Source organism: Streptomyces asiaticus (genome assembly GCF_018138715.1).
In the GTDB taxonomy this organism is placed as follows: Bacteria; Actinomycetota; Actinomycetes; order Streptomycetales; family Streptomycetaceae; genus Streptomyces; species Streptomyces asiaticus.
Window position 1 is genome coordinate 5,435,271 of sequence record NZ_JAGSHX010000006.1, and the last position, 57,671, is coordinate 5,492,941.

Genomic DNA, 57,671 nt, shown 5'->3' on the forward strand with positions numbered 1-57,671 from the left:
GGCGGGCCGGGAGCTCGCCCCGCAGCAGCCACCCCGTGGCACCGTCCACGCTCTCGCCGATGTCCGCTTCGGCGGCGGCGAGCTGGGCGGTGACCGCGGCGAGCGTCTCGGCCGGAAGCTCCAGTTCGAAGGCGTGGTACGGCTCGTAGATCCGCCACCCCGCCCGCTCCAGGGCCTCCCCGAGGACCACCGGGGTGAGGTCGCGGAAGTCGGCCGCGGTGCTCAGCGGGCCGATGAACCCGGAGCGAATGAGGACGGCCCGGCAGTCCGTCACCGAGCGGCCACGGGGCCCGTGGAACAGCGTCTCGTACACGGTCTCCTCGATCGCGTTGTGGAACGCGCGGGGCAGCGCGCCCAGTTCCGTCTCATAGCCGAAGACCACCCCGGCGCCGCGCTCGGTGGGCTCCACGCGCAGCCCGACCGTCGCCCACGGCCCGGTGTGGCCGACCCGGGCGATCTCGCGGACGGCCTCGCCGATCCCCGAGGGACGCTCGACCAGCACCGGGCGGCTCGGTTCGAAGTCCGCCTCGATGCCGTAGTCCTGGACCAGCGTGGCCGCGATGATCTCCTTCTGCACCTCCCCGTACAGCAGTACCGAGGTGGCCCCGCCCGGCATCGGCCGCGCGTGGATCAGCGGATCCTGGTCGGCCAGGTCCAGCAGCGCGGTGTGCAGCCGGGACGCGGCGGCGGCGCCGGGCTCGCGGGCGTGGACGAGGGTCTGGAGGCTGGGCGCGGCGAAGTGCCGACGGTCCGACGGGGCGTCGTGGACGGGCCCGAGGCGGTCGCCGACCCGGACCCCGGGCAGCCCCTTGATCCTCGCGATGTTCCCGGCGGTCAGCGGCTCCCGCGCGGCCCCCGCGTCGCCGATGACCTCCAGCGCGGTGATCTGCCCGGTGTGCTCGGTCAGGGCACCGCCGGGCTCGCGGCGGTGCAGGGTCACCCGCTGCCGCAGCGTCACCTCGCCGGAGAACAGCCGCAGATAGGCCGTACGGCCACCACGGGCGCCGCTCCTGCCGCCTGTGCCACCTGTGCCGCCCCCGCCGCGCTCCACGGCGAAGACCGTGCCGCGCGGCTCCGCGCCGCCCGGCGCGGGTGGCACCAGCCGCGCCACCCCCTCGACCAGCGCCCCGACCCCCTCGCCGCTGAGCGCCGAGCCGAAGAAGACCGGATGCGCCAGCCCCGCCGCCGTACCGGCCGCGAGCGCCGCCCCCACCTCCTCGGCCGAGGGCGGCGGACCGTCCACGACCCGCGCGAGCATCGCGTCATCGGTCTCGGCCAGCACCTCGGCCGCCTCCGCGCGCACCCCCGGATCGTCCAGGGAGCGCGGCCGGGCGCGGGCGTTCCGCGTGCCCAACTCCCTTACCGTCGTCAGCGGGACGAGATGCGGCGCCAGGGTGCGCCGGATGTCGTCGAGCAGCCCCTCGTCGCGGGCGCCCGCACGGTCGATCTTGTTGATGAAGAGCAGCACCGGGAGCCGCAGCCGCCGCAGGGTCTTCATCAGCACCCGGGTCTGCGCCTGGACACCCTCGACGGCGGACAGCACGAGCACCGCGCCGTCGAGCACCCCGAGGGCGCGCTCGACCTCGGCGATGAAGTCGGAGTGGCCGGGGGTGTCGATCAGGTTGATCTGGGTGTCCCCGGTGGTGAGGGACGCGACCGCGGTCCGCACGGTGATACCGCGCTGCCGCTCGATCTCGCCGGTGTCGGTCTGGGTGTCCCCGGTGTCGACGCTGCCGAGCCGGTCGATCACCCCGGCGTCGTAGAGCAGCCGCTCGGTCAGGCTGGTCTTACCGGCGTCGACATGGGCGAGCACACCGATGTTGAGGGTCCGTGAGACCCGTGGAGAGCTGGGCATGGATGCTGAGGTCCTCGAAGACGGTCGTCCGGTGGGGGCGCTGAGTCGTTCCGAGGAATCGGCGCATCGGTTGCTCCTGCTCGTAGATGTCTCGTGGACGCCTCGTCGATGTGAGGTCGCGGACATCCTGGACACGGGGGCGGGCGGAGGCAACCGAATTTCGGGCGGACCGTCACCGCGCAACCCCCGGCCCGTCCGTAGAAAGCGCTGTCACGCCTCTCGACAACGCCCGCCGCTGCCCCGACGCTTCGTAAGCGACGGGGGCCGGTGCGGCGGAGGGGACTGACGATGCGGCGCAGAACGCTTCTGGCGGCGGCGGGCACCACCGTGCTCGGCACCGCCCTCACGACCGGTACCGCCTGGGCCGACGAGACCATCGGCGTCGACCCCGGCACCGACCACGGGGCCTGGGAGGGCTGGGGCACCTCGCTCGCCTGGTGGGCCAATCTCTTCGGGCAGCGGGACGACTTCGCCGATCTCTTCTTCACCACCAAGTCGGTGGGCTACGGCGGCCGGTCGCTGCCCGGTCTCGGGCTGAACATCGCCCGCTACAACCTCGGCGGTTGCGCCTGGACCAGCGTGGCGGGTGAGTCCATGGTGGCCTCGCCCAACATCCCCCGGTTCAAGCAGATCGAGGGCTACTGGCACGACTGGAACAGCGAGGACCCCGCCTCCGCGGCCTGGCACTGGAACGCCGACGCGGTCCAGCGGGCGGCGCTGGCCAAGGCCGTCCAGCGGGGCGCCGTCAGCGAGCTGTTCTCCAACTCACCCATGTGGTGGATGTGTCTCAACCACAACCCGTCCGGCGCGGCGGACGGCGGCAACAACCTCCAGTCCTGGAACTACCGCCAGTTCGCGCTCTACCTCGCCACCACCGCCCGCTACGCCCAGGATCACTGGGGTGTCCGCTTCGCCACCGTCGAGGCGTTCAACGAGCCCTCGTCGGCCTGGTGGAAGGCGGACGGCACCCAGGAGGGCTGCCACATCGACGCGGCGGTCCAGCGGACCGTCCTCGGCCACCTCCGCACCGAGCTCGACGCGCGTGGGCTGACCGGCACCCGGATCTCGGCGTCGGACGAGACCAGCTACGACCTGGCCCGCACCACCTGGAGTTCGTTCGACACCGCCACCCGCGCCCTGGTCGACCAGGTCAACGTCCACGGCTACCAGGGCTCGGGCGGCCGCCGCGATCTGCTGTCCGCGGACGTGCGGGCGGCGGGCAAGAAGCTGTGGAACTCCGAGACCGGCGACAAGGACGGCACCGGCCTCACCCTGGCCACCAACCTCTGCCTGGACTTCCGCTGGCTGCACCCCACCGCGTGGTGCTACTGGCAGGTCATGGACCCCAGCGCCGGGTGGGCGCTGATCCACTACGACCCGGACACCGCCCAGCCCGGCGCCGTGCAGACCAAGTACTACGTGCTCGCCCAGTTCACCCGCCATATCCGCCCCGGGATGCGGATCCTGGAGACCGGCTCGGACCACGCGGTCGCCGCGTACGACCCGGGGGCGCGGCGGCTCGTGCTCGTCGCCGTCAACCCCGGCGCCGCGCAGACGCTCACCTTCGATCTGTCCCGCTTCGGCCAGGTCACCGGGGGCACGGGCGGGCTGGTGCCGCGCTGGTCCACCCAGACCTCGGGCACCGGCGATCTGTACACCGCGCGCCAGGACACGGCGCTGGCCGGGAAGCGGCTGAGCGTTCGGTTCGCCGAGAAGTCGGTGCAGACGTTCCAGATCGACGGGGTGACCGAGTGAGCCGACGGTAGGACGTAGGGCGTGGGGCGGTGGCGTGCGGTTACGCGGCGAGGTGGCGGACGATCCGGCGCAGCTGCTCCTCCCACCGCTCCCGGAACTCCGGCGAGTCCGGCTCGATGCCGAAGATCTGGCGGACGGCGTGCGGCATGGTGGCCGGTGCGGAGACCATGGCGTAGCACATCAGCAGCACGGCGGCCGGGTCGAGGTCGTCCGCCAGCTCGCCCGCCGCCTGCCGGCGCCGCATGTCGGACAGGTCCTCGCGCGGCTCGTCCGCCACCTCGCCGGTCAGCGCCTGCCAGATGGCCAGCCGGATGCCGCGGGGGTCGTCGAACGCCTCCCGGAGGTAGCGGACGACCAGCTCCTCGAAGGGGACCGCGGGGTCGTTGAAGGTCGCCTCGTGCCGCAGCCACTCACGGCCCAGCTCTCGGTAGAGGCCCTCCTTGCCGCCGAAGTAGTAGGTGATCAGCTGCTTGTTGAGGCCCGCACGGTCCGCGATGTCCTGGACGCGCGCGCCCGCGAACCCCTTCTCGGAGAACTCGTCCATGGCCGCCTCCAGCAGCAGCCGCCGGGAGCGCTCCGGGCACTGCTTGCGCTCCTCGGGCGTGGGGGCGCGGCGGGGCCTCTTGGGCGTCCCCTGCATCGTCGTCATCTCCTCTTCCTCGGCCCGGACAGGCTAGCCGGGGGCTCCGGCCATGCTTTCATCCAATTGTTTGACAACGTCATCCGTTTGGATGAACCTGACTGCGGTTACGTACGGATCGCATGACAGGCAAGGAGATTGATCATGTTCGTGGTGACCGGAGCCACCGGAAACGTCGGCAGCCATGTGGTGAAGCAGCTGGCCGACGCGGGCGCCGAGGTGCTCGCGCTCACCCGCGACCCCGAGGCGGCCCGGCTGCCGGAGGGCGTGCGGGCGGCCCGCACCGATGAGCTGCCCCTGGACGGTGCCACGGCGCTGTTCCTCAACCCCGCGGTGGTCTGGCAGGTCGGGTCCGAGAAGATCCTCGAGCGGGCCAAGGAGAGCGGGGTGCGGCGGATCGTGATGCTCTCCTCGTCCTCCGTCCTGGACGATGTCGATCCGCAGCGGAACCCGATCGGCGCCCGCCACCGCGCGCTGGAGGACGAGGTCGAGGCCACGGGTCTTGAATGGACGTTCGTCCGCCCGGGCGGCTTCGCCGCGAACGCGTTGCAGTGGGCGGACCAGATCAAGGCCGGGGACGTGGTGTACGGGCCGTACGCCGGGGCGCAGATGGCGCTCATCCACGAGGCCGACATGGGCGCGGTCTCCGCCCGCGCCCTGCTCACCGACGACCTGGTCGGCAAGACCCCGGAGCTGACCGGACCCGAGTCGCTGAGCTTCGCCGACCAGGTGCGCGTCATCGGCGAGGTCCTCGGGCGGCCGCTGCGGTACGAGGAGATCCCGCACGAGGCGGCGCGGGAGCGGATGTCCGGCGGGTTCCTCACGCCGGAGATGGCGGATTCGCTGCTGCGGGTCTTCGCGGAGCTGGTGGACCGGCCGCAGACGATCTCGCCGGAGGTGGAGCGCATCACGGGGCGCCCCGGGTTGACGTTCGCCCAGTGGGTGGAGGACCACGTGGGCGCCTTCCGCTGAGGCGCGTTCCGCTGAGGCGCGTTCCGCTGAGGCGCGTTCCGCTGAGGCGCGTTCCGCGCCGGGACCCGACCACGCACCGGGGCGGGCCCGGGGCCGGGCGGCCGTGCCGGTTGCGCCTGCGGCGGGCTGTCCCCTACCCGCCCCTTCCCACAACCGGGGCTCCGCCCCGGACCCCGCTCCTCAAACGCCGGAGGGGCTGATTTCAGCCCGTCCGGCGATTGAGGACACGCCCGAAGGGCGTCCGGGGTCCCAGGGGGCGGAGCCCCATGGTTCGGGAAGGGGCGGGTAGGGGACACGGCCCGCCGCAGGCGCGCAGCCGGTGTGCGCTCGCCGGTGCCAGGGCCGCCTCAGGACGCGGTCCGCGTGCCGCGCTTGCCCGTCTGCTTCTTCGCGGCCGTCTTCTTGGCTGCACTCTTCTTGGCCGCGGCCTTCTTCGCGCCCGTCTGCCTCTTCCCGGCGGACTCCTCCTCCGCGGCCTTGGCGGTCTTCGCCGCCGTCTTCTTCCCGGCCGCGGTGGTCTTCTTGGTGGTGGTCGTCTTCGTCTTCGTCGCGGCCTTCTTCGCCGGTGCCTTCTTACGGCCGCGCAGCTCGTGGACCGTCGCCTCCCCCTCCTCCTCGGCTCCGCCCTCCCGGTCCTCCGCGGCCTCCCCGGCCTCCGCGGCCTCTCCCGTCCCCTCGCCCCGGGCCTCCTTGGCGCTGCGGACGCTCTCCTTCAGCGCCGCCATCAGGTCGACCACCTGCGCGCCCGCGGGTCGCTCACCGGGCTCGGCGGTGGGCGTGGCGCCGGACATCTTCGCCGCCACCAGCTCCTCCAGCGCCTCGTGGTACTCGTCGCGCAGATCGTTCAGATCCACCTCTCCGAGCGTCTCCATGAGGGTGTCCGCGAGGTCCAGTTCCGCCGGCTTCACGGTGACCTTCTCCTTGGGGGCCACCCCCGCGGGCTCGCGCACCTCGTCCGGCCAGAGCAGCCGGTGCAGCGCGATCGTGTCGCCGACGACGCGCAGCATTCCCAGCCGCTCCCGGCCGCGGTGGGCGTATTTGGCGATGGCGACCTTCTCGCTGCGCTTGAGCGCCTCGCGCAGCAGGGTGTACGGCTTGGCCCCGGCGGCGCCGCTGGTGCCCAGGTAGTAGGCGTCGCCCATCTGGAGCGGATCGATCTCGGAGGCGGAGATGAACGCCTCGATCTCCAGGGTGTGGGTGGTGGGCAGCGGAAGCGCCGCGAGGTCCTCCTCGGTGATCGGGACCAGCGCGCCGTCCGCGTCCTCGTACGCCCGCCCGATCTCGCCCGACTCAACCGGCTTGTCCTCGAGCTCGCAGACCTTGCGGTAGCGGATGCGGCCGTTGTCGCGGAGGTGGATCTGCCGGAACGAGATCGAGTGGTCCTCGGTGGCCGGATAGATCTTGATCGGAATGCTCACCAGGCCGAAGGAAATGTTCCCATTCCAGATAGATCGCATGCTTGATCCCTTTCGTGAGATTCTTATCGTATGTCCCCGATCGCGGAGGTGGAGGGGCGGCGGATCACGCTCAGGAACCTCGACAAGGTCATCCATCCGGCCACCGGCACCACCAAGGGCGAGCTGCTGCACTATCTGGCGTCGACCGCGGACGCGCTCCTCGGTCATCTGCGCGGGCGGCCGCTGGCGTTCCTGCGCTACCCGGACGGCCCCGACGGCCAGAAGTTCTTCACCAAGAACCCGCCTCCGGGCACGCCTTCCTGGGTGACGACGGCCGAGGTCACCCGCCATAAGGGGGAGACCGCGCGGCAGGTGGTGATCCAGGACCTGCCCTCGCTGATGTGGTCGGCCAACCTCGTGGTGGAGCTCCACACCCCGATGTGGCGGATCGACCAGGGCGTGGGCATCGCCGACCGGCTCGTCTTCGACCTCGACCCCGGACCGCCCGCCACGATCGTGGACTGCCGCATCGTCGCCGTATGGCTGCGCGAGCGGCTGGCCGATGACGGCCTTACGGCGTACGCGAAGACCAGTGGCTCCAAGGGGCTGCATCTGCTGGTGCCGGTGGAGCCGACCTCCTCCCGGCGGACCACCGCCTACGCCAGACGGCTGGCCCTGGAGGCCGCGAACGCCATGCCGGACCTCGTCATCCGTAAGATGACCCGCTCGCTGCGGCCGGGGAAGGTGTACGTGGACTTCAGCCAGAACGCCGCCGCGAAGACCACCGCCGCGCCCTACACCCCCCGCGCCGTCCCCGAACCGGCCGTCTCCGCGCCCGTCACCTGGGAGGAGGTCGAGGCGTGCGGCGACCCGGCGGCGCTGACCTTCCTGATCGACGACATCCCCGCGCGGCTCGACCGCCACGGGGATCTGCTCGCCCCGCTGCTGGACCCGGCGGAGGGGCGCCCGCTGCCGACGGGCGAGGCCGAGGCCGGGGAGGACGAAGACCTCGGCCGAGGCGGCGACGAAGACAACGGCCAAGGGGACGACGAAGGCGCGGCCGACCGATGACGTCGCCCTCCCATGAGCCGCCCCTTGAGCCACCCCTCGACGTGGCGCTGGCCCGTGTCGTCCCGATCCTGCCCCTCGCCCCGCCCGGACGGCGGCTGGCGTACGAGCCCAAGTTCGACGGCCATCGGCTGCTGATCTTCCGGCTGGGGGACACCGTAAGGATGCAGGCCCGCTCCGGCCGCATCGTCACCCGCGCCTTCCCCGACCTGGTGGCCGCCGCGCGGCCGCTGCCGCCCGGCACGGTCCTCGACGGCGAGGTGGTGGTGTGGGCGGGCGGCCGTACGGACTTCGCCGCCGTCCAGAAGCGCGCCTTCGCCGCGTCCGAGTCCCGGGCGGGGCGGCTCGCCCGGGAACTGCCCGCCTCCTACGCCGCCTTCGACCTGCTCGCGATCGGCGCGGAGGATCTGCGGCCGCTTCCGTACGAACAGCGCCGCGCCCGGCTGATGGCGCTCCTCGAACCGCTCGGCCCACCGCTCCAGGCCGTGCCGATGACGACCGATCCGGAGCTCGCCGCCACCTGGTACGAGTCGCTCCTGGAGATCGGTATCGAGGGCCTGGTCATCAAGGAGCTGGACCAGCCCTATCGGCCGGGCCGCCACTGGCGGAAGGTGCGCCATTCGGAGACCCGGGACGCCGTGGTCGTCGGCGTCGTCGGCCCCCGCCTCCGCCCGCGCGCCCTCGCGCTGGTGCTCCCCGGCGACGACGCGCCGTTGATCTCCGCCCCGCTCTCCACGGCCGTCCGCGCCCAGCTCGGCACGGCCCTGCGCGACCTGCCCGACCCCGAGCCCCCGCCCGCCGAACTCCCCACCGCCCTGGACCGGGTCGGCGCCGAGATCGCCTACCGCCCCATCGCCCCGGACCTGATCGTCGAGGTCCGCCAGGAAGGCACGGTCCGCCACGCGGCGACGAGGGTCATGCGCCTCCGCATCCCCGACTGACCCCCTTCGGCTGACCCGTGCCCTGTGTGCCCCGGCCGTGCGACGATGCGCGGATGCGGGTGACGGTCGTGGGCAGCGGTGACGCTTCTGGCTCGGGCGGGCGGTTCCAGACCTGCCCGGCGGTGGCCCCCGACCTGCCCGGCGGTGGCCCCCGACCCGGCCGGCCCGCCCCACGTCCTGGTGGATCTACGGACCCGGTGGGCCCGCCGGATCCGGAGGCCCCGTCACCACCGCCGTCACCCTGCTGCCCGGGGCCAGTTCACCCCGTTCCGCCAGCCCGTACACACCCCACAGCAGTTTCGCCACGTACCGCCGCTCCAGCCGGATCCCGTGCCGCGCCTCGAACTCCGCCGCGAACGCCTCCAGCTCCGCCGGGACCCGCCCGTAGCCGCCGCCGTGGTAGCCGTGCTCGATCCGCCAGTTGGCGAAGGCCCGCCCCCACCCCCGCTCGTGCAGCGCGGCCACCTCGCGGTCCAGGTAGCCCTCCGCCCCCTTCAGGACGGCGAACCCCACCGCCCGGGCGCCGGGCGGGAGTGCGGCGGCGATCCCGGCCAGCGTGCCGCCGGTGCCCACCGCGCAGCACACCACATCGCCCGGCCCCAGGTCGGGCAGGTCGGGCAGCTCCGCGACGAGCTCCGCCGCGCCGCGCGCCGCCAGGACGTTCGTACCGCCCTCCGGGAGCACATAGGCACGCCCCCACCGCTCCTCAAGCGCCCGTAGGGTGCCGGGGGCGCCCTCGCCCAGGCCGCGCAGCGTCTCGCGGTAGGCGGAGCGGGTGACGAAGGCCAGCTCCATGCCGTGTGCCTCGGCCCGCGCCAGCGACCAGTTGCGCGGCGCGTCGGCCAGCTCGTCGCCCCGGATGACCCCGACCGTCGACAGCCCGTACGCGGCCCCCGCCGCGGCCACCGCCCGGATGTGGTTGGAGTACGCCCCGCCGAACGTGAGCAGCCGGGTGTGGCCGCGCTCGACGGCCGCGCGCAGATTCGGGGTGAGCTTGCGCCACTTGTTGCCCGGCACCAGCGGGTGGATGAGATCGTCCCGCTTCAGCCGCAGCGCCACGCCCCGGTCGGCGAGCCATGGGTCGGCCACGTCCCGTACGGGGGACGGCAGCCGGGGCCGTATCGGGCCGGTGGTGTCTGGCGGGCGTCTCACCTCTCCATTCTCTCCGCAGCCCCTCGGTCGCTGAGTCGCGCCGGGGACGACGCGTCGGGAAATGTTGACGCGTCGGAAATCTCCGACGTAATCTCCGGGTCGTGCCCACAGACGTCTTCAGCGCGCTCGCCAACCCCGTGCGCCGCAAGCTGCTCGACTGCCTCCGGGACGGCCCCCGCGCCGTCAACGACCTCGCGGGCGAGTTCGAGCTGAGCAGACCGGCGATCTCGGAACATCTCCAGGTGCTCCGGCAGGCCCGGCTCGTACGGGAGGAGCCGCGGGGGCGGCAGCGGTACTACCACCTGGAGGCGGATCCGCTCGCCGAGGTGCGGCAGTGGCTGCATCCCTTCGAGCACTACTGGCGCGGCCGGCTCCACGCGCTGCGCGACGTCCTCGACGAGGAGAACCCATGACCGAGCCCGATGCCATCCACTGCGACCAGTTCCTGCCCCACCCCCCGGCCGTCGTATGGCAGGCCCTCACCGATCCGCGGCTGCACGCGCGGTGGTGGGCCGCGGGCGATGTGCGGGCGGAGGTCGGCCACCGCTTCACGCTCGACATGGGGTCCTGGGGGGAGCAGCCCTGCGAGGTGATCGCCGTCGAGCCGGAGCGGCTGCTGAGCTACCGGTTCGCCCAGGCCACCCTGGACACCACCATCACCTGGCGCCTCGAGCCGGAGGGCGCCGGCACCCGGCTCTTCCTCGAGCACGCCGGGTTCGACCTCGACTCCCCGCTGGGCAGGAAGGCCCTCGATGGGATGGGTCGCGGCTGGCCCTCGGTCCTCGAGCACCTCGCGACGGTCCTCGCCGAACCGGCGGGCTGATCGGCAAGGCTTACGAGAAGCGCGCTATCGCCGTCATCGTCGGCCGCAGATTCCGCACCGCGGGCAGCCACCGCATCAGCGGCGCAAGCGCCCCGTAGTAGAACCCCCGCCCGCGCGGCGGCGGCACCTCGCGCACCTCCGTGATCGCCGGATGGGCCGTCCGCACCTTCGGCAGCTCACCCGCGTCCATGCCCCACGGCATGGGCGGCGCCTGATAGCCCCCGGCGGTCCGCATCTCGCCGCGTACCGTCCGGGCGCTGAACCACCGCGGCACCGCGTCGAAGACCAGCGCCCCGCCCCGGAACCGCTCGGCGCACCCCGCGATCAGGTCCTTCACCTCGGTCGGCCGCAGATACATCAGCAGCCCCTGCGCGGTGATCAGCACCCCGCGCGCCGGATCGACCTCGTCCCGCCAGGACAGGTCGAGCGCCGAGCGGGCGAGGGTGCGCCGCCGCTCGTCGTCCGGCAGCAGCGCCCGCCGCACCTCGGCGGTCTCCGGCAGCTCCACGCACAGCCAGCGCGCCCGCCCGTTGTCCACCCGCCAGTACTGCGTCTCCAGACCCTCGGCGAGCGTGACGACCGTGCCGTCCGGATGCTCGTCCAGGAAGGCCCGTACGGCGGTGTCAAAGGTGCGGACCCGCAGCGCGTGGCCCTGCGCCAGCAGCGGGCTGGGCGTTCCGAAGGTCTCCTCGAAGGGGTAGTCGACACGCTCGACCAGCTCCACGGCCTTGGGGTCGTCCAGCACGGTCCGCGCCCGGCGGGCCTCGGCGGCCCGCATATAGAGGTTCCACAGCAGGGTCTCGGGCACCCCGCTCAGCTCGACGCGCCGGCCGCCCTTGCCGGCCCCGCTCCTGGTTCCGTTCCCGGCCCCGTTCCCGTTTTCGTTCGGTCCGGCGTCCGCCATGGCGTCGTCACTCCTCGCACGCGCGTCCCTCGGCGTTTCCCCCGCCTCCACCGTCTCTCCCGCCATTCAACCTCACCCGATCTCCCATCCGGAACGGCGAACGCCCCGGCCCCCGGACGAATCCGGGGCCGGGGCGTTCAGGCGGTACGGCGGTCCTTCAACCCGCCTCGGCCGGAACCGGGCCGATCGACCGGCCCGCCCACTCGGGGGCCTTCTCGAGCAGATCCGTCAGCCGCTCCTTCACCTCATCGGGGAACGGAGCCGAGCGGCTCTCCTTCTGGTCGATGTGGAGCGCGAGCAGCTCGGTCGTGGCCACGGGGGCGCCGTCCGGCTCGCCCACATGCATCTCGTGGGTGAACCGGACCTTCTTCTCGTCCACGCCGATGACGCGCGTACGGATGGTGAGTTCGGCGCCCTCCTCGACCTCGTTCAGATACCGGATGTGCGACTCCACGGTGTAGAGGGAGCAGCCGGTCTTGGCGCGGTAGGCGGAGTCGAGCCCGGTCTCCACCATCATCTCGTCGGTGCTGTGGCCGAAGACGAGGACGTAGAACGCCTCGCTCATATGGCCGTTGTAGTCGATCCACTCGGGACGTACGGTCTGCCGGTAGTCGGGGAGCGTGCTGCTCACTTCTCGTCTCCCATGGTGCTGGGGGTATGTGCGATGCCGTCCGTCCCCTCGGTGCGCTGCCGCGGCAGACGGCCAGTCGCCCGCAGGACGTCTATGACGCCCTGGTCCCGCTCCGCGACGAGCTGCGCGATGGTGCGGCTGCCCGCCGCCTCGTCACAGCCGTCGACCATGGCCGCACGCAGCGTGTCGTCCAGCTCAGGCGCCTCGAGACGGGTCCACGGAGACTTCAACGAGGGTCCGAAGTGGTCGAGCATATGTCCCATGCCTCCGTCGCCGCCCGCCAGGGCGAACGTGAGGCACGGACCCATGAACGCCCACCGCAGTCCGGGCCCCTCGGTGATGGAGTCGTCGATCTCCTTCACCGTGGCCTCACCGTTGGCCACCATGTGCAGCGCCTCCCGCCACAGCGCCTCCTGGAGCCGGTTGGCGATGAAGCCGGGCAGCTCGCGCTCCATGGTGATCACGGACTTGCCCGCCACCTTGTAGAAGCGCGAGGCCCACTCGACCGCCGCGGCGTCCGTCTGCTTCCCGCCGACGACCTCGACCAGCGGAATGAGATACGGCGGATTGAAGGGGTGGCCGACGACGAGGCGGCCGGGGTCGGCGGCCTCGGTCTGCATATCGGTCATCGGATAGCCGGAGGTGGAGGACGCGATGACGACCCCGGGCGGGGCCGCCGCGTCCAGCTGGGCCAGCAGCGACCGCTTGAGCTCCAGCTTCTCCGGGGCGCTCTCCTGGACGAACTGCGCGTCGGCCACGGCCTCCGCCAGTGTCGCGGCGACGGTCAGCCGGTCGGGGGAGGCGCCGTCGGCGAGGCCGATCTGCTCCAGGGCGGGCCAGGCGGCCGCCACGAGACGGCGCAGCTTCTCCTCGGCGTCGGGGGCCGGGTCCCAGGCGGTGACGTCGTAGCCGCGCGCCAGGAAGTGGGCGACCCAGCCGCCGCCGATGACTCCGGCGCCGACACAGGCGACGCGGCGTACCTCTTCGGGGGCGCAGGGGGATGAGGGCATGGCGGTCCTAAGGGTGTGAGGGGGGAAGAGAGAGGGGAGGCGGTGGGGGATTACGCGCGGGGCTTGAGGCCCAGCCGCTGCCGCGCCTCGTCCGGCGTGGCGACCTTCGCGCCCAGCAGCTCCGTGATCTGGACCGCGCGCTCGACGAGCTGGCCGTTGGTGGCCTTGACGCCCCGGCTGAGGTAGAGGTTGTCCTCGAGACCGACCCGTACGTTCCCGCCGAGCAGGATGGACTGCGCCACCCACGGCATCTGCATCCGGCCCAGCGCGAAGCTGGCCCACTGGGCGCCCTCGGGCAGCATGTTGACCATCGACGCGAGCACGCCCGGATCGGCCGGGGCGCCCCACGGGATGCCCATGCAGAGCTGGAAGACGGTCGGGTCGTCCAGCAGCCCCTCGGCCAGCAGCTGCTTGGCGAACCACAGCTGCCCGGTGTCGAAGATCTCCAGCTCCGGGCGTACGCCCAGCTCCTGGATGCGCTTGGCGCCGGTGCGCAGCATGTCGGGGGTGGAGACGTAGAGGTTGCTGCCGTCGCCGAAGTTGAGCGAGCCGCAGTCCAGGGTGCAGATGTCGGGGAGCAGGTCCTCGACGTGGGGGAGCCGGTCCAGGCCGCTGACCAGGTCGGTGCCGGGGAGGTGGGTGAGCGGGTTCTCCGGGTCGAGGACCAGGTCGCCGCCCATGCCCGCGGTGAGGTTGATGACGACGTCGGTGCCGGTCTCCTTGACCCGCTCCACGACCTCGCGGTAGAGCCGCGGATCGCGGGCGGGGGCGCCGGTCTCGGGGTCGCGTACGTGGATGTGGACCACGGCCGCCCCGGCCTCCGCGGCCTCGACGGCGGAGCGGGCTATCTGCTCGGGGGTGACGGGGACGTGGGGGCTGCGGCCCACGGTGTCACCGGCGCCGGTCAAGGCACACGTGATGATGACGCTGTCGTTCATGGGCATGGGCGTTACTCCCTCTCTTGCGGTGCGCCGCACTCTTGTGGTGCGGAGCTACGGTCCTGACTGGTCGGCGGTCGGTCCGGCCGCGTCGGCGCCGGATCGCCGCGCGGCGGCCGCGTCGGCGCCGGAGCGCCGTGCGGTCAGTTCGGTGTCCACGTACGCGTTGCAGGCGATGTCCATGGCCTCGGCGGTCGTACCGCCCGCACCGGGTCCGGTGGCCAGCACCTGGATGGCGAGTCCGTCGATCAGCGCGGTCAGGCGCAGCGCGCTGAACTGCGGGTCGACGGCGCGGAAGACCCCCTGCTCGATACCGCGCCGGATCACCTCGGCCACGGTCCGCCGCCACTGCTGATAGAAGTCGGCGTGCAGCCGCCCGATGGCCGTGGACCGCGCGGCCTCGGCCCACAGGTCCATCCACACCAGCCACTGCTGCCGCTGCCGCTCGGTGTACGGCGCCTGGAGCGCGATGAGCTGCCGCAGCTCCTCGCGCGCGTCGTCGGCCTCGGCGATCCGGGCGGCGCGGCGCGCGGTGTCCTCGTCCATGCACCAGCGCACGGCGGCCTCGAGCAGCTCGGCGCGGCCCGGGAAGTGGTAGTGGATGGTGGCGGTGCTGGTGTCGCAGGCGGCGGCGATGTCGGCGACGCGTACGGCGTGGAAGCCGCGCTCGGCGATGAGCCGGACCGTCTCCCGCACGATCTGTAGCGGCCGCCCGCTGTCGGGGGGCGCGGTGGGGGCGGGCGGGCGCGGCGCCCCGGCCGCCCCGCCGTCCGCTCTGCCGGCTCCGCCGCCCGTCGCGCCGTCCGTCGCGCCGTCCGTCGTGGTGCCGAGCAGCCATCCGGCGTCCACGTTCCCGGCGTCGGCGATCCGCGCCAGCTCGGCCACGGTGAAGCGCCGGCTCCCGCTGAGCGAACGCGAGAGCTTGGACGGGTCCATCACGACCCGCCGCGCGAATTCGCGCTGGGTACAACCGGCTTCGCCGATCACCTGACGTACGCGTTCCGCCACGTCGAACTGTTGCCGCATGGCCGACACGGTACGGATGCGTTGAGATAAACGCAATGAATGTGACAGTGGGGTGCCTGCTTCCTCCCTAAATATATGGGAATTTCACCCGGGAATTGCGGTGCAGGCTGACTGATGCATCAGTTGTGCACGATGATGTTCGAACACTTACGACTATGCTCACCGGGCGTGAGAACAGGAGCGATCGGGTGACATCGGGTGGGGACGACATACGGCTTATCGGCGGCCGCTACCAGCTGGGCAACCGGCTGGGACGAGGCGGCATGGGCACGGTCTGGCGCGCGTACGACCAGATGCTGGAGCGCGAGGTCGCTGCCAAGGAGCTGAACGTCGCGAGCGACGACCACGAGTACCAGCGACGGCTGCGCCGGGCGCAGAGAGAGGCGCGTACCGTCGCGCGGGTGCACCACCCGCATGTGGTGGGCGTCCATGACCTGGTCGAACACGACGACCGGCTGTGGATCGTGATGGAGCTGATCGACGGCCCCAACCTGGCCCGCCGGATCGCGGACGACGGCCCTCTCACCCCCCGCCACACCGCCGCCCTCGGGCTCCAGCTGCTCGGCGCGCTGGAGGCCGTGCACGCCGCCGGGGCGCTGCACCGCGACGTCAAGCCGGCCAACGTCCTGTTGCGCCGGGACGGCAGCGCGGTCCTCACCGACTTCGGCATCGCCGCCCTGGAAGACGACGAGTCGCTCACCACCACCGGTGAACTCCTCGGCTCCATCGGCTACATGGCGCCCGAGCGGCTGACCGCGGAGGAGGTCGGCCCGCCGTCGGACCTGTGGTCGCTGGGCGCGACCCTGTCCGCGGTCGCCTCCGGCGTACCGCCCTTCCAGCGCGCCACCGGGGCCGCCGCGCTGCACGCGGTCACCTTCGCGGATCCGGAGATCCCGGAACGGGTCGGCCCCCTGCGGCCCATCGTCGAGGCCCTGCTGAACAAGTCCCCGGGCCTGCGCCCGTCCGCGGCCACGATCGGGGCCGCGCTGCGGCGCGTGGCGGACGGGGCGGAAGACCCGGGCCCACTGCCCCCGGCGGGCCCTCCGGCCGACGTCCCGGAGACTCCCACGCACGTGGCGGCCACCCCCGCGGACGTGGCGGACAGCCCGACACTGGCCGGGCCCCCCACGGCGGCCGCACCCCACGCCCTCGGTGGACACCCGACACCAACCGCACCCCACACCCTCGCCGGATCACCGACCCTCGCCGGATCGCCCACCCTCGCCGGATCACCCGCCCTGGACCGGGAACCGACCGTCATGGACCAGGCGGCCGGATCGCCACCCCCTCGACCCCGCGGCCGGGGCCGGGCCCGGACCTGGTGGTGGACGGCGGGCGCGGCGCTCGCGGTGGCGGCCCTCGCCACCGGGCTCTTCTTCGCCTTCGGCCCCCCGTCCGACAACGACGGCGACGACGCCGCGCAGCCTCCCGCCACCGCCACGACCAAGGTGACCGTGGACGCGGCCCGCGGCTGGCAGTCCGCCACGAGCACCCCGATCCAGAAGGGCGACAAGGTGTCGGTCCGCTACACCAGCGGCACCTGGACCGTGGACGCCGCCAACCTCCCACTCGTCGGCCCGGCCGGCCACACCGCCGCCGACGACCAATCCCTCCGCTTCGCCTGGCAGAACTGCAAGGTGAAGTCCGACGTCCCCTTCGGCACCCTCCTGGGCCGCTACCCCGGAAACCCCGGCAACCCCCACGCCGTACACCGTGCCTGGCACTTCCAGGCCACCCGCTCGGGCACCCTGCAACTCCGCGTCAACGACGGCGAGGGCTGCCTCGACGACAACAAGGGAGCCCTCACCCTCACCGTGCGGATCACCCACTGACCGGGCGACGCGGCGCGCCCGAGCACGCGGTTCCGCGAAAAACGTGGGCACCGTGGGCAACGCGCGGGCTTCGCCGACGCATCCTTCCGGGCGGCCCCGGCAGCAGCGCCAGGGTCCACGGCACGAAAGGAGCGTCACTTGGATTCGGAGAAGAGGAAGCAGCCGCTCGCACGGCGACGCGTCCTGGCCCTGACGGCGGGATCCCTCGTCGCCGCGGGGTGCACACAGGGCGAACGGCGGTCCGCCGACAAGACCGGTCACGCCCCCGAGGCAAGGACCTCCGCCGACGGACCGGACGGCGCGCTGGGAGCGAATTTCAACGAGGACCCCGACAGCGTGACCTTCGGCGAACTGCGCGAGCTCTCCGCGAGCTGGCTCCGGGGTTTCGTTCCGATGCCCGAGGTCGAGGACGACGCCTCCCACCAGCGCGCCATCGCGAAGCTCCTGGACGCCCATCGCCTCGGCCACAGCACGGTGCTCTCGCTGAAGTTCCCGTACAACCACCGGCCGATACCCCGGCCGGGCAGCTCCGCCATGGACGCGGAACTCGCCCGGGTCGACAAGGTCCTGCACACCGTCCTCGACACCGTGGACATCCTGGCCATCGGCAACGAGCCGTTCATCGAGAGCCTTCCCCAGGACCGCCGCTCGGGCGCGCTGAACGCGTTCTACGAGACGGTCGCGGAGCACATCATCGCGTACCGGAAGAAGCACTTCGGCTCGCGCTGCCGGACCCACCTCCACATGGGCGCGCTCAACTTCCTCGACAAGCCGGACAAGCGGACCCCGGCCACCGACCGCTGGCTGTCCTTCACCCGCCGGACCCCGGAGATCGAGGGCGTGGACATCCACCCCCATGTGTCCGCGCCGGAGAAGGTGAAGCCCTACCTCGACTACATCCTGCCCCGCCTCCGTGACGGCCAGAAGTTCCTGGTCACCGAGTTCTCCCTGGTCCAGCTGTGGAAGCTGCACCTGAACGACACGATCCCCGCGCGCTTCGCCCGCCGCTACCGCCTTCCGCCGGACACCCCGGTGTGGAAGGTGATCAAGGAAGCCATCGAGCACCCCTTCTCCGAGGAGAAGTGGCGTGACTTCCTCGCCATGAGCCCCTGGTTCGAGAACAACAAACACTTCCTGCGGGACCAGGTGCGCCACTTCCGCGACACCGGACGCCTCGCCGTGGCCACGTACGGCGTCACCCAAGGCGCCGCCATGACCCGGAACTTCGGCCCGGACAAGACACCCTGGCTGCTGAACAGCCTCTACGCCAACCGCACCGTGGAGCGGTCCGAGGACGGCTCACCGGCCCACAACTACGGGTTCTTCGACGACTTCAGAGCCCTCCAGCGCCCAGAGAACTGATCTCCCTCCGGGGCTCCTCCGCCCCGGATGCGAGAGACTCCCGCGATGAGTGGTCGCCGCCTCCGCCTGCACCGTCCCGGCCGGCACCTGGGTGGCGCCCGCCTCCCCGAACCCGTCCTCCTGGCCGGTACGTCCGGGCGGGCCATACGCGTCACGCGGGAAGCGAGTTCAGCCAGTCGACCAGCAGTCGGTTGATCTCCGCCGGGCGCTCCTGCTGGATCCAGTGGCCGCAGTCCTCGAGGATGTGCGAGCCGACGAGCCCGGGCAGTGTGTTCGGGTACGCCTTGATCGCGTCGCCCATCCAGGCGGTCGAGGCGTCCAGGGCGCCGCCGACGAAGAGCGACGGCTGGGTGATGGGCGCGCCGTCGTACTCGGCCAGGTCCTCCCAGTCCCGGTCCATGGTGCGGTAGCGGTTCAGCCCGCCGGTCAGCCCGGTCCGCTCGAACTCACCCGCGTAGACATCGAGGTCCCGCTCGCTCAGCCAGGCGGGCAGCCGCCCGGCGGGGAACCGCTCGCGCATCGTCCGGCCGCGCGTGATGAAGTGCGGGTCGGGCAGATCGGGTCCGGGCATGGTGTCGCCGGACAGCGCGGCGTAGATCCCCGCGAGCCAGCCGCGCACATCCGGCTCGATCTCCGCCTCGGCCCGGCCCGGCTCCTGGAAGTAGGAGACGTAGAACTCCTCGTCCCCGCCCATCCCGGCGAAGACCTCGGAGGGCCTGGGGCCGCCGCGCGGGGCGTACGGCACGCTCAGCAGCCCGACCGCCCGGAACACATCCGGGCGCAGCAGGGCGGAATGGGCGGCGATGGGCGAGCCCCAGTCGTGCCCGATCACCACGGCGGACTCCTCGCCGAGCGCCTCCACCACGGCGACGTTGTCCGCCACCAGCTCCCGCATCCGGTACGCGTCCACCGCCGCGGGCCGGGAGGAGCGGCCGTACCCACGGACGTCGACGGCGGCCACCCGGTACCCGGCCGCGGCCAGCGCGGGCAGCTGGTGGCGCCATGAGTACCAGGACTCCGGAAAGCCGTGGACGAGCAGCACCAGCGGGCCGGTGCCCTGCTCCACGAGGTGGATCCGCCCGGCGGGCGAGGGCACCAGACGGTGGGTGAGGTCGGGTGTGGGCGGCGTCTGCGGCATGGTTTCCTCCCGGGTCGCGCTGAACATCCTGTGTGGCGGCCGATGGGACCGAGCCTGCCGTGCCGTCCACGACGCGGACCACACCCGTTGCCGGTTCGGCAAATCATTCCGGCCGTTCGCCGGTGCTTTGGATGTGCGGGTTCGCCACGTTGCGTCCAGAATTGATCGCACGGAGTCTTCTCGTGGAGGTGAGAGCCGTGGCGACGTACATCACGCTGCTGAACTGGACCGAGCAGGGAGTCCGCGCGTTCAGGGACACCACACAGCGCACCGAGGACTTCGTCGCGGCGCTGGGCAAGCTCGGGGCACGGCTCGTGGACATCTACTGGACTGATGGGCCGTACGACCTCGTGTGCATCGTCGAGGCCCCGGACGACGAGACCGCGACCGCGGCGTCGCTCCAGCTCAGTGCGTTGGGCAATGTCCGCAGCACGACCCTGCGAGCCTTCGGGCGGGAGGATATGGGCCGCATCATCGCCAAGGTCGCCGGCTGAGGCGGTGCGCGCCAGAGGCCGGACGCCGTGTGGGGCCGGTGGCCCGGCCCGGAAGTACGCGGGCCGGGCCACCGAGCCAACCTGGAGCCGGTGCTACTTCGTAGCGGGGCCGGACAGCTCCTTGCCGAAGGCGGCGTCGTCCGCCGGGGAGCCGAGGTCGCGCGGCCCGATGAGGGCGGAGCCCTCGGCGGTGAGCCCGTCGGCGCCTGCGTACAGCAGGGCCACCGCGCCCGCGCCCTCGGTCCGGTTCGGGACCCCGACGGCCAGGTCGGGCTTGCCGTCGCCGTTGTAGTCGGCCGGTGAGATGGCGTCGCCGAACCAGTCGCCGCCCGTCATGTCGCCGGGGACGCCCTCGGTGTCGAGGGAGAAGGTCTGCGCACCCGTGTCGGTCAGCCAGTCCTTGGTGCCCTTGAGCACCGTGATGGCACCGGCGTCGTTGTAGCCCCCGGGGGCCTCGGCGTCGGTGTCGCTGACGACGAGGTCGTCGTGGCCGTCGCCGTTGATGTCGGTGAGCCGGGCGGCGATGCCGTTCTGGGCCTTGCCCGTCCAGTTCACCGGATGGTCGGTGTCGAGCCCCCCGGCCGTGCCCGGGTACGTCCGCAGCCGCGCGTCGTCCGGGCCGTCCGTGAAGCCGGTGTCCGTGACGACGTCGTCCTTGCCGTCGCCGTTGATGTCACCCACCACGGCCCGGTACGAGGCGAACGGCAGCGGTACGTCCTTGCCCAGCGCGGTGCTCTTCAGCCCTGTGGACGAGCCGGGCAGCACGCCGAGCGTGCCCTCGTCGGCGGGGTCGTCCTGGTAGGCGACGGTGACCAGGTCGGCGAAGCCGTCCCCGTTGATGTCGCCGGAGGACAGGTGCTCGGTGCCCGCGCCGCCGCCGGGCGGGGTGACGCTGGACATCTTCGGGGTGGCCGTATCGCGCAGGTTCGCCGCGCCGTTCACGACCTGGACCTCGGTGCCGTCGGAGATGGCGATGTCGTCGCGGCCGTCGTGGTTGTAGTCGCCCACGGCGATCCTGTCGCCGAACAGCGCGTAGGCGGTGGCCTTGGGCGCGTGGAAGGCGATGGCGTCGCTGGAGAGGCCGTCCTTGGAGCCGAAGACGACCGTGACCGAACCGGCCCGCTTGGCGCTGCCGATGGCCTCGTAGTTCGCGGCGATGATCAGATCACCGTACCCGTCCCCGTCCACGTCGCCGCGCACCACGGCCGAGCCGAAGTGGTCAGAGGCCTCGGGGGTGCCCGGAATTCCCGGGCTGGCCTGCGACAACGTGCCGTGCCGCCCGGTGTCGACCCCGGCCTTGGAGCCGTAGGTCACACCCACATAGCCCGCCTTGGACTTCCCCGAAACGGTCCCGTCGGGCGCGCCCACGCCGAGGTCGGCATAGCCGTCGCCGTCGATATCGCCCGGTGTGGTCTTCCCTGCCGCGGCAGCCGTGGGGGAGGGCTGCTTCTGGTCGGTCCCGTCGCCGTTCGACACCACGGCGCCGGCCCCGGCGGCCACGGCGGCGGTCACGACGGCACCCACCGCCAGGCCCACCACACCTCGGGTTCTATTGCGCACAAATCCTCCATGAGTAACGCATCGTTCGCCCTTGAGTCCCGACCGCCACCTGTCTCCCCCGGCGGCGGGAACGGAAGAGTCATGGAAGGAGAGCTGTCGGAAAGCTGAACGGTTGCTCAACCCAAGGAAAACGAGACAGGGTCGTGATCAACGTCAGGGGTAACCCAACTCCCCTTCTGGCCACGGAACTTGAGGTCAAAGGCGGAGAAGTCGGACGCTTTGCGGACGACCGCCGTCGCCCGCGCCGACGAGATGCCCTGGCCGTGTCCGCCGACGTCCGCCACCGCCCGTCACTGACCGTGAGGCCCCATGTCCCCTGGTCCGCGTGCGCCCCGCCCGGCCCCGTCGCAATCTGGACGCATGAGACGCATGACACCCCTGGAGGTCTCGCCATGTCGAGCGAAGAGCCGATGGCAGGCAGCGCCGAGAGCCAAGCGCGCTTGGCGGCGCTGAGCTCGGCGATCACCGTGCTGCAATCGGCGAAACCGCCGTTCGTGCCGGAGGGGGCGGAGGGGATGACGATCCGCGTCGACTACCCACCCGGCGACCCCGGCCTCCCCCCGCACCGGCACTCCGGCCCCGCCTTCGGCTACGTGCTGGAGGGCGAGATGCTCTTCGAGCTGGAAGGCGAGCCGGAGCGAGTGGTCAGGGCGGGGGAGACGTTCTGGGAGCCGGGCGGCGACGTCATCCATTACCAGGACGGAAACAACCGGACGGACGCCTGGAGCCGCTTCGTCGTCACCATGTTCTGCGCCCCGGGCCAGCCCATGCTCACCCTGGTCGACGACGAGGAACTGGCCCAGCGTCAACACCTACGGGCGCCCCGCCCCGGGGCGTGATCCGCCGCTGACGCCGGACCCGGGCGTCCGACACCGGGGTCAGTCGGCGCGGCCGGTCGCCGCCACGGTCACGCCCAGGCCGATCATCGCGAGGCCACCCGCCCCGCCGACCATCGACAGCCGCCGGTCCGAGCGGGCGAACCAGGAACGGGCCGCGGAGGCGCCCAGGCCCCAGAGGGTGTCCGTGATCATTCCGATGGTGACCGGGACCAGGCCCAGCACCATCATCTGGAGCGGAAGGTGGCCCGCCGAGTGGTTGACGAACTGCGGTAGCACCGCCGCGAAGAAGACGATGCCCTTCGGGTTCGTGACGCCGACGAAAATGCCGTCCAGGATCGTCCGCAGATCACCGCGCTGCGCACGGGCCGGGGCCGCCATGTCCGTCACACGCATGTCCCCGCGGTGCCGGAACGCCTGCACGCCCAGATGGACGAGATACGCCGCCCCCGCCAGCTTGACGCCCGTGAACACCGCCGCCGAGCTCTCCACCAGCGCGCCGAGACCCCATGCCACGGCGATCACGGCCAGGTAGCAGCCGACCACATTGCCGAGGACCGTCTCAAGGGCCGTACGGCGGCCGTATGCGAGGGCCCGGCCGACCACGAACAGCACGCTCGGCCCCGGAATCACAATCACCAGCAGCGACATCGCCGCGAACGCGAGAATGCTCTCCGTGGACACCATATGTCCGTCCCTCCTGGACCGGCTCAGTACAGGAGGCATTCAAACAGAAGCCGGAACGTCCGCTCCAGACCCATCCGCGTCCCGTGCGCGGACCGTGCGCAGGCCGTGGCGGTGAGCCTCGGCACCCGGAGCCCTGATGTCACCCGTGCCCTAATTCACCCCGGCGGCGAGTTCGCCGAACAGGCGGCTCGCCGTGGGCGAGGTGAATTGGCGTTCCAGTTCCGCTCGGGCGATCTGCTTGCGGAACTCTCCTTCGTAGGAGGCGTCACCGGCGTTGTGCATGAGTTCGGTGATCCATGCCGCGTATGCCTGGTAGTTCCACACATGGCGCAGACAGGTCTCCGAATAGCCGGCGAGCAGGGCCGGATCGTCCTTCTGAATCCGGTCGATGATGGCGCGGGCGAACACTTCGGCGTCGTGCAGAGCGAGGTTGATTCCCTTCGCGCTCATCGGGGGGACGATATGCGCCGCGTCTCCGAGCAGATACAGCCTGCCGTAACTCATGGGGCTGTACACCACGCTCCGCAGCGGCAGGATTTGCTTGTGGATGACCGGGCCGGTCGCCACGGGGACGCCGAAACGGGCTTCCAGTTCGCTCCAGACGCGCTCGTCCGGCCATTGCTCAAGGGTGTCGTCGGGCGCGCACTGGAGATAGAGACGACTGGCCGTGGTGCCACGGGGGATGATTCCCGCCAGGCCGCGGGAATGGATCGCCATGGCCGCGGGGTCCGGCGTCACGTCGGCCAGGACGCTCAGCCAGGCGTATCCATAGTCGTAGGAGTAACGAGTGAGGGCGTCGGCGGGGATGGATTCCCTGCTGACCCCGTGGTAGCCGTCGCAGCCGGCGAGGTAGTCGCAGTTGATGACCCGTGTCGCGCCGGTGGTGTCCCGGTAGCGGACTCGCGGACGGGCGCCGTCGATGTCCGCGCCGTCGATGTCTTCGAGGGAGATGTCGGCGGACTCGTAACGAAGGTCTCCGCCGTCCCGCAGGAAGGCGTCCGTGAGGTTCCGGACGAGGACCTGCTGAGGGCAGAACACCATATCGTCGAAGTCGCCGTCCTCGTCGTCAAAGAGATCGTGCGTGAACCCTTCTCCGTCCATCCGGAAGCTTATTGTCTCTTCCGGAGCGCCGAAACTCTCCACGACCTCTTCGAGCCCCCATGCGCGGAACATACGCACCCCGCGGCTGTCGATGGTCCCGGCCCGCTGTCGCCGCTCGACGTATTCACGGCTGCGCTTCTCGAGAACGACGCAGTCGATTCCGTTGCGCAACAGGAAATTGCCGAGCGTAAGTCCGGCGACCCCGGCGCCCACGATGACTACGGCGGTGCTCTCGCTTGTTTCGGACATGAAGTGCCAAGCCTCCTTGAAGCTTGCGGAAAGCAGTGGTCGAACACGCCGGAGCAGGCACCGGAGGACGAACGACTGTGTCGCCCCGGTGATGCGGCGTGCCGATGACCACTGTGGCCCCGACCGCGGTCGCCGCCCACTGATGAATGGACACCGCATACCGAAAAGCCGCCAACTACTGTGCGTCGTCGCGCAGATCCGCCTGATAGCGGCCCGGGGTCTGCCCGACGACCTCGGTGAACGCCTCGATGAAGCTCGAGGGGTTGGACCACCCGCACTCCGTCGCGGTGTCGGTGACCGACCGGCCGTTGGTGAGATGGACCAGGGCGTGGTGGATGCGCAGGATGGTGCGCCACCGGTGGAAGCTCATGCCCAGCTCGGTGTGGAACAGGCGGCTCAGCGTGCGGTCGCTCGCTCCCACGGCCCGTCCCAGTTCGGTCAGGGTCGTGGTCCGGCCGGGATCGGCGTGCAGGAGGTCGGTGACGGCACGCAGCCGGTCGTCGCGGGGTTCCGGCAGATGCAGGGGCTGCTCGGGGGCCGCGGTGAGCTCGTCGATCACCACCGCGCGCAGCCGTTCATGGGCGCCGGGCCGGACCTCCCGCCGATCGGTCAGCGCCAGGAGCGCCTCTCGCAGCAAGGGGCTCACCGCGAACACGCTGGGGTGTGCCACGAGCGCGTCGCACAGCTCGGCCGGGATGACGACCAGCCGGACGTCGGTCCTGCCGTAGATGCGATGGGAGTGGTCGAATCCGGGCGGCGTCCACGTCACCCGGTTGGCCGGGGCGACCCAGGTCCCACGCTCGGTCGTGGTGGCCAGGGCACCGGCGGCCGCGTACAGCAGCTGGCCCTGGGGGTGGGAGTGGGTGTCGACGCGGTAGCCGTGCGGAAGCCAGCCTCCTCCGCTACGAGGTGACGTCTTCCGTGGCGTCGTCGGGGGAGGTGGGAGAGGTTGGCGGGTTTCCGGCATCGACCGTCAGATTACCGCCGCTCCCGGGGCCGGCTGAACGGAAGATGTGCCGGGGCCATACCCGTCAGGGCCGTCACACCACCATCATGAGCAGCATCGCGGACATGGTTCCGCCCATACCGATATGAGCGGCCAGTGCGGCGTCCGGCGCCGTGCCGAGCCTGCGCCGGCGTCCGTGGCTTCCCCGCTCCACCGTCCGGGCCTTGTCCCATACCGAGACGGTCAGCGATACCACGAAGACCACCACCGTGTCCGGCATGGCGAGCAGCCAACGTCCCCATGTGCGGCCTCGGCCGCCGTCGCGGGTGGCGGGGAGGTGTTTCCCGTTGGTGCCGCGGAGCCGGGCCCAGACGGACGCGCCGATGGACAGCAGGAAGTACACCGCGAGCGCCGCGGCCACGTAACGCCAGAAGGAGCCCGAGGACGACGTGGCGGTGGCATCGGCCGCGCTGGCCATGCCCGGTGTGTCCATCCCGTGCATCCCTCCCATGCCCTGCATCCCGTCCATGCCTTCCATGCCGCCCATCCCGTCCATGCCCTGTGCCGAGCCCATCCCGGGCATGTTCTCCATGCCCGGCATCCCGGCCATGGAGGAGCCGCCCAGCGCGAGTACCGGCCCGGAGGACGTGCTCGTCATGGCGAGCGTCATGATCACCATGCCTGCGCTGCCGACGATGAGGTGCACCCATCGGCGGCCGTGGCTCCAGCCGCTCGTACGCGTGTGCTTGGCGGCCATCACCACACCGCCGAGTGCCAGGAGGGCGAATGCCATGGCCCACCACACGCCGTGACCGGTGTACCAGGCCGCTGTCGCGGGCAGGGTCATGGCGGCCATGCACGCGCCCATCAGCACATCGCCTCCCGCGGCGAAGCGGGCGTCCCCCTCGGTGGTCACCATGCGGATCAGGCTGACGGCGGTCACCAGTGCGGCGACCACTGCTACGGACCAGCTCAGAGTCTCCATCGTTGCCTTCCGTCGTCATCGGACACTGAGCCCCTAAGTACGTAGTAGATTAGGAGAGCGTTCAGTGTTACCCCCACCGGGTATATTGGCGGAGTCGCTCACCGAGAGCAGGGATGGAAGCCATGACCACAGCCGGGGCCGGACGGGACCGTGCCCGTGGTGGCGCCGGGCGCTGGGTGTGGGTCGCGGCCGTCGCACTGTTCGCCGCGTTCGCCGTGCTCCTCCACCACGAGACGAATGCGGCCGTCTCGCCCTCGATGCGTGCCACCGATATGAGTGGGATGGCGCGCATGGTCCATGCGCCCTCGGCGACGATGTCGGCGCACGGGGGGATGTCGGCGCACGGCGGTGGGCACGACGACACCGCACGGGCTTCCGCCCCGGCCGCGCACGGTGACGAGGGACCCTGTTCCGGCACGGGCGTGCAGCACTGCTCGGCCGCCGGCGTCGACGTCGTCAAACACATGCCGCCGAGCGAGACCTGGGCCGGCCGCGAGGGCGATGTGCACGCCATCCCGGCCGGTCGCCCTGTTCCCGGCACCGTGAGTCGGGCGCCGCCCGACCTTTCCGCGCTCTCTCGATTGCTTCTGTAGGCCGCCCCCACGGCAACTTCGCGTCCGCGTATGCGATCAGCCGTGCCCGCGTGCGACCGAACACAAGGCATATCGAGAAGAGGAACACCACCATCGTGAACAGCGTCAACCGCCGCTCTGTCCTGCTGGCCGGGCTCGGCGCCGCGGGCGCGGGCGCGCTCGCCGCCTGTAGCGGCTCCAGCGGCGACGCCGACCGGACCACCGCTCTGGTCAAGCCGTCCGACCCGGCCGTGACCGCAGCCGAGAAGAAGCGCACCAGTACCGGCAAGGTGCACAAGCCGACCCTGACCGCCGCGCCCGCCATGCTGGAGCTCGGCGGCGGCGTCATGGCCAAGAGCTGGTCCTTCGACGGGCGGGCCCCCGGCAAGGAGCTGCGGGTGTCGGCCGGTGACACCGTGGCCGCCGAACTCTCCAATCAGCTGCCGGACAAGACGGCCACCTCCATCCATTGGCACGGTCTCGCCCTGCGCAATGACATGGACGGCGTTCCCCCGGCCACGCAGACCGCGGTACGGGCCGGATCCACCTTCACCTACCGCTTCATCGCCGACACCCCCGGCACCTACTTCTTCCACCCGCACGTCGGGGTCCAGCTCGACCGCGGGCTGTACGCGCCGCTGATCGTCGAGGATCCGAAGGAGCCACTGGCCTACGACGACGAGTGGGTGGTCGTCCTCGACGACTGGGTCGACGGTGTCACCGGCACACCCGACGAGGTCTTCGCCGAGCTGCGGCAGGGCATGGGCGGGATGGAGATGGGTGACCACGACACGGGTGGTCACGACATGAGTGGCATGGGCGGCATGGACATGAGCGGAGACGGGGGCGGGGCGAGCGCCTCACCGTCTTCTTCCGAGTCCGGCGACGGCATGTCGATGAAGTTCATGCTGATGGGCGCCGACAGCGACCTGCTCGGCGGTGACGCGGGCGACGTGAAGTACCCGTACCACCTGATCAACGGCCGTGTCCCGGCCGACCCGGATGTCTACACCGGCAAGCCCGGCAGGCGGGTCCGGCTACGGATCATCAACGCCGGTGGCGACACCGCCTACCGCGTCGCGCTCGGCGGCCACAGGATGACCATCACCCACACCGACGGCTTCCCCGTCGAGCACCAGCGGACCGATGCCCTGCTGATCGGCATGGGTGAGCGCTACGACGTGCTGGTCACGCTCGCGGATGGCGTCTTCCCGCTCGTCGCGCTCGCCGAGGGGAAGAACACCACCGGTCTGGCACTGGTCCGTACCGGCTCCGGCCGGGCACCGAAAGCCACCGTCCGCCCGAGGGAACTGGACGGCACGGTCGTGACGGCCTCGAAGCTCCGCGCGGCGGACGACGTCAGGCTGTCGCCGAAGAAGGCGGACCGAGTGCACCGTGTCGACCTGACCGGCGGCATGACGAAGTACAACTGGGCCATCAACGGCAAGGCGTTCGACATGAGCGATCCGACGGCCGCCCCGCTCATGGTCGAGGAAGGGCAGCGGGTCCGGCTGGACTTCGTCAACCGCACGGACATGTGGCACCCGATGCATCTGCACGGCCACACCTACCAACTCGGCGGCTCCGGGCCCCGCAAGGACACCGCGATCGTGCTGCCGAAGAAGAAGCTGTCCGTGGTCTTCGACGCCGACAACCCCGGCCAGTGGATGCTGCACTGCCACAACGCCTACCACGGCGAGGCCGGGATGATGGCGCTGGTGGCCTATCGAGCCTGACCGCCCCAGGGCTTCCGTCACCTGGTGGGCTCTCCACCGGGTGACGGGAGCCTCTGTGTCTCATCGTGGCTCTCGGTCAGGGCGGGTGTGCTGGCACTCGACGAACGGTGGGCCGCTGGCTGCTCGCGGCCGTACCGCCCGCGCTCTCGGCATTGCTGCTCGCGCTGGGGACGATCATCGCCTATCCGTTCGAGATGGACACCATCGTCCGGCTCTCCGGGAACCGGCTCGTGGCCACCCACTACGGGCTGTACAACACCATCTGCGGCGTCGGCATCACCCTGGGCAACCTGCTCACCGGCGCCGCGCTGGACGCTGCCCGGGCGGCGGGGATGTCCGCGCTGCCGTGGCTCGCGCTGCTGGCACTGGGCCTGGCCTGTGCCGTGGCCCTGTACGGGTTGCACCGCACCGGCCGCCTCGCGGCCGTGTCGGCGCCCGACGCACAGCCCGCGTCCGCCTGACGGGCCAAACGCGGGAACGGAGCGGCGGACGGGGATCAGCCCGTTCGCCGCTCCTCACCCGCTTCCGCAACTCGGCAAGCGGCGGTTACGTACGGCTTCCATGCCGGGCCGGAGCCTCTTCGGCGTCGAGTGCGTGACCTGTGTGGCGGTCCTTCCCGAGCAGGGCGGCTATGAGGACGGCGCCGAGCGCGAGGAGGGCGGCGGCGACGGAGAGCGCGTAGGAGAAGCCTTCCGCCGCGGCACGCCGTGGGCCTTCCGCCGCGGCCAGGGCGTTGCGGCGGCGGGTGGCCAGAGCGACCAGGACCGCCACCCCCACCGCGCCGCCGACCTGTTGGACCGAGCTCAGGAAGGTCGAGCCGAGGCCGGCGTTCTCCTCGGTCGTGCCCGTGAGCGCGGCGACGGTCAGGGTGGGCAGACTCAGTCCGCAGCCGAGGCTCGTGACGAGCATGCCGGGCAGCACTCCGGAGGCGTAGCCGTCGCTCGGTGCCACTCCGGACAGCAGCACCAGTCCGGCCGCGCTGATCAGGAACGACGCGACGAGCGTCGGGCGCATCCCGAACCTGATCAGCGCTCGGGAGGAGAGCCACATGCCCGCGAGGATCCCGGCGCCGTAGGGCAGGTAGGCGACGCCGGCCGCGAGGGGCGGTAGCCCAGCACGGTCTGTAGATGCACCATCAGCAGGAAGGCCATCGCGTAGAAGGCGGCGGAGAACAGCAGGGTCGCCCCGTTGGTGACGGCGCGGACGCGGAAGGACAGGAACGACAGCGGTACCAGCGGCTCAGCGGAGCGTGCCTCGACCGTGACGAAGGCGAAGGCCAGGGCGGCGGCGAGCAGCAGCGGCCCGGCAGCGGCCGGGCGTCCCCAGCCCGACTCGGTCTGGAGCAGACCGTAGACGAGGGACACCAGGGCACCGGTGCCCAGTACCGCACCGGGTAGGTCGAGGCGCACCGCCGCTCCCGCGCCCTGGACGAACCGTCCCCCCACAAGCTGCCACGGCTCCCGCGCCAGCCCACAGAGCAGGCTCGCCGCGCCGAACAGCGCCACCCCGATCAGGAAGACCCGTCTGCGGCCCCACAGGTCGGCCATGCGGCCGAAGAGCAACAACAGCCCGCCGAAGGCGAGGAAATAGGCGTTGACGACCCAGGCCAGGCCGGCGGTCGTGAAACCGAGGTCGTCGCGGATGCTGGGGAGCGCCACGCTCACCACGTTGTCGTCGAGGACGAGCATGAACTGCACCAAGCACAGCACCACCAGGGCCGGTCCACGGCGGCCGGTGGCGGTGACCGCCGCCGGAGCCGACGACCCGTACGTAACGCGGCGGCGCCCACGGCGCAGATGAAGGATCGGCATACGACGACGCTATGCACGGGCCGTTCTGGCTGCGATGCGCTACAAGGCCAGGCCATAACGTCTTGGGGACATACGCTGGGCGGCATGACCGAGGCCATCGTGGGACCCGTCCCGCCCGGGGTCGGCGCCATCGTCGTCGGCATGACCTTCGACCGCTGGCGCACCCATGCGCGACTGCGCGCGGCCCTCTCCCTCCTCGCGGAAGGCCGGCCCGTCTCCCGGGTCGCGCACACCGTGGGCTATGCGACGCCGAGTGCGTTCCTCGCGGCGTTCCGGCGAACCGTCGGCACCACTCCAGGACGCTACCTGGGCGGCGGCACCTCGTTGATGTCGGACCCGGACCGAACTCAGCTGTAGTAGGCGATCTTCTGTAGTAGGCGATCTTCTGGTCGAGGACCTCCATGGCCCGGCTCAGCGCCGGCCTCACCCACCACGGCCCACGCCTCGCCCGCCTCACCCTGTCGGTACACGACGACGGCGAAGACCAGGCCCTGCTGGGCGCGGCGGTCTTCGCGTCGCGGGGCGCGTAGCCGGACTGGCGCGGGTCTCGACGCCGCGTATGGCGCGGCGGAACTCCGCGCGGAAGAGCGGGACCCGGTCAGCGGGTCCCGCCCTTCTTGGTCATCGTGGTGGGCGGCTCACTTGGGGTCCTTGATGTCGTCGTCGGACTGGAGCCCTTGCGTGGTGGGCGGGTCAATGGTGCTGCTGCTGCTGGTGGTGGTGGGGTTGGTGCAGCCGGGGACGCTGCCCTCGGGGGCGCAGTTGTCCGGCTCGTTGTTGATGACCCTGGTGTTGGTGAGCGTCACCTGACCCGCCTGGTTGTCGATGCCGCCGCCGGCGGTGATCGCGGTGTTACGCGTGACCAGGCTGTCGACCAGTGTGGCCGTGGCGTTGCCGAAGGTGGTGGAGAGGTTTGAGAGGCCCGCGCCTCTCACGGCGATGTTCTCCTTGAGAATGGTCGACTTCAGGTTCACGGTGGAACCGTTCACGTTGCGGATGCCGCCACCCTCGATGGCGGTGTTGCCCCTGACCGATACGGACTCCAGAGTCGCGGTCCCCACTTGGTTCTCAAAACCGCCGCCATTGCTGGTGACCGCCCGGTTCCTGAGCAGGGAGCCGCGCTTCATCGTCGTTGTGCCGTTACCGTTGTTGAGGACTCCGCCGCCGAAGCTGGACGCGGTGTTGCGCTCGACGATGGTGCGCTCGAGGTTGAGCTGTCCACCGTTGTTGGAGACGCCACCACCGGTAACCGCGGAGTTCTCCTTGAAGACGGTGTCGTTCAGGTTCAGTGTGCCCTGCTCGTTGAGGGCTCCGCCGCCAGAGTCGCTGCTGAGGCCGCCGGTGACGGTGAGCGACTTCAGGGTGAGGGTGCCGCCGGATACGACGTGGAAGATGCGGAAACTCTCGGTGGCGTCCGGGTCGCGTCGGATGGTGGAGCCGTTGCCGGAGATGGTGACGTCCCCGGTGATTTCGGGGAGTCCGTCGTCGGGGTTGTCCGGTGTGGTCAGGGTGTAGGTGCAGCGGGACGCGAGGGTGATGCGACCGCCGTTGGCGTTGGCCTGGTTGATGGCGTCCACCAGGCCGGGGATGTCGTTGCACCCCACTCGAATGTCTTCGGCGGCACCGGCCGCCCCGGTCGGCAGGACCGCGAGGGAGAGTCCGGCACCGACCGCGGCGGTCATGGCGCCGGACCGCGAAATGAACCTCATCGCTACGCCTTCCTCAGCGCTGGAGTGAAGCGGCGCATCACCGGCGCTCAGCGGCCATGCTGGTCAACCGGGATGGCGAGATGACGTTCCCTTTCTAACGACAGGTGATCGCGCCCTCACCCGGTGTGCCGCCAAACGGGTCCGGTCCTGCCTCAGCGTTCGCTGCCCGTCGCGGCCTTGAGCGCCTCCGCCGGGGCGGGCTCGCTTGTGCAGCAGGCGTCGACGGTGTCGAGTGCCGCGCTCTTGCCCATCTGGTCGGCGTCGCCCTTGACGACGTAGACCTCCCACGGCTCCTGGCCGGGGCCGTGGACCCAGACCTTGTCCTGGAGGGCATAGCAGCAGGAGGTGTCGTTCTCCTCGAACGTGGCGAGCCCCGCGTCCTTGAGGCGGTCGGTGGCGGCGGTCACCTGGTCGGTGGAGGTCACCTCGACGCCGAGATGGTCCAGCCGCGTCAGCGCTGCGGGCGTGCGATCAGCCTGACGTCCGGGCCGGAGCGCGCCACGTCCACCAGTTCGCACCGGAGGATGTCGCCGATCGTCTCGATGGTGCCGCCTTCAAGCCCGCTCTTCCCGCGGCCGAGGAGCGCGGGTGCGATGTAGGCGACGATGCGGTCCACCAGACCGGCCGACACGAACGACGCGGCGAGAGTGGGGCCGCCTTCGAGGAACATGCCGCGCACACCGCGCTGGTGCAGTTCGTGGAGAAGCGCCTCCACGTCCAGGCCGACCTTCGCACGGGGCAGCCGTACGACGGTGGCCACGCCGTCCAGGTGGGATGCGTCAGCGTCATCGGCGACGGCGATCATGGTGGGTGCGGCATCGTCGAGGACCCGGGCGTCAGCCGGGGTCCGGGCGTTGGTGTCGACGATCACGCGCCATGGCTGCTCATCGACCGGCACGGCGACCTTCAGGTTGGGGTCGTCCTTTACCGAGCGCACGGCGAGGTGGGGGTTGTCGGCCTGCTGGGTGCCGGAACCGACGACGGTCGCCTGGCAGGCCGCGCGCAGCGCGTGAACCTCCGCACGGGACTCCGCGCTGGTGATCCACTGGCTGGTGCTGTCCGCCGCGGCGATCCGGCCGTCCAGCGTGGCCGCGTACTTGTAGACGACGTACGGCCGCCCCTCGACCGTATGCCACTCGTCCGTGCCGACCAGCTCGCTGATGTGCATGGGCTCCTCCAGGCAGATCTTGGTTCCGGGTAGCCTAGTCACGCGGCAGCGACCGCCTCCGCCAGGTCTTGCACCATCGCGGTGCGTCGCCACGGCGCCAAGCTGGTGATAACGCGCCGGAGCTCCGCCGTAGTGCGACGGGACTCGGTCTCACGGCTGATCTCTAGCGCCTGCATAGCGGTGGCACAGGCTGCGTCCGGGGCACGGTCGGCGGCGTGCGCGGTAGCGAGCCGGGCCAGATGGAGACCCCGCTCGCGCTGGTATATGGCCGGCCAGTGGTCGAGCGCTTGCTGGTACGTGGTCACAGCGTCTGTCGGCTTGCCCAGCCGGAGGTAGCACGTTGCCCGCTGGGCGTGGACGTAGGCCGGATTGCAATAACCGCCAAGTCGATCGTTTACCGCCTCGTCTCCTTCGACGAGGGCCTGGGCAGCGTCGAGCGCGCGGAGGGTCGGCAGTTCGCCTCCGATGAGGGCATGGCCATGTGCTGCCTGTAGGTAGGCGGAAGCGCGGACGCGTTCAGGCACATCACCGCGCACCCGCAGGGCCGCCGACGCCAGGCCGACTGCCCGCTGCTGCCTCCCGAGTCCGACGGACTGCTGTGCCTTACGCATCAGAATGAAGGCTTGCCGCACGGGATCATCGGCTTCCTGCGCCCATTCCATCGCCCGGTCAGACCACCAGAGAGCCTGCTCGGGGCGGCCGAGATCCTCGTACAACCAGCCAGCGAACTCGGCCCATTCGGCGCCGGTTTGGAGGATCTCCCTGCGGAGGGGGCCATGTGCTCCGGGAAGCAACTGCTGCTCGATGACCGTGAGGTGGTCGTGGACGGCGCTGATCGCGGCGTGCGGTCCGTACAGCCCGTCTGATTGGACCAGCGTGGTGCGGAGCTGCTGGAGGTGACCGACGACGGCCGGATTGACCGGGCGACGGGTCGTGGCGCCGACTGGGGCGGGAAGGATGCCGAGACCGGCCGCCGCTGCGGTTGTGCCCAGGAAGTCGCGACGATTCACACCAGCATTGTGCGGTGCGCCCCCGGCCAGCCCGACTTCGGAGGGGTCCATACCGAGCCGGTCGGCGACGAGCGCGAGCACATCAACGTCGCGTGCTGACTGGCGGCCGCGTTCGAGACCGCTGATGGTGCTTTGGCTGTATCCACACAGATCGGCCAGCTGTTTCTGGGTCCATCCTCGTGCACGCCGAGCGGCCGAGATGGCCTCACCCGTGCTGGCGTGGTGTGCTAACTGCCCCATTCCCCGGTCCTGGTCTGCGGTGGCGTGACGCAATAAGGAGATACCCACAGTAGCGGTGCCGTCGCACGCGTATGCAGGTTCCGCATACGCACAGCGTCTGATGCATGCGGTGAAGACGGCGCCTCGGTGCCCGCGTTTGCCTGGATACATGAGGTGAGACGCACCGCCGGAGGCATCTTCATGAGGTCTGTTCAGCCCACGAACGCGCGATGGACACCCCCGTGCGGGGACAACGTAGAGATGGTCGAGGTCGGCCCCCACTGGGATGCCGTGCGCGCTCCCGTGGAGATCGGTGAGCGTGCGCTGGAGTTACTCGGCGGGGCGACCGGTGCCGTCATCGCCGACTACGCACAGATGTACTGGCTGATCCCCCCGAGAAGCGCCCAGTACTGGCGACGCCTCCCGGCGGTGCAGGCACTCGGGGCAGCCTCGATCTCGTACATCGGTGTGCCTCCCATCAGCCACACCGCCGGGCCGGTACTGCACTGGCGCGTCCCGCTCGGGCCCGACCGCTACCTCACGGACAGCCCTCTGTTACGTGGAGCCCTGGCCCAGGTGGTCGCCGCCGAGTTCGGCCCCGACCGGGAGGTCGGCCGGTGACCACCACCTACGGCCGCGGCCCCGCGCCGCTCGTTCTGGGGGCGTACCTACGAGCGCTCCGGCTGGCCAGGGACCTCACGCTCTGCGATGCCGCGGAGGTCATCGGCAGCTCGGCGGCCAAGCTGAGCCGGATGGAGACCGGCCAGGTGGCACAGCAGTGGCAGGACGTGAAAACACTCCTCCGGTTCTACGAGGTGACCCACTGGTTCACCATCGTCGGCGCACTGCGGTGGTCGGGCCAGCAGTCGAGCGCTCCCAAGCGCAGGGCGGGCACCATCCACGACAACGCCGAAGGCTGGGCCGACCGACTGCGCGCCTGCGAGCACCACGCATCCGCGATCTGCGTCTACGCCTCGGCCACCATCCCGCGCATCGTGCAGACCACCGAATACCCTGCGGCCCAACTTCCCCTGCTGCCATCGTCCACCCAGCCGCAGGACGTCACCGTCATCCTCGACGGGGCGACGCTCCTGCGCACCTTCGGAAACCCGCAGGCCATGGCGGCCCAGATGGCTCACCTGCAACGCCTGGGGGTCTCCCCATTCGGCCCCCGAATCTTGGTGGTGCCCTTCCAAGCCGGGGTCATCCCGCCGCCGGGCATCTTGCACCGCTTCCAACTCCACGGGCACGAGGTCTTCGCCGAGGAGACGAGGAGCGCGCTCTACACCACTGGAGCGGACAGCCAGGCGGCACGCAGATGCATGGCCGCTGGGCTTGCCGCTGCAAAGGACCCCGAGGCGAGTGCCGCACTGCTGGACGTAGCGCGCCGACGCTTTGAGCAGCTGGCCTGGCACCCGGAATCGGATCCGCTTCTGGAAGAGCTGACAGCATGACCGCGAGTCTGCTGGGCCCGGCCGCCGTGAACGAGTGGCGCGCAGCTCTGGGGCACGCCGCGGGCTGCCTGGCCTGCCGGACGTCCGGCGCCAGGTGCGAGACGGGGGAGCGGCTGCTGGGCGCTTACGAGCGGGCTGCGCGGCAGGCCCGGTCAGAGGAGGGCCAATGAGGCACCGACGCCAGGCCCCGCCGAACGGGCAGAGCTCTTTGCCCTCCGCGCCACCCCGCCCGGGCCCGCTGCTCAGCGCGAGCTCCGCGCTGCGGGCACTCGCCGCCCACCTCTGCATCGCGGGCACCCCAACCCCATAGACCGGGTGGGCCGCCGGCGGCCCGGGGATCCCCCGCCCCGGGTTGGACTTCGCGGTCGGCGGCCCACCCTCCAAGCCCCCTGCCGGTCGGTATGCCGAGGCGCGGCCACCGACAAGGCAGGGGCAGTGGGGCCCGTCCGGGCGGACCACCGGACGGGCCCCACCCCGGCAAGACCAGACCAAGTCATCCGACATAGGAGACAATGTGACCGTCACCGCAGAACGGCCGCTCAGCACCGCGACCGACCCCAGGGCGCTCCTCAGCGCCGCTCTCCTCGACCGGCTCGCCACACGCATCGTGAAGGACCACGACGTCGCGCTGCCACTCGCCGAGCGGATCGTCGTTCAGACCGCGGCTTTCCTCGCTGCCTGCGCCAACACCACCGGCCGACCGTTAACGCCCAGCACGGCCGTCGACATCGGCTGGCACGCCTTCATCCTCCACACCTGCGACTACGCCGACTTCTGCCAGCGCGTTGCGGGACACTTCATCCACCACGTCCCCACGAACCCGGCGGAGGGCGAGCACGGCACAGCCGCGGCGGCGCGGCAGCGCACTCTCGACGCCATCGCGGCCGCCGGGTACGCGGTGGACGCCGACCTCTGGCCCGAAGCAGCCGACTGCAGTCAGTGCCATGCGGGCTGCTCCGACAGCCCCAACAGCGGAAAGAGTTGACGTAAGCACGCCGTCGGCCGCCCGGCACCGCCGCCGGGCGGTCGGCCCACGGGAACGGAGGGCGCATGACGGAGACCGCCTGGGACACCTACGCGCAGCAGAAGCCCCAGCGGCGGCCCGTGAACGCCGCCGGGGAGACGACGTGGTTCAACTGGACGCAGTACCCCGACCACGGCCCCGGTGCCGAAATACTCGGTGTAAGTCGCGGCTCGGCCGTCCTGGAGCTCGGCTGCGGGAAAGGCGGCAACCTCGCGCACGTCGCAACACTCGGCGCGCGGGCCGTCGGCGTGGACCTGTCCCTGGCCCAGCTCAGGGCTGCCGAAGCCCGATGGTCTGACACCGCTGAGTTGGAGCTGCACCAGGCGGACGCCCTCGACTTCCTCGCCCACTGCACGGACACTTTCGACGCGGTGTTCTCCGTCTTCGGCGCGGTGTGGTTCATCGACCCTGCCCGACTGCTGCCGGCGATTCGTGAGCGCCTCCGCCCGGGCGGCATGCTCGCCTTCTCCCAGCGTCCGCCTGCCGAGGGCTGCTACGGCTGTCAGGCGTCGTACATCACCAGGTCCGAGGACGAGGACCCGCTGGTGGTGAAGCGCTGGGACTACGAACCACCGCGCTGGACGCGGATCCTGCGCCAGCACGGGTTCACCGGAGCGACCGCGCACGTGCTGCCCGCGCCGGTCGGCCCCCGGAAGATCGGCACTCTGCTGGTTCGCGCCACGATGGGCCCTGCGACTCTCTGACCTGCTGCGCAGTGGGTGCCCCGGCAGAGTTCCAACCTGCGGCACCGTCTGGCGACGTTGATGTCACACCGAAGTGCGCTCGTGCGGCAGAGAGGCCGAGTGTGGCGCCTCCCTGGGGGAGAAACCCCAGGTCAGCGGCTTAATGCATGGTGCCCCCGGCAGGGCACCACGCAGAAGGATGACCCCACTGACCTGCGGAATTTGGTCGGCAGGCTGGTGATCAAGGGCAGCTTCGAACCCGTGTCGTGGGGCGGAGCGGGTCGATGAATGGCGAGAGGTCGACACACGCCGGTAGCCGGGCGGGGGCTGCTTTCGAGCGAGCGGTCACGCTTCGGGCGGTGACGCTGATCATGGCGGCGGTGGTGGGGCTGACGTTCTTGTTCGGCTTCGGCAATGTATGGACCCTCGCGTTGCGGTTGGGTGTGCCGTCGTGGGTGGCACCCCTTGTGGCCCCGGCGGTAGATCTTTCTGTGCTGGGTTTGCTGCTGGGTACCCGCTATCTCGCGCTGCAGGGTGCGAGCCGGGAGCAGCTCCGGCCAGCGCGTCGGTTGCTGGTCTTCTCCAGCCTGATGACCTTGGCGCTGAACGTGACGGATCCGCTGCTGGCCGGTCAGAACGGCAAAGCTGCTTTCGACGCGGTGGGGCCTTTGCTGTTGATCGGTTGGGCAGAGGTGGGTCCGGGGCTTCTGCAGGCCATCAGTCGTGCCGAGGGTGAGGTGTCATCTGAGTTTGAGAGAGCAGAAGCCCCCACGAGCCCCGCAGAACGCGCTGCGGCGATGATGGAGCAGGACCGCATCAACGTCGACCTCGTTCCGTCTCTGGACGAGGATGATCAGCGAAGCCAGCTCGGTGCTGATGGGGACGACCTTCTGAAGCGCGCGCTGGCAGAAGACGCGTGGCATTGGGAGACGTATCAACGGCCGATCTCGGCTGAGACGCTACGGAAGCAGCTGCACATCGGGGCAGCCAGATCCCGGATGCTGGTGTCCATGGTGCGCTCGGCAAGGGCTGATTATCTGTCGATGGGGGCACGGTCTGTCGAGTCTGGTCGTGTCTTCTCGGTCTCGCCGTCAGTTGACGGTGCGGGCGAAGAGGGCTGGTGCGTCGAGCACGTTTGAGGTGGCGGTTCCGTATCGCGCGAGGTGTGGTCTATGTCACCTGGGCTGAGCGAGGTGATTGTCCTGAATGTGGACTCATGTCCCTTTGTGGCTGCCTGGACTGGTGTGCGAGGCGATGTCTACTCTCGCGTTCACGATTCCATCGAGAATTGTTCATAACTGAGCAAGGTCTGGGGAGGCCTTGTGGGGGGAGTCTGCTATGCCTTTGGGCATTCGGCGGTGTACACGCGTGTCCGGGGTGGCGTTGGTTACCTCGGTCATCTTGGGAGCGCTCCCGCACGCTGGTGTACAGGGCGCCGACGTGCGCACGGCGCCGGTTGCCAAGGAGGCGCGCGGTGTGACGAGCGCGGTGAGCGAGGAGCTGGCGCGGGCGGCTGCTGAGCGTGAGGGCAAGCCGGTGGAGATCGCCTCACTGCGGGGTGAGAGCAGCGAGGTGTTCGCCACTCCTGACGGGCAGTTGGAAGCCAGAGAGTACCTGCGTCCCGTTCGAGCGCGCGTAGATGGTGAATGGAAGGCCATCGACACCGCGCTGGTGAAGACCGGCGACGGGATGGTTGCGCCGAAGGCGACGACGGTGGACTTGGAGTTCTCCGGTGGTGGGAGTGTGCCGCTGGTGCGGATGACGAAGGCGGGGCGAGAGCTGGCCCTGTCCTGGCCCACGGACCTGCCGGCCCCGCGATTACAGGGCGACACGGCCACCTATCCGGACGTCCTGCCGGATGTGGACCTGCGGATGGGAGCCCAGGAAGACGGCTTCACGCAGCTGTTGGTGGTGAAGTCGGCCGAGGCCGCGGCCAGTGAGGAACTGGCGGAGTTACGGCTGAAGCTGGACGCGGGCGGCCTGGACGTCCAGGAAACCGGCACCGGCGGGGTCGCGGCGAACGACAAAGGCGCGGGCGGCGCGGTGTTCGAAGCGCCTCAGCCAGTGATGTGGGACTCCAGCCCCGGCCCCGGCGCACAGGAGACCGTCGGCGCACGGGCAAAGGCCGCTGACGTATCCGAAGCCGACGATGGGGAAGAGCCGGCCGCGGGTGAGTCGGGGAAGCTGGCCCCGGTGGGGGTGGAGGTACCGGCGGCGCAGGATGAGCTGGTGCTAAAGCCGGATGCCGATGTGCTGAAGGGCGAGGGTACGGTGTACCCGGTCTTCATCGACCCTCAGTGGTACTCGCCGAAAGCGTCGGCGTGGACGATGGCGTCGAAGTACTGGGCGTCGTCACCGCAGTGGAAGTTCAACGGTGACTCAGACGGCGGCATGGGGTACTGCGGCTGGAATTACTGCCAGCCGCAGGACACCAAGCGCCTCTTCTACCGGATCCCGACGTCGCGGTTCGCGGGCAAGTCGGTGCTGTCGGCGGAGTTCGTGGTGCGGAACACGTGGTCCGCCTCGTGTGACGCGCGAGGCGTGCAGCTGTGGCGCACCAAGGGGATCTCCTCCTCGACGACGTGGAACTCACAGAACGCGGACGGCTTTTGGATCGATCATCTCAAGACGGAGTCGTTCGCCTACGGCTACGACGGCTGTGCGGCAAAGGACGCGGAGTTCTCCGTGAGATCTGCCGTACAGGAGGCCGCGGACAAGAAGTGGTCGACGATGACGTTCGGCCTGCAGGCGTCCAGCGAGAGCGATCGGTACGGGTGGAAGCGGTTCTCGGATGACGCGTATCTGCGGGTGAAGTACAACCGTCCGCCCGCACAGGTCAGGATGTCGCAGCTGACCATGGAGTACGGAGGCACCTGCAAGAAGCCGGGGGACGCGGCGCGGGTGCGCACCCTGGGCAAGGTCTCCGCCAACAACATCACCGACCCGGACCGCGACAGTGTTGCGGTGCAGTTCCAGGCGAAGTGGGACGCGGGCGACGGCAAGGGGCTGATCGCGCGGTGGAAACCCGCGTTGACCTCGTCGAAGCGGTCGGGTTCGGACTTCGCGATCGCGTTGCCGTCCTCGATTCCGGCGAACAAGACCGTCCATTGGTATGTCCGCTCCTACGACGGTGCGCAGTACTCGCCGTGGTCGTTCGCGGGCGGTGCGACGGGGTGCTACTTCGTCTATGACACCTCGGTGCCGAAGGCACCCGCGGTCGCGTCGGGCGAGTATCCGGCGTCGGACCCGGAGGATCCTGAGGATCCGTGGCTGGACGGGGTGGGCCAGTACGGCACGTTCGAACTGGACTCGTCCTCCACGGATGTGACGCGGTACCGCTGGGGTTTCAACGGCGATCCGGTGTCGGCGAACCAGGTGTCCACCTCCGCCGGTGCGGCCAGGTCGGTCAAGGTGCTCCCGGCGAAGCCGGGCCTGAACTTCGTCACCGCCCAGGCCTTCGATGAGGCGGGGAACGGTTCGGAGATCCGCACCTATCAGTTCCGGGTGAAGGCCGGGCAGCCGGAGCGGGCGACGTGGCAACTGGACGAGAAGCCCGGTTCCGCTCAGGCGGAGGGTTCGACGCCGCCTCGTACGCTCGCTCTGCACGGTGGCGCCGCTACCGGGGCGGAGGGTGTTGTGGGCAAGGGGCTGTCGCTGAACGGTACGGACGGCTACGCGGCCACGGACCTGTCCGTGGTCGACGGCACCCGCGGGTTCTCGGTGTCGGCGTGGGTGAAGCTGTCGGAGGTGCCCGACCACGCGGCGATGGTGGCGTCCCAGATCGGCAACCAGACCGCCGGTTTCGAGCTGTACTACTCCGCCAGTTACGACCGGTGGGTGTTCAACACCTTCGCCGCCGACGAGCCCGGCGCCACGATCGTACGGGCGATGCCCGGCACACCGGGCGGGGTGAAGGCCGGGGTGTGGACCCATCTGGTCGGCGCGTACGACAGCGTGGACAAGAAACTGCAACTGTTCGTCAACGGCAAGCTGGCGGGCACGGCCTCCCACGACATCGACTGGAACGCCCGCCGGGGCCTGATGATCGGCGCGGGTGCGTCCGGCGGAGAGGCCAAGGACTTCTTCCCCGGCACGATCGACGAGACGCAGCTCTTCGACAAGCCCGTCGCCCAGGACGAGGTCGACAAGCTCCACGCCCACCAGACCGTCGGCGACCCAGGCCGCCCCGCGGTGGCGGTCTTCCACCTCGACGAGGAAACCGGCGCCACCGACATCCAGGGCCACGGCGGAGTGATCCCCGCTAAGTACGTGGGCGGCGCCACCACGGGAGCGGCCGGTGTGGCGGGCAAGGCCACTCGGTTCAACGGCACGGACGGATACGCCAAGATCGGCCAGGAGCGCGCTCCCCATGTCAACACCTCGCGCAGCTTCACGGTCTCGGCCTGGGCCAAGCTGGACAAGAAGCCGGACGGCGCCGCGGTCATCACAGCCCAGACCGGGGAATACGCCCCGGGCTTCGAGCTGTACTACTCCAAGACCTACGACCGGTGGGCGGTCAACCAGTACTCCGCCGACACCGCGGACGCGACACCGATCCGGGCCATGCAACCGGACGGGACGCAGGCGCGCGCGGGGGAGTGGGTGCATCTGGTCGGCGTGCACGACACGGTCGCCAACACCCTTACCCTGTACGTCAACGGGGCCAAGGCCGGATCGACTCAGCTGGCCGGTGCGTTCTATGCGGATCAGTCGATGTACATCGGAGCCGGCTCCTACAGCGGAGGGGTCGACAATCACTTCCCGGGCACGATCGACGATGTGCGGCTGTTCGACCGCCCGGTCTCGGCCACCGAGGCGCAGCAGTTGTTCAAGCAGCGCGCGCTGGTCAAGGGACGCTGGACATTCCAGCAGGCGGCCGGTTCGCCACTGACCACACCGGACACCTCCGCGTCCGGCAACGACATGACACTCAACGGCGGCGCACAGGTCGGAGCGGGCTGGGTCGACGGTGGCCTCCTGCTCGATGGCGTCAACGACTACGCCGCGACGTCCACGGTGCCGGTGGACACGAGCGCGAGTTTCACGGTGACGGCATGGGTACAAGCCGCGGCCGTACCGAAGGACGAAGTGGCGCTGCTCAGCGCGCCGGGCGCACTGCAGGATGTGTTCGCGGTGCGGTATGTGCCCAGTACCACGCCGGACTCCGACCCGGGCCGGTGGCGCATCTCCATGGCGAGTGCGGACAGCAAGGACGCCACGATCACGCATATCGAGAATGGCCAGTTCTCCAGCCCTGCTGACTGGACACATCTGGCGCTGGTCTATGACGGGTTCGCCAGGCAGCTCAGGCTCTACGTGAACGGAGAGCTGGAAGAGACCGCCTGTGCGGATAGCGATGGGGACGGTGTGTCGGACGATGCGGCCTGCACTGACCGGATCTCCCAAGCGGACAACGTGCTGTCCTTCAAAGGCACACAGCCGCTGCAACTGGGGCGTGCCAAGACCGGGACCACCTGGGGTGAGTACTGGCCAGGCGCAGTGTCCGATATGTGGTCTTTCCAGGGCGCGTTGACGGATACGCAGATCGCCCAGCTAGCCATTGGTATGCCTGGCATGCCCACGGACGTACCAGGCGGCGACTGACATTCGCAGAGGGTGAGGCCGAGTGGCCTCCGGCCACCAGGCCACCGGCAGTTCCCGAGTATCGGCTTTCTCTCTACCCCGTGGCGTATGCCTACGGCGGTGCATACAGCGAGGGATGAAGGACAGGGATGAACGGCAGATCGAGCAAGCGGTTACGGACACTGCGACCTCGTGTCGCGCTGGCCTCGGCCGTGGTCATGGTCGCGACCTTGCTGCAGGGAGTGGCGCAGCCTGCTGTTGCCGCAGACGACGGAAAAGGACGCCCTGTCCTTCCCCGTGCGGAGCAGCCGGTGCCCGGCACGATCGGCAAGGTCAAGCCGCGCACGGTCATGAAGGGGCCCCGTACCCCGCAGTCCGCCCCTCGCACCACTTGGCCGAGGGCGGCATCAGGGGTGGTGACACTTCCCGCCGCCGGTGGGAAGGCCGGGACAGGGCCGAAAAAGGTGCGTGGCCTGCCGCTGGCCCTGGATGCGGAAGGGGGGCGCGGCAAGGCAGCCCGCGGTGACGTTACTGCCCGGGTGCTGGGTCGCGAGGTAGCGCGGAAGGCCGGGGTTGACGGACCGCTGTTCACGCTGCAGCCCCACCCGGGGCAGAAAAGCGTGAAGAACACCATGGCGGGCCGGGTACGGGCCCGAATCGACTACGCGTCCTTCGCCGGGGTCTACGGTGGCGGCTACGCGTCCCGACTGACGTTGGTCGAGTTGCCCGCTTGCGTGCTGACGACGCCGGCCAGACGGCAGTGCCGTACGCCCAAGCCTGTCGAGGTCGTCAACGACACCGAGAAACGGACTCTCACCGCTCAGGACCTGTCTTTGCGTGCGGGTGAACCGACGGTGCTGACGGCCGTAGCAGAAGAGAAGGGAGACAAGGGGGACTACAAGGCCACCTCGCTCTCGCCTTCTGCGACGTGGAACACCAACCTGAACACCGGCGACTTCACCTGGTCGTACGGTATGCCCGTACCGGACGTGCCAGGCGGACTGACACCGAGCGTAGGAGTGTCGTACTCCTCGGGCGGAGTCGACGGCCGCACCGCGAACACCAACAACCAGTCCTCCTGGGTGGGCGACGGCTTCGACCTGTGGCCGGGCTACATCGAACGCCGCTACAAACCATGCGCGGAAGACGGAGTGAAGAACGCGGACGGCGGCAAGCCGGGCGATCTGTGCTGGGCCTACGACAACGCGTTCATCTCCTTCAACGGCAAGGGCGGGGAGCTGGTGCCCAACGGCACCAACTCCTGGAAGCTCAAGAGTGACGACGGCACGAAGATCGACCGCCTCTACGGTTCGACCGACAACGTACGCGGTAACGATGCGAGGAATGACGAGTACTGGCGGGTCACCACACCCGACGGCAACCGCTACTACTTCGGCTACAACCGCCTGCCGGGATGGGCCGATGGCAAGGAGACCACCGATTCCGCGTGGACGACGCCGGTGTTCGGCAATGGTGCCGACGAGCCTTGCCATGGGGCGACGTTCGCCGACTCCTGGTGCCAGCAGGCATGGCGATGGAACCTGGACTACGTCGTCGACCCCCACGGCAACGCCATCGCCTACTACTACGACAAGGAAACGAACTCCTACGGCCGCAACCTCAAGGCCAAGGACAACACCCGCTACGTCCGCGGGGGTGACCTGGACCGGATCGAGTACGGCCTGAAGTCGTCCTCGATGTACGGCACCAAGGCGCTGGCCAAGGTCGACTTCACCAGCGGCGAGCGCTGCCTGCCTGATGAGCAGACCGACTGCGCGTCCATCGACAAGGACGCTTTCTACTGGTACGACACCCCCTGGGACCTGAACTGCACGGTGGACGAGGACTGCGACGACGGTCGGCTCTCGCCGGTGTTCTTCACGCGCAAGCGGCTGACCCGGATCACCGCACAGGCCCTCGACAGCGGCACCTACAAGGATGTCGACTCCTGGGCGTTCGCCCATCGCTGGGGCAAGGCTGACACCGACTACCAACTGGAGCTGGAATCCATTCAGCGCACCGGCCACAGCGCTGACCCAGCCATCACGCTACCGAAGACCACGTTCGCCTACACCCAGTTGGCCAACCGCCTGGATAAGACCGGCGACGGTTACGCACCGTTCATCAAGGACCGGCTGTCCACGGTCGCCGATGAGTCCGGTGGGCAGATCGACGTCAAGTACTCCGCTGAGGAATGTGACTGGGACTCCCTGCCGACCCCGCAGACGAACACCACGCTCTGTTTCCCGCAGTACGTCGGCGGCAGTACCAGCGACGACCCTGAACGGCAGTGGTTCAACAAGTACGTGGTCACCTCCGTGACCACAACCGACCGCACTGGTGGCGCGCCTGATCAGGTGACCGCCTACGACTACAAGGGCGGCGCGGCCTGGCATTACGACGATGACGACGGACTGACCAAGGAGAAGTTCAAGACCTGGTCGCAGTGGCGCGGCTACGGGCAGGTGCGGGTCCAGACCGGTGGCCAGGGTGGGACGGGTGCGATGAAGTCGCAGCAGGACACCTACTTCCTGCGCGGCATGGACGGCGACCGCAAGGACACCGGAGGCGGCACCAGGAGTGTCACCGTGGCGCTCGATGATGACGAAGGCGACCCGATCACCGACCATGATTCGGCGGCCGGCTTCGCCTACAAGACAGTCAGCTTCTCCGGGCCGGGCGGAAAGGTCCTCACCAAGACCATAAACCGGCCCTGGCACCACGAGACCGCGAAAAAGGTCCGCGACTGGGGCACGGTCACAGCCAACCTCACCGGGACCGCCCACACCAAGACCTTCACCTCACTGGATGACGGGGCCGGGACCAAATGGCGGACCGCATCAACGGCCACCAGCTTCGACACGGTGGCCGGTCGGATCACCCAGGTCGACGACTTCGGTGACAACGACACCGCCGCCGACAACACCTGCACCCGCACCACCTACGCCACCAACACCGACAAGAACATCCTCACCCTCCCCTCCCGGGTAGAAGCGGTCGCCACAGCCTGTGACACGACCGCCAACCGACCGGACGACGTCATCTCCGACGCGCGAACCGCCTACGACGGCGGCACCTATGGCGACGCCCCCACGAAAGGCGACGCCACCGGAACCGCGGTACTGAAGAAGTACGACGGAACCACCGCCGTCTATGTGGAGTCCGGCTCGACCTACGACTCCTACGGACGGAAGCTCACCAGCACCGACCTGACGGCCGACGTCACCGTCACCGCGGCCGGAGCACTCAAACGGACCGCTCGCACCGACGGCCGTACCACCACAACCGCCTACACTCCCGCCTCCGGTTTGCCCACCAGCGCGAAGGTGACCTCGCCCCCCGCCAAGACCGGCGACGCGAGCACCGCGCAGACCACGACCACCACGCGCGACGTGCTGCGCGGCCTGCCGCTGACCCAGACCGACACCAACGACAAGGTCACCAACTACGCCTACGACGCCCTGGGCCGCTCCACCAAGGTCTGGCTGGCCGACCGGCTCACCGGCCAGACCCCCACCTACGAGTTCACGTACACCGTCACCGACCGGCAGCCGGTGGCGGTGGGCACCAAGACACTCGGGAACAACGGTACCCAGCAGACCTCCTACACCCTCTACGACGGCCTGCTACGTGAACGGCAGACACAAGCTCCCGGACCAGACGGCGGACGGCTGCTGACCGACGTCTTCTACGACGAACGGGGCCTGAAAGCCAAGGACTTCGCCACCTACTACGCTGACGGCAAGCCGAGCGGCACCCTGTTCAAGCCAGAAGACGCACTGAACGTCGAAACGCAGAACCGCTACACCTATGACGGCCTGGGCAGACAGACCGAGGCACGGCAAATCGCCGGAAACGGCGACGGCGGCACGGTCCTGGGCGTCACCAAGACGATCCACGGTGGCGATCGCACCACGGTCATCCCACCCGTGGGCGGTACCGCTACCACCACCCTCACCGACGCCCGCGGTAAAACCACCGAACTGCGCCAACTCCACCAGCGCACGGTCGGCGCCGCCTATGACACGACCACCTACGCCTACACACCACGCGGCGAACTGAAGACGGTCACCGACCCAGCCAAGAACACCTGGAGCTACAGCTACGACCTTCTCGGCCAGCTCACCCGTGCCAAGGACCCGGACAAGGGCACGACCAGCAGCGTCTACGACGACCGCGGTCAGCTGACCTCCACCACCGACGGACGCAACACCACCCTCGCCTACGTCTACGACGGCCTTGGCCGGCGGACCGAGCTGCGCAAGGACTCGCCCACCGGCGAGCTGAGAGCGAAATGGGTCTACGACACCGTCAGTAACTCGAAGGGCTACCTGGCGGAATCCACCCGCTACGACAACGGCCGGGCCTACACCTCCAAGGTCGTGGCCTACGACCGCCTCTACCGAGCACTGCGCACGTCCGTCACCATCCCCGCCGAAGAGGGCCCACTCCAGGGCACCTATCTGTCCGCCACTACGTACAAAGTCTCCGGACTCGTGGAAGGGAAGGGCTATCCCAAGGCCGGATCCCTTCCAGCGGCCACCATGGCCTACACCTACGAGGACGAGACCCTGCGCCCCATCGCCATCGACGGCAGCCAGGGCGTGAAATCCAGTGTCCTTTACAGTCTGACCGGCAAACCGCAGCAGTACGAACTCTCCAGCGGCGGCGGCAAGAAAACCTGGGCCACCAACACCTACGAATGGGGCACCCAGCGCCTGGCCACGGCGCGGGTGGACCGGCAGGACGTGGCGGGCGTCGACCAGTACAACACGTATCGCTACGACGAGGCGGGCAACGTGCTGTCGGTATCGGACGTCTCCCGCTCCGGCACCGACAACCAGTGCTTCACTTACGACTACTTGCAGCGCCTGACCGAGGCATGGACCCAGGGCGGCAAGGAATGCGCCGCCACCCCGAGCGGCAGTGTGCTGGGCGGCCCGGCTCCGTACTGGACCTCCTACACCTACGACCAGGTCGGCAACCGCAGGACGGAAACCCTGCACAACCCGTCGGGCGATGCCGCCAAGGACACCAAGCGCACCTACGACTATCCCGACCCGGGCAGCGCACAGCCACACACTCTGACGGCCGTCAAAGCCAGCGGGCCCAGTGGAACCGCGCAAGACACCTTCGGCTACGACAAGAGTGGCAACAACACCACCCGAAAGCTGGGCGGCGACACCCAGACCCTTGACTGGGACACCGAGGGGCACCTGTCGAAGGTGACCGAGCCGGTCGAGGGCGGTGCCGACAAGGTCACCGAATACCTCTACGACGCCGACGGCAACCGGCTCATCGGCCGCACCTCCACCGAGACCACCCTCTACCTGGGCGCCACCGAGATCACGCTGCCCAAGGGGTCATCCACACCGAGGGCCACCCGCTACATCGACCTCGGCGGCGGCCACCAGGCCGTACAACAGGACGACGGCAGCGTCTCCTTCACACTCGCCGACCATCACGGCACCGCACAACTCGCCATCGACGCCGCCTCCCAGAAACTCACCCAGCGACGCACCCTGCCCTTCGGTGATCTGCGTGGCGAGGAACCTGCCGCCTGGCCCGGCACCAAGGGCTTCGTCGGCGGGACCGACGACACCAAGGCCACCGGCCTCACCCACCTGGGCGCCCGCGAATACGACCCCACCACCGGCCGCTTCCTGTCCGTCGACCCGGTCATGGACCTGACCGACCCCCAGCAGATCAACGGCTACGCCTACGCCAACAACAACCCGGTCACCGGCTCCGACCCCACCGGGCGCTTCTGCGACGGTTGCAGCGCCGATGGCGCCAACAACAACTGGACTCCGAGCCACGGTCCGGGCTGCACCACAGAGGGCTGCTACGACACCAGTGGCCGTATCCTCTACCCGGTCTCCAGCGGCCCTTCCCGAGCCCGGCCCAGCGGCGGCAATTCCTACCGTCCCGGGCGGACGATCAACATCACCCAGAAAAAGGGTGAACTGCGGCTCGAGGGCATCAGGATTCCGTCCGCCGGCGAACTGGCGAAGCGCTTCCCGGGGTACGACAGCGAAGAGCAGCTCCAAAGATGGGCGCAGCAGAAGTGCTATTCGCCGTCCACCCGGCCCGAGGGATTCTGCTCGGCCGCCGAGGCGATCGGGCTGGTGAACTACGAACAGAACGGCTTCGAGAAACTGGTGACCGCGGTCGCGGTCAGCGTGGCCTCCCCGGATATCGGCGCGTGGAAGAGCTGCCTGAGCGGCAAGAGCCTCAAAGCCTGCGGCGCGGCCTCGCTCGACCTCCCATGGGCCCGGGCCTTCAAGGGGCTCAAGGTCCTCAAAGCCTGCAACAGCTTCACCCCAGACACCCAAGTGCTGATGGCCGACGGCACGACGAAACCTATCGAGGACGTCCAGATCGGCGACAAGGTCCTCGCCACCGACCCCAAGACCGGCAAGACCACCACCAAGACGGTCACCGCCGAGATCAAGGGCAACGGCCTGAAACACCTCGTCAGAATCACCCTCGATCTCGACGGCAAGAGGGGCGAGAAGACCGCCTCCATCACCGCGACCGACGGCCACCCCTTCTGGGTCCCCGAACTCCACGCATGGATCAACGCCACCGACCTCCGCACCGGCCAGTGGCTCCGCACCTCCGCCGGCACCCACCTCCAGATCACCGCCGTCAAGTACTGGACCCAGCAAGCCACGGTCCACAACCTCACCATCACCGACCTCCACACGTACTATGTGCTGGCGGGGGCCACTCCGGTCCTGGTTCACAATTCCACACCGTGCGATCCTCCTCTGAAGTCGCTGCACCCTGACAGTTCACTCGATAAGAGTTCGCTGGATTTCTGGGGCAAGCAAGACACAGAAGATATCGTCTTTTCGTTGAGGCCAGGTGCGAAGGAGGCGCTGAGGGTGAAGCCGGACGGGACGATCGCGAATGGAAACACTCGGATAAAGGTCCTGCGGGATCGCGGATACGATATCGACTCCTTGCCTCGCGAGCCCTATGGCAGCAGCCGACCAATGACGGACGAGGATTTCTGGGACATGGATCAATGAGTATTCGAGATCGAGTGCTCGCAGTCCTGGAGTCGGAGTCCAAGGAAGTGTTCCTGCTGGCCTTGGGGCATCGGCTAGGAATATCGGCGCGGTTCATTTTCTCGGAGGGAAGTTCGGATGCGCTGCAACAAGCCCGAGCTTGCAATGAGATGATGATCGCCATTTGGTTGCAGGTGTGGGCTATGAAGGATGCTGAAGGGGGTGGCTACCCAGATTCAGAATTCCTTCCGATCCTGCTAGGGAAGGCTGACGCAGGAAACGCGCGTCCGCATCTTCGTAATGCAATCGAGAGTGCCCTGCTCTCAGTCGGCGGAGATGGGGATAGGGGCGGAGAGTGATATAAGTCCGTAACCTGCCCAGGTCGTGAGATCCCAGAACGCTGAGGAGCCCCGTCGGAAGGACATTCCGGCGGGGCTCTTGGGGCGTTTGACGGCAACGCTGACGGCAACGTCAGCGGACGGCTGCTGCGGCGGGTGGGTCGTCACGTCTGTCACCCTCGACGCTGAGCACTTCATAGAGGGTGTCGATGGCTTGGCGTTGGAGGCGGAGCCGGACGGTGGGCGTAGACGCCGGCGGTGACGCCGATGTGCGCCTGGCCGAGGGCTCGGGCAGGCCGGCGTGGACACGGCCTGTTCGGTGCGCCAGGCGCGGCGGGCGACCGCAGCGCGCCGAGAGTGACGGAGTAGCGGCGAAGACGCGGGGGTGGGTGCGGGCGGTGTCGAGCACGGACGCCCGCGACGCCATCGCGCCCGGCACGAAAACCCTGTCGACGACCGAATACCGCTGGCTGGCCTGCCGGTTGACAGAGGCCTTGAGGGACGCGCTCAGGGTCGCGGAATCGCGGGGACAGCGCATCCCGGATCAGGAAGAGGCGACCGAGGATGCCTGACTCTCCGAATGCCGGCGCACCGGTACGCAATGACTCTCGGGGGCGCTACCGCTTCCGCGAGTACCACGTGACCACCGTCCCCGACCCCATGGCCCTGCCAGCGTTCGAGGCGGTCTGCGTCATCGGCGAAGCGCGCAACTGCGGCGCACCTCAGGCACGCTGCACACCCCCGACGAACTGACCCTTTGGATCGCCGGACACTGCGCCCAGAGCGGCCACGAGTTCTACGAGCAGATCGTCCGCGCTCTCGTCCGCGTCGAACAGGGGGCGTGGCAGTAGGGCAATAGAGTCCCCCTTCGCCGACACCACGCCAGCGGCAACGCGACCGTGCAGCCCGAGCCGCTGACGGCAGTAGCGACGGCAACACCCACGGATTTCCCCGCACAACCACGGACGCCAGCGGATCCCGAAACAAGCGCTGACCTGCAAATAAGGAGGTAGAGCGGGTCCACGTAGCACACGTACTATGTGCTCGCGGGCCAGACACCGGTTCTCGTTCACAACGCCAAGTGCGGTGAACAGGGCGGCTCCTTGAGCCGGCTCTTCGGTAAGCGGAATAACCCAGCCTTCCGGAGCCGAATGCTACGGCGGGAGATCTTCGCGGGATCGCCCATGACATGGTTGATGAGAACGGCGCGTGGGCCCATGACCCGATGAAGAGGGGAATGCTTCAGGGGCAGGGTGATGAAGACCTACTACGGTTCGTTTTCCATCCAGACGACCCAGGGCGTAGCTTCATGACGATTGGAGGGGATGGACAGATGATGGAAGGCAACCATCGGATGGCTGAATTGATTTCCCGCGCCTCCGATCCTCGTAGTTCCATTTGCTGGGATAGGCCAATCTACATCCGAGGCTGGGGGTGAGTGGTGCGCCTGCGCGTGCGGAAGGTTGCGGGGAAGCTAGCGAGTAGCCACGTGAGGCAGCTTACTTCCCGGTCAGCTGACCACCTTATGGGCATTGCCATCGATAGAGGGCTTGCCCACAAGGGGAACTGTAAATGGCTTGCGGAGCGAAGAGGCGAGTATGGGCGTTGCTATCTGGTTCCGGCACTCGATACGCACCTCAAATCCTCGGATATCCGCTGCATCTTGGTGCTGCTGGACCGCAGCAATCGGGCAGTCTGGATGACCTTGGATGTCAGTCCGTGGATGCTGCTTGGGCTGCCGAAGTTGCGAGGGCGTGAAGTCGTTCACGTGATGGGCCGCTTGGCTTCCAACAGCCCTGTGGTTCGATGGGATGGCTCGCTCGAGAGCTGAGGCTTGTGGGGCCGGGTAGAGGCTCATACCTCCCGGATCTCGGCCATCGTGCGCACCGCACGGTCGCGCAGCTCAGGTGGGTAGGAGGGGGGCGTTCCATGACTCTGACCATTACACGGGAATTGAGCCCCACTTCGCCCGGGGCGGTTCACTCTTTGGGCTGGCTTTCCTGTTGCTGTCGGGCCCGGGCGCGGACGCCTGGGCAGCCTGGTGGTTGTGGCGGATGATCGTGATGCGATGGTGGACCGGGGCGGCCCGGGTGACGGTGCGAGGGGCGCCGGTCGCCGACGGGATGTGCGTTTCGAGTCCCGTGTCGACACGGTTCAGGGCCCGGAAGCGGAAGCTCTGGCTCGGCAGCAGGTGACCGCTATGTGTGACGTGGTGAGCTGGGTCGCGCAGCAGCGAGAGCAGAGCCGCGCTTCCGAATCGACCGCGCCCGACGAGGACGGGCCGGTGGGCCAGGGACCGGACCTCAGGTCATCGCCATCCGAGGGGTAGGCCTTGGGCCCTGCCGGCCTGCGCACCTTGCGGTGGGTGACCGGCTGCTTGCTGGAGTTACCCCCTCTGGTTCGAACCTGCGACGCTGAGGGCCGGTGCTGACGCTCCTCGTCCAGCCTTGCTGACCTGCGAAGTCGTGGGACGAGGACAGGTTGTGCGGCGGAGCCGGGTCCGCGCGCGGTCACTGGTCCCGGCGCCGTAGGTAGCCCCACGGGTAGGCGTATGACGCCCTCTGACCTGCGGCAACGCAGGGTGTAACCAAGTGCCCCCGGCAGGATTCGAACCTGCGACACCCGCTTTAGGAGAGCGGTGCTCTATCCCCTGAGCTACGGAGGCCCGGCGTCAGGGCGGCATGGTGGTGCCGCCGCGGCGTGCCGTCACAGTGTAGCGGGTCGGGTACGTGGGCGTTCGGGTGCTCCGGGGTGGTGGGGCCTGGGTTTCGCCTCGGGCCGGGGCGTCCCGGCCCGAGGCCTCGGGGCCGTCGGGTGGGTCAGGCCCCTGGCCCCCATCCCGCGATCGGGTTCTTCAGTGTGCCGATCAGCTGGAGGGCGCCGGCCGGGTCCTGGAGGTCGACCATTTCGCGGTTGTTGCGGAGCTGGAGGCGGTTGAGGCAGGAGAGGGCGAAGTCCTCGGCGAACATGTCGTACTGGGCGAATTTGTCCGCGAGGTGGGGGGCCGAGTGCTGGTAGGAGAGGACGCAGTCGGCGACCGTCTGCCAGAAGGTGTCTTCCTCGAGGAGGCCCTCGCTGACGAGGATGCCGTTGAGGAAGCGGAGGAAGCAGTCGAAGACGTCCGTGAAGATCGAGAGGAGTTTCTTGTCCTCGGGGACGTCGACGCGGATGCGTTCCACGGTTGGGGGGAGGACCGCGGTGGGGTCCATGACGGCGATCTCCTCGGCGATGTCCTTGAAGATCACGCGCTGGACGGCGCCGTCCTCGATCACCAGGATGACGTTCTCGCCGTGCGGCATGAAGACCAGGTCGTAGGCGTAGAAGCTGTGCAGCACCGGGGTGAGGTAGGCGTCCAGGTAGCGGCGCAGCCAGGTGGCGGGGGTGAGGCCGGACTCCTCGATGAGGGCGCTGACGAAGGAGGCGCCGTCGGGGTCGGTGTGGAGGAGGGAGGCCATCGTGGCCAGGCGCTGGCCGGGTTCCAGGGACGGGACGGGGCTCTCGCGCCACAGGGCCGCCAGCATCTTGCGGTACGGCGAGCCCTTCGCCGTGGCCGTCTCGTACTGGCGGTGGTGGTAGCCGATGGCCGCTCGTTCCCGGATGATCGAGAAACGCGCGGCGCGGAAGGTCTCGTCCGAGGCGATCAGAGACGCCAGCCAGTCGTTGATGGCCGGCGTCGCCTCCATGTACGCCGCCGACAGGCCCCGCATGAAGCCCATGTTCAGCACCGACAGCGCGGTCTTCACATAGTGCTTGGACGGGTCGCTGGTGTTGAAGAACGTACGGATCGACTGCTGGGCCAGGTACTCGTCGTCGCCGGGGCCCAGGCACACAAGGTACTGCCGGGCGACCTCGGCGGCGAAGCTCACCGACAGCTTGTTCCACCACTGCCAGGGGTGTACCGGCAGCAGGTGGTAGTCGGCCGGGTCCAGGCCGAGGTCGGTGAGGGTCCGCGCGAAGCGGGCCCGGGTCTCCGCGCTCAGTTCGGAGTGGACCAGGGCGTCGTAGTCCAGGTCCGCGGAGGACGTGAAGGTGGAGCGGTCGCGGCGGGCGGCGAGCCAGATCAGGTGGACGGGGCTCGCGGTCTCGGGGGCGTACGAGAGGTATTCGTGGATGCCGAAGCCGAGGCGGCCGTTGTTGGCGACGAAGCAGGGGTGGCCCTCGGTCATCCCCGTCTCGATCTCCTGGAAGCCGGATTTGGCCAGCTGGGCGGCGGCCACCGGCTCGCCGGCCAGTTTGAAGGCCGTCCCGGAGAGGGTGGAGCTGATCTCCTCGAGGTAGACGGGGAGGATGTCCTCGCTCAGGCCGAGCCGCCCGCGCAGCTCGATGAAGAAGTCCAGTGCGTCCAGGGGGAGTTCGGCGCCGGTCCGGTCGTGGCGGGTGATGCTGTCCGCCTCGACCAGCCAGTGGTCCAGGGAGAGGACACGGGCGGCGAAGCGGTAGGTCACCGCCCCGTCGTCGCTGGTCACGGCGTAGCGGCCGGTGGGGTCGAGCTCGGGAGCGAGCAGCCGCTCGTGGGTGAACTCGGCGAGGGCCTTGCGGATGAGGAGGCGGCCCGCCCGGTCCCACAGGTCGGGGGTGAGGTGGGCGACGGCGTCGCGGGGGCTCATCGGGTCACTCCTTGGGCGTCGCGGGCCGTCCGGGCGGTCGGTTCAGTCCGCTCGTTCCGGTCGATCGGGTGGGTCGGTTCGGTCCGTCCGTTCCGTCCGTTCCGGTCGGTCCGGTCGGTCCGGTCGGTCCGGTCGGTCCGGTCGGTCCGGGCGGTCCGGGCGGTGCGGTCGGTCCGTGCCGTCCGTGCGGCATCGGCGGCGAGTGCGGTGCGCGCGGCCTCGAACCGCTCGCGGGTGCAGATGCTGAGGTAGGCGTCCTTCTCGGGTTTGGCGATCCGCTCGACGATCTCGAAGCCGACGGCCGCGTTGAGCGCGTGCACCGCGTCATTGCGCACATCGGGCTCGACCACCACGCGCCGGACGGCCGGATCGGAGAAGCAGAACTCCATGACGGCGGTGATCACGGCGAGCGTGAAGCCGTGCACCGGGGTGTCGGTCGGCGCGCACAGGAAGTGCATGCCGACGTCGCCGGGCCGGGAGGGGTAGAGACCGGCGAGTTCCACCCGCGACGGGTCATAGCGCTCGGCCAGGAACGCCGGACGCCCCTCGTGCAGGCCGATGAACGCCTCATGGTGCGGATGCTCGTGGATCTTGCGGTACTCGGCGGCGACCTCCGCCTCGTCCGCCTCCTGCATCATCCAGAACGACGCCTTGGGGTGGGTCACCCAGCCGTGCAGCAGCGCGGCGTCGGCCGCCGGGTCCAGGGCGCGCAGGGCGAAGGTGCCCAGGCGCGCGTCGGTGTGCTCGAAGAGCGGCGGGGATGTCATGACACGGCTCCTTCCGGTGCGCCGAACTCCTGGAAGGCGATGGACTTCTCGACCGGATAGTGCTCCCGCCCCAGCAGCTCACGGATGATCCACGAGTTGCGGTACGGGCCCATGCCCAGGTCCGGGGAGGTCAGGCTGTGGGCGTGGGTGGCGCCGTTCTGGAGGAAGATGCCGCGCCCGGTGGTGTCGATGCTGTAGTTGCGGGCGACGTCGAAGCGGCCGTGGCGGTCCCAGCGGATGCGGTCGCGCACCGGGTCCAGGAAGGCGGGCACCTGGTAGCGGTAACCGGTGGCCAGGACGAGCCCCTGGGTGGTGAGCGAGAAGTCCCGCTCCTGCTCGGTGTGGCGCAGCCCGAGGGTGTACGTGGCGGACTGCTCGTCGTACGCCGCGTCGGTGAGCGCGGTGTTGGTCAGCAGCCGCGTGGGCACCGGGCCGCCCACGCTCTTCTGGTACAGGAGGTCGAAGATGCCGTTGATGAGGTCGGCGTCGATCCCCTTGAACAGGCCCTTCTGCTCGCCCTCCAGCCGGTAGCGGGTGTCCTCGGGGAGCGCGTGGAAGTAGTCCACGTACTCGGGCGAGGTCATCTCCAGGGTGAGTTTGGTGTACTCCAGCGGGAAGAAGCGCGGGGAGCGGGTCACCCAGTTCAGCCGGTAGCCGTGGGTGTCGATGTCGGCGAGCAGGTCCTGGTAGATCTCGGCCGCGCTCTGGCCGCTGCCGACGACGGTGATGGACTCCTTGGCCTGGAGCGCCCGCTTGTTCTCCAGGTAGTCCGTGTTGTGCAGCAGATCGCCGCCCAGGCCCCGGCACACCTCGGGGAGGTACGGCGGGGTGCCGGTGCCCAGCACCAGATGGCGGGCGCGGTGGGTGGTGGTCTCGCCGCTCGCGGGGCGCAGGGCGCGCACCGTGTAGAGGCCGTCGGCCTCGTCGTACTCGACGCTCGTCACCTGGTGGCCGAAGCGGACGGACGGGAGCTTCGCGGCGGCCCAGCGGCAGTAGTCGTTGTACTCCGCGCGCAGCGGATAGAAGATCTCGCGGATGTAGAAGGAGTACAGCCGCCCCGATTCCTTGAGGTAGCTGAGGAAGGAGTACGGGGAGGTGGGGTCGGCCAGGGTCACCAGGTCGGCCATGAACGGGGTCTGGAGGGTGACGCCGTCCAGCAGCATGCCCGGATGCCAGTCGAAGTCGGGCTTGCTCTCCAGGAACAGTCCGTCGAGTTCGTCGATCGGCTCGGTGAGGCAGGCAAGGCCCAGGTTGTAGGGGCCGAGCCCGACCGCGATGAAGTCGTGGGTGTGCGGGGTGGGCACGAGGGTCTCCGGCGGGGTGAAGGGGCTCAACTGGCGCGCGAGTGGCGGGGGCCGCTGAGCTCGGGCTCGATGTGGAGGGCCAGGTACTGACCGGCGTGTTCGGCCAGCAGGTCGAGGACATACGCGATGTCGCTCAGCGAGGTCTCCGGGTTGAGCAGGGTGAACTTGAGGTGGTGACGGCCGTCGACGACGGTTCCGGCGACCACCGCCGCGCCGGAGGCGGCCAGCGCGTCCCGGGCGTGCAGATTGGCGCGGTCGACGAGGTCGGGGTCGCACGGCCCGTCGGACGGCGGTACGTAGCGGAAGACCAGCGTGGACAGCTGCGGCTCGGTGACCACCTCGTAGCGCGGATCGGTGTCCAGCAGGGC

At 69.5% G+C, this 57,671-nt stretch carries 43 protein-coding genes, 1 tRNA gene and 5 pseudogenes (2 of these 49 cut by a window edge); 24 read left to right on the forward strand and 25 right to left on the reverse strand.

Features of this window, described 5'->3' with window-relative positions; translation table 11 throughout:
• Positions 1-1,855 carry the 5' portion of a tetracycline resistance ribosomal protection protein Otr(A) gene (gene otr(A), locus KHP12_RS30615; RefSeq protein ID WP_086882709.1) on the reverse strand. Its footprint begins 122 nt before the window's first position, so the window shows 1,855 of its 1,977 coding nt (coding positions 1-1,855); its start codon is at positions 1,853-1,855; the stop codon falls past the left edge of the window.
• A 288-nt stretch (positions 1,856-2,143) separates the two neighbouring features.
• On the opposite strand from otr(A), the gene KHP12_RS30620 reads away from it, so the two are divergent.
• The gene (locus tag KHP12_RS30620) at positions 2,144-3,610 is read left to right on the forward strand and encodes a glycoside hydrolase (protein ID WP_086882708.1); all 1,467 of its coding nucleotides are present in this window, start codon (positions 2,144-2,146) and stop codon (positions 3,608-3,610) included.
• Between the two features lie 40 nt (positions 3,611-3,650).
• Here the strand turns inward: KHP12_RS30620 and KHP12_RS30625 are convergent, their stop codons facing one another.
• Positions 3,651-4,259, reverse strand: a complete 609-nt coding sequence (locus KHP12_RS30625; RefSeq protein WP_037948009.1) for a TetR/AcrR family transcriptional regulator — start codon at positions 4,257-4,259, stop codon at positions 3,651-3,653.
• Positions 4,260-4,394: 135 nt separating this feature from the next.
• Here KHP12_RS30625 and KHP12_RS30630 point away from each other — a divergent pair, with 135 nt between their 5' ends.
• Positions 4,395-5,222 carry an NAD(P)H-binding protein gene (locus KHP12_RS30630; RefSeq protein WP_086882707.1) on the forward strand — a complete coding sequence of 276 codons (828 nt, stop codon included), beginning with the start codon at positions 4,395-4,397 and terminating at the stop codon, positions 5,220-5,222.
• Positions 5,223-5,569: 347 nt separating this feature from the next.
• Here KHP12_RS30630 and ku read toward each other — a convergent pair whose 3' ends face one another.
• On the reverse strand, positions 5,570-6,679 hold the full coding sequence (gene ku, locus KHP12_RS30635; protein WP_086885851.1) for a non-homologous end joining protein Ku: 1,110 nt from the start codon (positions 6,677-6,679) through the stop codon (positions 5,570-5,572).
• A gap of 30 nt (positions 6,680-6,709) precedes the next feature.
• Between ku and ligD the strand changes: the two genes are divergently transcribed.
• Both ligD and KHP12_RS30645 read left to right on the forward strand, forming a co-directional pair.
• Positions 6,710-7,690 carry a non-homologous end-joining DNA ligase gene (gene ligD, locus KHP12_RS30640; protein ID WP_210609716.1) on the forward strand — a complete coding sequence of 327 codons (981 nt, stop codon included), beginning with the start codon at positions 6,710-6,712 and terminating at the stop codon, positions 7,688-7,690.
• The gene (locus tag KHP12_RS30645) at positions 7,687-8,628 is read left to right on the forward strand and encodes an ATP-dependent DNA ligase (protein ID WP_210609718.1); all 942 of its coding nucleotides are present in this window, start codon (positions 7,687-7,689) and stop codon (positions 8,626-8,628) included. Before ligD ends, KHP12_RS30645 begins: the two co-directional genes overlap by 4 nt.
• A gap of 186 nt (positions 8,629-8,814) precedes the next feature.
• Here the strand turns inward: KHP12_RS30645 and KHP12_RS30650 are convergent, their stop codons facing one another.
• Entirely contained in the window at positions 8,815-9,780 is a 966-nt protein-coding gene (locus tag KHP12_RS30650; RefSeq protein WP_308036108.1) for a 1-aminocyclopropane-1-carboxylate deaminase/D-cysteine desulfhydrase, read from the reverse strand.
• 101 nt (positions 9,781-9,881) lie between these two features.
• Between KHP12_RS30650 and KHP12_RS30655 the strand changes: the two genes are divergently transcribed.
• Positions 9,882-10,193, forward strand: a complete 312-nt coding sequence (locus KHP12_RS30655) for an ArsR/SmtB family transcription factor (RefSeq protein WP_086885809.1) — start codon at positions 9,882-9,884, stop codon at positions 10,191-10,193.
• Positions 10,190-10,603: an SRPBCC family protein gene (locus KHP12_RS30660; protein ID WP_086885810.1), complete on the forward strand. Its 414-nt coding sequence runs from the start codon at positions 10,190-10,192 to the stop codon at positions 10,601-10,603. The genes KHP12_RS30655 and KHP12_RS30660 overlap by 4 nt, the downstream gene beginning before the upstream one ends.
• Before the next feature lie 10 nt (positions 10,604-10,613).
• On the opposite strand, the gene KHP12_RS30665 is transcribed toward KHP12_RS30660, so the two are convergent.
• From KHP12_RS30665 to KHP12_RS30685, 5 genes are all read right to left on the reverse strand, one after another.
• Entirely contained in the window at positions 10,614-11,507 is an 894-nt protein-coding gene (locus tag KHP12_RS30665; RefSeq protein ID WP_244203392.1) for a class I SAM-dependent methyltransferase, read from the reverse strand.
• Positions 11,508-11,664: 157 nt separating this feature from the next.
• Complete coding sequence (locus KHP12_RS30670; RefSeq protein WP_086885811.1) at positions 11,665-12,138, reverse strand: thioesterase family protein; 474 nt, start codon at positions 12,136-12,138, stop codon at positions 11,665-11,667.
• Positions 12,135-13,148 carry a 3-hydroxyacyl-CoA dehydrogenase NAD-binding domain-containing protein gene (locus tag KHP12_RS30675; RefSeq protein WP_086885812.1) on the reverse strand — a complete coding sequence of 338 codons (1,014 nt, stop codon included), beginning with the start codon at positions 13,146-13,148 and terminating at the stop codon, positions 12,135-12,137. Before KHP12_RS30675 ends, KHP12_RS30670 begins: the two co-directional genes overlap by 4 nt.
• A 50-nt stretch (positions 13,149-13,198) precedes the next feature.
• Complete coding sequence (locus KHP12_RS30680) at positions 13,199-14,092, reverse strand: beta-keto acid cleavage family enzyme (RefSeq protein WP_210609720.1); 894 nt, start codon at positions 14,090-14,092, stop codon at positions 13,199-13,201.
• Between the two features lie 48 nt (positions 14,093-14,140).
• Positions 14,141-15,112, reverse strand: a complete 972-nt coding sequence (locus KHP12_RS30685) for a TetR/AcrR family transcriptional regulator (RefSeq protein ID WP_211833946.1) — start codon at positions 15,110-15,112, stop codon at positions 14,141-14,143.
• A 188-nt stretch (positions 15,113-15,300) separates the two neighbouring features.
• Here KHP12_RS30685 and KHP12_RS52510 point away from each other — a divergent pair, with 188 nt between their 5' ends.
• Together KHP12_RS52510 and KHP12_RS30695 are read left to right on the forward strand one after the other, a co-directional pair.
• Positions 15,301-16,944, forward strand: coding sequence for a serine/threonine-protein kinase (locus KHP12_RS52510; protein WP_167442734.1), 1,644 nt, complete (start codon positions 15,301-15,303; stop codon positions 16,942-16,944).
• Positions 16,945-17,082: 138 nt separating this feature from the next.
• Entirely contained in the window at positions 17,083-18,306 is a 1,224-nt protein-coding gene (locus KHP12_RS30695; RefSeq protein ID WP_086885269.1) for a hypothetical protein, read from the forward strand.
• A gap of 151 nt (positions 18,307-18,457) precedes the next feature.
• Here the strand turns inward: KHP12_RS30695 and KHP12_RS30700 are convergent, their stop codons facing one another.
• Positions 18,458-19,444, reverse strand: a complete 987-nt coding sequence (locus KHP12_RS30700; protein ID WP_086885268.1) for an alpha/beta fold hydrolase — start codon at positions 19,442-19,444, stop codon at positions 18,458-18,460.
• 197 nt (positions 19,445-19,641) lie between these two features.
• Between KHP12_RS30700 and KHP12_RS30705 the strand changes: the two genes are divergently transcribed.
• Complete coding sequence (locus tag KHP12_RS30705; protein ID WP_086885272.1) at positions 19,642-19,938, forward strand: GYD domain-containing protein; 297 nt, start codon at positions 19,642-19,644, stop codon at positions 19,936-19,938.
• Between the two features lie 93 nt (positions 19,939-20,031).
• On the opposite strand, the gene KHP12_RS30710 is transcribed toward KHP12_RS30705, so the two are convergent.
• Positions 20,032-21,498 (reverse strand): FG-GAP and VCBS repeat-containing protein, encoded by a 1,467-nt coding sequence (locus tag KHP12_RS30710; RefSeq protein ID WP_086885267.1) that lies wholly within the window; start codon positions 21,496-21,498, stop codon positions 20,032-20,034.
• 410 nt (positions 21,499-21,908) lie between these two features.
• Here KHP12_RS30710 and KHP12_RS30715 point away from each other — a divergent pair, with 410 nt between their 5' ends.
• Complete coding sequence (locus KHP12_RS30715; RefSeq protein ID WP_244203323.1) at positions 21,909-22,337, forward strand: cupin domain-containing protein; 429 nt, start codon at positions 21,909-21,911, stop codon at positions 22,335-22,337.
• Positions 22,338-22,376: 39 nt separating this feature from the next.
• Here KHP12_RS30715 and KHP12_RS30720 read toward each other — a convergent pair whose 3' ends face one another.
• The 4 genes from KHP12_RS30720 to KHP12_RS30735 all read right to left on the reverse strand — a co-directional run bounded on the left by KHP12_RS30720 (position 22,377) and on the right by KHP12_RS30735 (position 26,302).
• Entirely contained in the window at positions 22,377-23,021 is a 645-nt protein-coding gene (locus tag KHP12_RS30720; protein WP_086885265.1) for a LysE family translocator, read from the reverse strand.
• A gap of 150 nt (positions 23,022-23,171) precedes the next feature.
• On the reverse strand, positions 23,172-24,371 hold the full coding sequence (locus KHP12_RS30725; protein WP_086885264.1) for a 4-hydroxybenzoate 3-monooxygenase: 1,200 nt from the start codon (positions 24,369-24,371) through the stop codon (positions 23,172-23,174).
• Positions 24,372-24,546: 175 nt separating this feature from the next.
• Positions 24,547-25,338, reverse strand: coding sequence for a helix-turn-helix domain-containing protein (locus tag KHP12_RS30730; protein ID WP_086885263.1), 792 nt, complete (start codon positions 25,336-25,338; stop codon positions 24,547-24,549).
• A gap of 73 nt (positions 25,339-25,411) precedes the next feature.
• Positions 25,412-26,302, reverse strand: coding sequence for a DUF5134 domain-containing protein (locus tag KHP12_RS30735; RefSeq protein ID WP_244203322.1), 891 nt, complete (start codon positions 26,300-26,302; stop codon positions 25,412-25,414).
• Positions 26,303-26,424: 122 nt separating this feature from the next.
• Between KHP12_RS30735 and KHP12_RS30740 the strand changes: the two genes are divergently transcribed.
• The 3 genes and pseudogenes from KHP12_RS30740 to KHP12_RS30750 all read left to right on the forward strand — a co-directional run.
• Positions 26,425-26,895, forward strand: a complete 471-nt coding sequence (locus tag KHP12_RS30740; RefSeq protein ID WP_143678403.1) for a hypothetical protein — start codon at positions 26,425-26,427, stop codon at positions 26,893-26,895.
• A gap of 95 nt (positions 26,896-26,990) precedes the next feature.
• Positions 26,991-28,610 carry a multicopper oxidase family protein gene (locus KHP12_RS30745; protein ID WP_211833947.1) on the forward strand — a complete coding sequence of 540 codons (1,620 nt, stop codon included), beginning with the start codon at positions 26,991-26,993 and terminating at the stop codon, positions 28,608-28,610.
• A gap of 110 nt (positions 28,611-28,720) precedes the next feature.
• Positions 28,721-29,071, forward strand: a pseudogene (locus tag KHP12_RS30750) (MFS transporter); the annotation flags it as partial.
• 85 nt (positions 29,072-29,156) lie between these two features.
• On the opposite strand, the pseudogene KHP12_RS30755 reads toward KHP12_RS30750, so the two are convergent.
• Positions 29,157-30,421 (reverse strand): annotated as a pseudogene (locus KHP12_RS30755) (MFS transporter).
• 138 nt (positions 30,422-30,559) lie between these two features.
• Here KHP12_RS30755 and KHP12_RS30760 point away from each other — a divergent pair.
• Together KHP12_RS30760 and KHP12_RS52515 are read left to right on the forward strand one after the other, a co-directional pair.
• A pseudogene (locus KHP12_RS30760) lies at positions 30,560-30,778 on the forward strand (helix-turn-helix domain-containing protein); the annotation flags it as partial.
• A gap of 44 nt (positions 30,779-30,822) precedes the next feature.
• Positions 30,823-30,951 carry a hypothetical protein gene (locus KHP12_RS52515; RefSeq protein ID WP_276328618.1) on the forward strand — a complete coding sequence of 43 codons (129 nt, stop codon included), beginning with the start codon at positions 30,823-30,825 and terminating at the stop codon, positions 30,949-30,951.
• Positions 30,952-31,059: 108 nt separating this feature from the next.
• Here KHP12_RS52515 and KHP12_RS30765 read toward each other — a convergent pair whose 3' ends face one another.
• The 4 genes and pseudogenes from KHP12_RS30765 to KHP12_RS30780 all read right to left on the reverse strand — a co-directional run bounded on the left by KHP12_RS30765 (position 31,060) and on the right by KHP12_RS30780 (position 34,548).
• A complete protein-coding gene (locus KHP12_RS30765; RefSeq protein ID WP_086880438.1) occupies positions 31,060-32,130 on the reverse strand; it encodes a hypothetical protein in 1,071 nt (356 codons plus the stop codon).
• 152 nt (positions 32,131-32,282) lie between these two features.
• Positions 32,283-32,594: pseudogene (locus KHP12_RS30770) on the reverse strand (glyoxalase/bleomycin resistance/dioxygenase family protein); the annotation flags it as partial.
• Complete coding sequence (locus KHP12_RS30775; RefSeq protein WP_086880437.1) at positions 32,582-33,298, reverse strand: RibD family protein; 717 nt, start codon at positions 33,296-33,298, stop codon at positions 32,582-32,584. The gene KHP12_RS30775 and the pseudogene KHP12_RS30770, both read right to left, overlap by 13 nt.
• Positions 33,299-33,336: 38 nt before the next feature.
• Positions 33,337-34,548, reverse strand: a complete 1,212-nt coding sequence (locus KHP12_RS30780) for an NsdA family TPR-like regulatory protein (RefSeq protein WP_167442399.1) — start codon at positions 34,546-34,548, stop codon at positions 33,337-33,339.
• A gap of 240 nt (positions 34,549-34,788) precedes the next feature.
• On the opposite strand from KHP12_RS30780, the gene KHP12_RS30785 reads away from it, so the two are divergent.
• From KHP12_RS30785 to KHP12_RS30825, 9 genes are all read left to right on the forward strand, one after another.
• Positions 34,789-35,148, forward strand: coding sequence for a hypothetical protein (locus tag KHP12_RS30785; protein WP_244202602.1), 360 nt, complete (start codon positions 34,789-34,791; stop codon positions 35,146-35,148).
• A complete protein-coding gene (locus tag KHP12_RS30790) occupies positions 35,145-35,981 on the forward strand; it encodes a Scr1 family TA system antitoxin-like transcriptional regulator (RefSeq protein ID WP_167442398.1) in 837 nt (278 codons plus the stop codon). Before KHP12_RS30785 ends, KHP12_RS30790 begins: the two co-directional genes overlap by 4 nt.
• Positions 35,978-36,151: a hypothetical protein gene (locus tag KHP12_RS30795; RefSeq protein WP_167442397.1), complete on the forward strand. Its 174-nt coding sequence runs from the start codon at positions 35,978-35,980 to the stop codon at positions 36,149-36,151. Before KHP12_RS30790 ends, KHP12_RS30795 begins: the two co-directional genes overlap by 4 nt.
• A gap of 344 nt (positions 36,152-36,495) precedes the next feature.
• Positions 36,496-36,966, forward strand: coding sequence for a glycine-rich domain-containing protein (locus KHP12_RS30800; RefSeq protein ID WP_086881547.1), 471 nt, complete (start codon positions 36,496-36,498; stop codon positions 36,964-36,966).
• A 65-nt stretch (positions 36,967-37,031) separates the two neighbouring features.
• A complete protein-coding gene (locus tag KHP12_RS30805) occupies positions 37,032-37,709 on the forward strand; it encodes a class I SAM-dependent methyltransferase (protein WP_086881548.1) in 678 nt (225 codons plus the stop codon).
• 338 nt (positions 37,710-38,047) lie between these two features.
• Entirely contained in the window at positions 38,048-38,827 is a 780-nt protein-coding gene (locus tag KHP12_RS30810; protein ID WP_208652974.1) for a SpdA protein, read from the forward strand.
• Positions 38,828-39,026: 199 nt separating this feature from the next.
• Positions 39,027-43,292 (forward strand): LamG-like jellyroll fold domain-containing protein, encoded by a 4,266-nt coding sequence (locus KHP12_RS30815; RefSeq protein WP_211833948.1) that lies wholly within the window; start codon positions 39,027-39,029, stop codon positions 43,290-43,292.
• Between the two features lie 197 nt (positions 43,293-43,489).
• Complete coding sequence (locus KHP12_RS30820; protein WP_438471126.1) at positions 43,490-50,308, forward strand: polymorphic toxin-type HINT domain-containing protein; 6,819 nt, start codon at positions 43,490-43,492, stop codon at positions 50,306-50,308.
• A 715-nt stretch (positions 50,309-51,023) separates the two neighbouring features.
• Positions 51,024-51,197, forward strand: a complete 174-nt coding sequence (locus tag KHP12_RS30825) for a hypothetical protein (RefSeq protein WP_167442471.1) — start codon at positions 51,024-51,026, stop codon at positions 51,195-51,197.
• Between the two features lie 2,020 nt (positions 51,198-53,217).
• Here KHP12_RS30825 and KHP12_RS30830 read toward each other — a convergent pair.
• From KHP12_RS30830 to KHP12_RS30850, 5 genes and pseudogenes are all read right to left on the reverse strand, one after another.
• A tRNA-Arg gene (locus KHP12_RS30830) sits at positions 53,218-53,290 on the reverse strand.
• 154 nt (positions 53,291-53,444) lie between these two features.
• Positions 53,445-55,232, reverse strand: a complete 1,788-nt coding sequence (locus KHP12_RS30835) for an IucA/IucC family protein (protein ID WP_086881551.1) — start codon at positions 55,230-55,232, stop codon at positions 53,445-53,447.
• 209 nt (positions 55,233-55,441) lie between these two features.
• Positions 55,442-55,999: pseudogene (locus KHP12_RS30840) on the reverse strand (GNAT family N-acetyltransferase); the annotation flags it as partial.
• Positions 55,996-57,303 (reverse strand): lysine N(6)-hydroxylase/L-ornithine N(5)-oxygenase family protein, encoded by a 1,308-nt coding sequence (locus KHP12_RS30845; RefSeq protein ID WP_086881552.1) that lies wholly within the window; start codon positions 57,301-57,303, stop codon positions 55,996-55,998. The pseudogene KHP12_RS30840 and the gene KHP12_RS30845, both read right to left, overlap by 4 nt.
• A 26-nt stretch (positions 57,304-57,329) precedes the next feature.
• On the reverse strand, positions 57,330-57,671 hold the final stretch of the coding sequence (locus KHP12_RS30850; protein ID WP_276328630.1) for a pyridoxal phosphate-dependent decarboxylase family protein. It continues 1,245 nt past the right edge of the window; only the last 342 of its 1,587 coding nucleotides appear in the window; the start codon falls outside the window, past its right edge; the stop codon is at positions 57,330-57,332.

Coding starts and splice junctions, on each gene's coding strand:
- KHP12_RS30620 (WP_086882708.1), top strand. CDS start 2,144: ATGCGGCGCAGAACGCTTCTGGCGGCGGCGGGCACCACCGTGCTCGGC.
- KHP12_RS30625 (WP_037948009.1), bottom strand. CDS start 4,259: ATGACGACGATGCAGGGGACGCCCAAGAGGCCCCGCCGCGCCCCCACG.
- KHP12_RS30630 (WP_086882707.1), top strand. CDS start 4,395: ATGTTCGTGGTGACCGGAGCCACCGGAAACGTCGGCAGCCATGTGGTG.
- ku (WP_086885851.1), bottom strand. CDS start 6,679: ATGCGATCTATCTGGAATGGGAACATTTCCTTCGGCCTGGTGAGCATT.
- ligD (WP_210609716.1), top strand. CDS start 6,710: ATGTCCCCGATCGCGGAGGTGGAGGGGCGGCGGATCACGCTCAGGAAC.
- KHP12_RS30645 (WP_210609718.1), top strand. CDS start 7,687: ATGACGTCGCCCTCCCATGAGCCGCCCCTTGAGCCACCCCTCGACGTG.
- KHP12_RS30660 (WP_086885810.1), top strand. CDS start 10,190: ATGACCGAGCCCGATGCCATCCACTGCGACCAGTTCCTGCCCCACCCC.
- KHP12_RS30665 (WP_244203392.1), bottom strand. CDS start 11,507: ATGGCGGACGCCGGACCGAACGAAAACGGGAACGGGGCCGGGAACGGA.
- KHP12_RS30675 (WP_086885812.1), bottom strand. CDS start 13,148: ATGCCCTCATCCCCCTGCGCCCCCGAAGAGGTACGCCGCGTCGCCTGT.
- KHP12_RS30680 (WP_210609720.1), bottom strand. CDS start 14,092: ATGCCCATGAACGACAGCGTCATCATCACGTGTGCCTTGACCGGCGCC.
- KHP12_RS30685 (WP_211833946.1), bottom strand. CDS start 15,112: ATGCGGCAACAGTTCGACGTGGCGGAACGCGTACGTCAGGTGATCGGC.
- KHP12_RS30700 (WP_086885268.1), bottom strand. CDS start 19,444: ATGCCGCAGACGCCGCCCACACCCGACCTCACCCACCGTCTGGTGCCC.
- KHP12_RS30715 (WP_244203323.1), top strand. CDS start 21,909: ATGGCAGGCAGCGCCGAGAGCCAAGCGCGCTTGGCGGCGCTGAGCTCG.
- KHP12_RS30720 (WP_086885265.1), bottom strand. CDS start 23,021: ATGGTGTCCACGGAGAGCATTCTCGCGTTCGCGGCGATGTCGCTGCTG.
- KHP12_RS30725 (WP_086885264.1), bottom strand. CDS start 24,371: ATGTCCGAAACAAGCGAGAGCACCGCCGTAGTCATCGTGGGCGCCGGG.
- KHP12_RS30730 (WP_086885263.1), bottom strand. CDS start 25,338: ATGCCGGAAACCCGCCAACCTCTCCCACCTCCCCCGACGACGCCACGG.
- KHP12_RS30735 (WP_244203322.1), bottom strand. CDS start 26,302: ATGGAGACTCTGAGCTGGTCCGTAGCAGTGGTCGCCGCACTGGTGACC.
- KHP12_RS30740 (WP_143678403.1), top strand. CDS start 26,425: ATGACCACAGCCGGGGCCGGACGGGACCGTGCCCGTGGTGGCGCCGGG.
- KHP12_RS52515 (WP_276328618.1), top strand. CDS start 30,823: ATGGCCCGGCTCAGCGCCGGCCTCACCCACCACGGCCCACGCCTCGCC.
- KHP12_RS30765 (WP_086880438.1), bottom strand. CDS start 32,130: ATGAGGTTCATTTCGCGGTCCGGCGCCATGACCGCCGCGGTCGGTGCC.
- KHP12_RS30775 (WP_086880437.1), bottom strand. CDS start 33,298: ATGCACATCAGCGAGCTGGTCGGCACGGACGAGTGGCATACGGTCGAG.
- KHP12_RS30780 (WP_167442399.1), bottom strand. CDS start 34,548: ATGGGGCAGTTAGCACACCACGCCAGCACGGGTGAGGCCATCTCGGCC.
- KHP12_RS30785 (WP_244202602.1), top strand. CDS start 34,789: ATGGTCGAGGTCGGCCCCCACTGGGATGCCGTGCGCGCTCCCGTGGAG.
- KHP12_RS30795 (WP_167442397.1), top strand. CDS start 35,978: ATGACCGCGAGTCTGCTGGGCCCGGCCGCCGTGAACGAGTGGCGCGCA.
- KHP12_RS30805 (WP_086881548.1), top strand. CDS start 37,032: ATGACGGAGACCGCCTGGGACACCTACGCGCAGCAGAAGCCCCAGCGG.
- KHP12_RS30815 (WP_211833948.1), top strand. CDS start 39,027: ATGCCTTTGGGCATTCGGCGGTGTACACGCGTGTCCGGGGTGGCGTTG.
- KHP12_RS30820 (WP_438471126.1), top strand. CDS start 43,490: ATGGTCGCGACCTTGCTGCAGGGAGTGGCGCAGCCTGCTGTTGCCGCA.
- KHP12_RS30835 (WP_086881551.1), bottom strand. CDS start 55,232: ATGAGCCCCCGCGACGCCGTCGCCCACCTCACCCCCGACCTGTGGGAC.